This window comes from Microbacterium sp. Cr-K32, from assembly GCF_000708345.1.
GTDB lineage: Bacteria > Actinomycetota > Actinomycetes > Actinomycetales > Microbacteriaceae > Microbacterium > Microbacterium maritypicum_A.
Genome location: NZ_JARD01000030.1, coordinates 1 through 57671 on the forward strand (window position 1 = coordinate 1; position 57671 = coordinate 57671).

51 protein-coding genes and 1 pseudogene (1 of these 52 running past the window's edge) are annotated in these 57671 nt (G+C 68.3%); 24 read left to right on the top strand and 28 right to left on the bottom strand.

The features are described from left to right. A pseudogene (locus GZ64_RS0118545) lies at positions 1 to 794 on the bottom strand (hypothetical protein); the annotation flags it as partial. Positions 795 to 812: 18 nt separating this feature from the next. Then, the gene (locus GZ64_RS0118550) at positions 813 to 1397 is read right to left on the bottom strand and encodes a biotin transporter BioY (protein ID WP_029268205.1); all 585 of its coding nucleotides are present in this window, start codon (positions 1395 to 1397) and stop codon (positions 813 to 815) included. 30 nt (positions 1398 to 1427) lie between these two features. Between GZ64_RS0118550 and GZ64_RS0118555 the strand changes: the two genes are divergently transcribed. Both GZ64_RS0118555 and GZ64_RS0118560 read left to right on the top strand, forming a co-directional pair. Then, on the top strand, positions 1428 to 2999 hold the full coding sequence (locus GZ64_RS0118555; RefSeq protein WP_081859817.1) for a class I adenylate-forming enzyme family protein: 1572 nt from the start codon (positions 1428 to 1430) through the stop codon (positions 2997 to 2999). Beyond that, positions 2996 to 4240, top strand: coding sequence for a beta-ketoacyl-[acyl-carrier-protein] synthase family protein (locus tag GZ64_RS0118560; protein ID WP_029268208.1), 1245 nt, complete (start codon positions 2996 to 2998; stop codon positions 4238 to 4240). Before GZ64_RS0118555 ends, GZ64_RS0118560 begins: the two co-directional genes overlap by 4 nt. A 12-nt stretch (positions 4241 to 4252) precedes the next feature. On the opposite strand, the gene GZ64_RS0118565 is transcribed toward GZ64_RS0118560, so the two are convergent. The 10 genes from GZ64_RS0118565 to GZ64_RS0118610 form a co-directional block, all read right to left on the bottom strand. Continuing rightward, positions 4253 to 5359 (bottom strand): lactonase family protein, encoded by a 1107-nt coding sequence (locus GZ64_RS0118565; RefSeq protein ID WP_029268210.1) that lies wholly within the window; start codon positions 5357 to 5359, stop codon positions 4253 to 4255. Between the two features lie 9 nt (positions 5360 to 5368). Next, the gene (locus GZ64_RS0118570; protein ID WP_029268212.1) at positions 5369 to 6655 is read right to left on the bottom strand and encodes an adenylosuccinate synthase; all 1287 of its coding nucleotides are present in this window, start codon (positions 6653 to 6655) and stop codon (positions 5369 to 5371) included. A gap of 115 nt (positions 6656 to 6770) precedes the next feature. Continuing rightward, entirely contained in the window at positions 6771 to 7148 is a 378-nt protein-coding gene (locus GZ64_RS0118575) for a hypothetical protein (protein ID WP_021200112.1), read from the bottom strand. A gap of 115 nt (positions 7149 to 7263) precedes the next feature. Further along, entirely contained in the window at positions 7264 to 7833 is a 570-nt protein-coding gene (locus GZ64_RS20115) for a barstar family protein (RefSeq protein ID WP_051668250.1), read from the bottom strand. After that, on the bottom strand, positions 7830 to 9086 hold the full coding sequence (locus GZ64_RS20120) for a hypothetical protein (protein ID WP_029260846.1): 1257 nt from the start codon (positions 9084 to 9086) through the stop codon (positions 7830 to 7832). Before GZ64_RS20120 ends, GZ64_RS20115 begins: the two co-directional genes overlap by 4 nt. A gap of 136 nt (positions 9087 to 9222) precedes the next feature. Next, positions 9223 to 12264, bottom strand: a complete 3042-nt coding sequence (locus GZ64_RS19580; RefSeq protein ID WP_081859819.1) for an AbfB domain-containing protein — start codon at positions 12262 to 12264, stop codon at positions 9223 to 9225. 69 nt (positions 12265 to 12333) lie between these two features. Next, complete coding sequence (locus GZ64_RS0118595; protein ID WP_168436335.1) at positions 12334 to 14697, bottom strand: FG-GAP-like repeat-containing protein; 2364 nt, start codon at positions 14695 to 14697, stop codon at positions 12334 to 12336. A 126-nt stretch (positions 14698 to 14823) separates the two neighbouring features. Beyond that, a complete protein-coding gene (locus tag GZ64_RS0118600) occupies positions 14824 to 17232 on the bottom strand; it encodes an FG-GAP-like repeat-containing protein (RefSeq protein WP_136025405.1) in 2409 nt (802 codons plus the stop codon). A 126-nt stretch (positions 17233 to 17358) separates the two neighbouring features. After that, on the bottom strand, positions 17359 to 17586 hold the full coding sequence (locus GZ64_RS0118605) for a hypothetical protein (RefSeq protein ID WP_136025404.1): 228 nt from the start codon (positions 17584 to 17586) through the stop codon (positions 17359 to 17361). A 19-nt stretch (positions 17587 to 17605) separates the two neighbouring features. Next, positions 17606 to 21247 (bottom strand): ALF repeat-containing protein, encoded by a 3642-nt coding sequence (locus GZ64_RS0118610; RefSeq protein ID WP_136025403.1) that lies wholly within the window; start codon positions 21245 to 21247, stop codon positions 17606 to 17608. A 480-nt stretch (positions 21248 to 21727) separates the two neighbouring features. Between GZ64_RS0118610 and GZ64_RS0118615 the strand changes: the two genes are divergently transcribed. Further along, positions 21728 to 22678, top strand: a complete 951-nt coding sequence (locus tag GZ64_RS0118615; RefSeq protein ID WP_029268219.1) for a DMT family transporter — start codon at positions 21728 to 21730, stop codon at positions 22676 to 22678. A gap of 140 nt (positions 22679 to 22818) precedes the next feature. Beyond that, complete coding sequence (locus GZ64_RS0118620; RefSeq protein WP_029268221.1) at positions 22819 to 23538, top strand: Pr6Pr family membrane protein; 720 nt, start codon at positions 22819 to 22821, stop codon at positions 23536 to 23538. 156 nt (positions 23539 to 23694) lie between these two features. Here the strand turns inward: GZ64_RS0118620 and GZ64_RS0118625 are convergent, their stop codons facing one another. Beyond that, positions 23695 to 24243 carry a YbhB/YbcL family Raf kinase inhibitor-like protein gene (locus GZ64_RS0118625; RefSeq protein ID WP_029260838.1) on the bottom strand — a complete coding sequence of 183 codons (549 nt, stop codon included), beginning with the start codon at positions 24241 to 24243 and terminating at the stop codon, positions 23695 to 23697. A gap of 80 nt (positions 24244 to 24323) precedes the next feature. Beyond that, positions 24324 to 24686: a winged helix-turn-helix transcriptional regulator gene (locus GZ64_RS0118630; RefSeq protein ID WP_029268223.1), complete on the bottom strand. Its 363-nt coding sequence runs from the start codon at positions 24684 to 24686 to the stop codon at positions 24324 to 24326. A 113-nt stretch (positions 24687 to 24799) separates the two neighbouring features. Between GZ64_RS0118630 and GZ64_RS0118635 the strand changes: the two genes are divergently transcribed. The 9 genes from GZ64_RS0118635 (at position 24800) to GZ64_RS0118675 (ending at position 31947) form a co-directional block, all read left to right on the top strand. Further along, positions 24800 to 25111, top strand: coding sequence for a putative quinol monooxygenase (locus tag GZ64_RS0118635; protein WP_029268225.1), 312 nt, complete (start codon positions 24800 to 24802; stop codon positions 25109 to 25111). Between the two features lie 126 nt (positions 25112 to 25237). After that, positions 25238 to 25546, top strand: a complete 309-nt coding sequence (locus tag GZ64_RS0118640) for a DUF4190 domain-containing protein (RefSeq protein ID WP_036331885.1) — start codon at positions 25238 to 25240, stop codon at positions 25544 to 25546. Positions 25547 to 25748: 202 nt separating this feature from the next. After that, on the top strand, positions 25749 to 26714 hold the full coding sequence (locus GZ64_RS0118645) for an AAA family ATPase (protein ID WP_046398963.1): 966 nt from the start codon (positions 25749 to 25751) through the stop codon (positions 26712 to 26714). A 7-nt stretch (positions 26715 to 26721) separates the two neighbouring features. Next, positions 26722 to 27609, top strand: coding sequence for a DUF58 domain-containing protein (locus tag GZ64_RS0118650; protein WP_021200100.1), 888 nt, complete (start codon positions 26722 to 26724; stop codon positions 27607 to 27609). Further along, positions 27596 to 28087 (top strand): hypothetical protein, encoded by a 492-nt coding sequence (locus tag GZ64_RS0118655; RefSeq protein ID WP_021200099.1) that lies wholly within the window; start codon positions 27596 to 27598, stop codon positions 28085 to 28087. Before GZ64_RS0118650 ends, GZ64_RS0118655 begins: the two co-directional genes overlap by 14 nt. Continuing rightward, complete coding sequence (locus tag GZ64_RS0118660) at positions 28078 to 29064, top strand: VWA domain-containing protein (RefSeq protein ID WP_231479933.1); 987 nt, start codon at positions 28078 to 28080, stop codon at positions 29062 to 29064. The genes GZ64_RS0118655 and GZ64_RS0118660 overlap by 10 nt, the downstream gene beginning before the upstream one ends. Next, a complete protein-coding gene (locus tag GZ64_RS0118665; RefSeq protein ID WP_029268232.1) occupies positions 29061 to 30113 on the top strand; it encodes a VWA domain-containing protein in 1053 nt (350 codons plus the stop codon). Before GZ64_RS0118660 ends, GZ64_RS0118665 begins: the two co-directional genes overlap by 4 nt. After that, positions 30110 to 30847 carry a hypothetical protein gene (locus GZ64_RS0118670; protein WP_029268234.1) on the top strand — a complete coding sequence of 246 codons (738 nt, stop codon included), beginning with the start codon at positions 30110 to 30112 and terminating at the stop codon, positions 30845 to 30847. Before GZ64_RS0118665 ends, GZ64_RS0118670 begins: the two co-directional genes overlap by 4 nt. Beyond that, on the top strand, positions 30844 to 31947 hold the full coding sequence (locus tag GZ64_RS0118675; protein WP_231479934.1) for a DUF4064 domain-containing protein: 1104 nt from the start codon (positions 30844 to 30846) through the stop codon (positions 31945 to 31947). The genes GZ64_RS0118670 and GZ64_RS0118675 overlap by 4 nt, the downstream gene beginning before the upstream one ends. A 40-nt stretch (positions 31948 to 31987) precedes the next feature. Here GZ64_RS0118675 and GZ64_RS0118680 read toward each other — a convergent pair whose 3' ends face one another. Both GZ64_RS0118680 and GZ64_RS0118685 read right to left on the bottom strand, forming a co-directional pair. After that, complete coding sequence (locus tag GZ64_RS0118680) at positions 31988 to 32983, bottom strand: hypothetical protein (protein WP_029268238.1); 996 nt, start codon at positions 32981 to 32983, stop codon at positions 31988 to 31990. A gap of 69 nt (positions 32984 to 33052) precedes the next feature. After that, a complete protein-coding gene (locus tag GZ64_RS0118685) occupies positions 33053 to 34024 on the bottom strand; it encodes an alpha/beta hydrolase (RefSeq protein ID WP_029268239.1) in 972 nt (323 codons plus the stop codon). A 204-nt stretch (positions 34025 to 34228) separates the two neighbouring features. Here GZ64_RS0118685 and GZ64_RS0118690 point away from each other — a divergent pair, with 204 nt between their 5' ends. After that, positions 34229 to 34636, top strand: a complete 408-nt coding sequence (locus GZ64_RS0118690) for a pyridoxamine 5'-phosphate oxidase family protein (RefSeq protein ID WP_029268240.1) — start codon at positions 34229 to 34231, stop codon at positions 34634 to 34636. A gap of 38 nt (positions 34637 to 34674) precedes the next feature. Here the strand turns inward: GZ64_RS0118690 and GZ64_RS0118695 are convergent, their stop codons facing one another. Both GZ64_RS0118695 and GZ64_RS0118705 read right to left on the bottom strand, forming a co-directional pair. Next, positions 34675 to 35382, bottom strand: a complete 708-nt coding sequence (locus tag GZ64_RS0118695; protein ID WP_029268243.1) for a ZIP family metal transporter — start codon at positions 35380 to 35382, stop codon at positions 34675 to 34677. A gap of 311 nt (positions 35383 to 35693) precedes the next feature. Then, entirely contained in the window at positions 35694 to 36188 is a 495-nt protein-coding gene (locus GZ64_RS0118705) for a hypothetical protein (protein WP_136024325.1), read from the bottom strand. A gap of 94 nt (positions 36189 to 36282) precedes the next feature. On the opposite strand from GZ64_RS0118705, the gene GZ64_RS0118710 reads away from it, so the two are divergent. Genes GZ64_RS0118710 through argG form a run of 3 tightly spaced genes read left to right on the top strand, consistent with a single transcriptional unit; the run spans position 36283 to position 38405 of the window. Next, entirely contained in the window at positions 36283 to 36516 is a 234-nt protein-coding gene (locus tag GZ64_RS0118710; RefSeq protein ID WP_029260826.1) for an AbrB/MazE/SpoVT family DNA-binding domain-containing protein, read from the top strand. Further along, positions 36500 to 36916 carry a PIN domain-containing protein gene (locus tag GZ64_RS0118715; RefSeq protein ID WP_029260825.1) on the top strand — a complete coding sequence of 139 codons (417 nt, stop codon included), beginning with the start codon at positions 36500 to 36502 and terminating at the stop codon, positions 36914 to 36916. Before GZ64_RS0118710 ends, GZ64_RS0118715 begins: the two co-directional genes overlap by 17 nt. Before the next feature lie 43 nt (positions 36917 to 36959). Then, positions 36960 to 38405, top strand: coding sequence for an argininosuccinate synthase (gene argG, locus GZ64_RS0118720; protein WP_029268247.1), 1446 nt, complete (start codon positions 36960 to 36962; stop codon positions 38403 to 38405). Positions 38406 to 38493: 88 nt separating this feature from the next. Here argG and GZ64_RS0118725 read toward each other — a convergent pair whose 3' ends face one another. Next, positions 38494 to 39162 carry a GntR family transcriptional regulator gene (locus GZ64_RS0118725; protein WP_029268250.1) on the bottom strand — a complete coding sequence of 223 codons (669 nt, stop codon included), beginning with the start codon at positions 39160 to 39162 and terminating at the stop codon, positions 38494 to 38496. Between the two features lie 230 nt (positions 39163 to 39392). Here GZ64_RS0118725 and GZ64_RS0118730 point away from each other — a divergent pair, with 230 nt between their 5' ends. The 5 genes from GZ64_RS0118730 (at position 39393) to GZ64_RS0118750 (ending at position 46194) form a co-directional block, all read left to right on the top strand. After that, on the top strand, positions 39393 to 40046 hold the full coding sequence (locus GZ64_RS0118730; RefSeq protein WP_029268255.1) for a TetR/AcrR family transcriptional regulator: 654 nt from the start codon (positions 39393 to 39395) through the stop codon (positions 40044 to 40046). After that, positions 40043 to 40747: a hypothetical protein gene (locus GZ64_RS0118735; RefSeq protein ID WP_197020554.1), complete on the top strand. Its 705-nt coding sequence runs from the start codon at positions 40043 to 40045 to the stop codon at positions 40745 to 40747. Before GZ64_RS0118730 ends, GZ64_RS0118735 begins: the two co-directional genes overlap by 4 nt. Continuing rightward, a complete protein-coding gene (locus GZ64_RS0118740; RefSeq protein WP_029268262.1) occupies positions 40744 to 42579 on the top strand; it encodes a YhgE/Pip family protein in 1836 nt (611 codons plus the stop codon). Before GZ64_RS0118735 ends, GZ64_RS0118740 begins: the two co-directional genes overlap by 4 nt. Before the next feature lie 137 nt (positions 42580 to 42716). Beyond that, entirely contained in the window at positions 42717 to 45374 is a 2658-nt protein-coding gene (locus tag GZ64_RS0118745; RefSeq protein ID WP_081859821.1) for a penicillin acylase family protein, read from the top strand. Positions 45375 to 45432: 58 nt separating this feature from the next. After that, positions 45433 to 46194 carry an alpha/beta fold hydrolase gene (locus GZ64_RS0118750; protein WP_029268264.1) on the top strand — a complete coding sequence of 254 codons (762 nt, stop codon included), beginning with the start codon at positions 45433 to 45435 and terminating at the stop codon, positions 46192 to 46194. Positions 46195 to 46282: 88 nt separating this feature from the next. On the opposite strand, the gene mnhG is transcribed toward GZ64_RS0118750, so the two are convergent. Genes mnhG through GZ64_RS0118780 form a run of 6 tightly spaced genes read right to left on the bottom strand, consistent with a single transcriptional unit; the run spans position 46283 to position 52649 of the window. Continuing rightward, the gene (gene mnhG, locus GZ64_RS0118755) at positions 46283 to 46672 is read right to left on the bottom strand and encodes a monovalent cation/H(+) antiporter subunit G (RefSeq protein WP_021200078.1); all 390 of its coding nucleotides are present in this window, start codon (positions 46670 to 46672) and stop codon (positions 46283 to 46285) included. After that, positions 46669 to 46938: a monovalent cation/H+ antiporter complex subunit F gene (locus GZ64_RS0118760; protein WP_021200077.1), complete on the bottom strand. Its 270-nt coding sequence runs from the start codon at positions 46936 to 46938 to the stop codon at positions 46669 to 46671. Before GZ64_RS0118760 ends, mnhG begins: the two co-directional genes overlap by 4 nt. After that, on the bottom strand, positions 46935 to 47525 hold the full coding sequence (locus GZ64_RS0118765) for a Na+/H+ antiporter subunit E (RefSeq protein ID WP_029268269.1): 591 nt from the start codon (positions 47523 to 47525) through the stop codon (positions 46935 to 46937). The genes GZ64_RS0118760 and GZ64_RS0118765 overlap by 4 nt, the downstream gene beginning before the upstream one ends. Further along, the gene (locus GZ64_RS0118770; RefSeq protein ID WP_021200075.1) at positions 47525 to 49075 is read right to left on the bottom strand and encodes a Na+/H+ antiporter subunit D; all 1551 of its coding nucleotides are present in this window, start codon (positions 49073 to 49075) and stop codon (positions 47525 to 47527) included. The genes GZ64_RS0118765 and GZ64_RS0118770 overlap by 1 nt, the downstream gene beginning before the upstream one ends. Further along, positions 49072 to 49680 carry a Na(+)/H(+) antiporter subunit C gene (locus tag GZ64_RS0118775; protein WP_021200074.1) on the bottom strand — a complete coding sequence of 203 codons (609 nt, stop codon included), beginning with the start codon at positions 49678 to 49680 and terminating at the stop codon, positions 49072 to 49074. Before GZ64_RS0118775 ends, GZ64_RS0118770 begins: the two co-directional genes overlap by 4 nt. After that, on the bottom strand, positions 49680 to 52649 hold the full coding sequence (locus GZ64_RS0118780; protein WP_029268276.1) for a Na+/H+ antiporter subunit A: 2970 nt from the start codon (positions 52647 to 52649) through the stop codon (positions 49680 to 49682). The genes GZ64_RS0118775 and GZ64_RS0118780 overlap by 1 nt, the downstream gene beginning before the upstream one ends. Positions 52650 to 52769: 120 nt before the next feature. On the opposite strand from GZ64_RS0118780, the gene GZ64_RS0118785 reads away from it, so the two are divergent. Further along, a complete protein-coding gene (locus GZ64_RS0118785; RefSeq protein ID WP_029268277.1) occupies positions 52770 to 54269 on the top strand; it encodes a hypothetical protein in 1500 nt (499 codons plus the stop codon). 11 nt (positions 54270 to 54280) lie between these two features. Here GZ64_RS0118785 and GZ64_RS0118790 read toward each other — a convergent pair whose 3' ends face one another. Beyond that, entirely contained in the window at positions 54281 to 55342 is a 1062-nt protein-coding gene (locus GZ64_RS0118790; RefSeq protein WP_029268278.1) for a LacI family DNA-binding transcriptional regulator, read from the bottom strand. Between the two features lie 60 nt (positions 55343 to 55402). Here GZ64_RS0118790 and GZ64_RS0118795 point away from each other — a divergent pair, with 60 nt between their 5' ends. Next, entirely contained in the window at positions 55403 to 56641 is a 1239-nt protein-coding gene (locus GZ64_RS0118795) for an MFS transporter (RefSeq protein WP_029268279.1), read from the top strand. Between the two features lie 37 nt (positions 56642 to 56678). Here the strand turns inward: GZ64_RS0118795 and GZ64_RS0118800 are convergent, their stop codons facing one another. Both GZ64_RS0118800 and GZ64_RS0118805 read right to left on the bottom strand, forming a co-directional pair. Continuing rightward, the gene (locus tag GZ64_RS0118800; RefSeq protein ID WP_029268281.1) at positions 56679 to 57326 is read right to left on the bottom strand and encodes a response regulator; all 648 of its coding nucleotides are present in this window, start codon (positions 57324 to 57326) and stop codon (positions 56679 to 56681) included. After that, positions 57323 to 57671, bottom strand: the 3' portion of a protein-coding gene (locus GZ64_RS0118805) for a sensor histidine kinase (RefSeq protein ID WP_029268285.1). 848 nt of this gene lie beyond the right edge of the window; the window shows 349 of its 1197 coding nt (coding positions 849-1197); its start codon lies off the right edge, out of view; the stop codon is at positions 57323 to 57325. Before GZ64_RS0118805 ends, GZ64_RS0118800 begins: the two co-directional genes overlap by 4 nt.

The following is a 57671-nucleotide window of genomic DNA, read 5'->3' on the forward strand; positions in this document are numbered from 1 at the left end:
GTGTTCCCCCGCACGTCATACACAATCTCCGACGCCGCCAGACCATCCGCCACCGTCGTCGCACCCGGGATCGCCCCCGTCACCGACGACGACAACAACCGATCCGCCCAGTCATAGCAATACGACGTCGACGTCGACACCGCAGCCTGACCCGGCGCCGTCCACACATCCGTCAGACCCGTCCGGTTCCCCGACATCCCCGCCGCCGCATTCGGACCACACCCACCCGACGACCCGAACCCATACGTGAACTCATGCCCCGGAATGGTCGCCGACACCAACCGCCCAGCCGCGTCATACCCGTACGTCGACGAATACGACGCCGACCCCATCGACGACTGCTGCTTCACCACACGCCCCGACTGCGAACGCACCACAGCATCCGACACGACCTGACCACCGACCAGCCACTCCTGACCGACCACCCGCTCCGCCACATCCCGACCCACACTGCTCAACGCCGACCCATCCGGGTACGCGACCTGCTTCAGTCGCTGCAGGGCGTCGTAAGTGACCGATGCGAGCTGCTGCCCATCGACCGCGACCGTCTTCACCTTGCCGTCGGCATCGTACGTGTACGCCGTCACCGACGCCGCACCACCGGCAGGAGTCGTGGAGATCTGCGTCACACGCCCGGAAGCCGGGTCGTATGTGGGCGTGGTCACCGTGCCCCACACATCCGTGTAGCTCACGGTCCGACCGAGTAGGTCGCTGACCGTCGTGATCGTCGAGTCGTTCGGCGAACCCGCGACCGACACTCCGCCCGTGACGGTGGTGTATCCACCGTTCGTCACTCGAGCTTGCGCGGATTCCTAGACCGCAGAAACCGTCCGCACCCGCCGGCCGTCGGCGAACGCACGCGGGTAGGCCCGTCGGAGTGCGACCACGACCAGCGTCGCCGCGACCACCTTGATCAGGTCTCCCGGCAGGAAGGCGAGACTCGACAGCGCGGTGGGTCCGAGCGGCACGCCGGTCACGAGCGCCTGCACAGGGATGCCGAATGCGTAGACGACGAGCACCCCTCCCACGAAAGCGGCGATCGCGGAGCGCCACCAGGTGAAGCGACCCGTGCGCATGAGCAGGCCGATCACGACGACCCCGGCGATCCAGCCGACGAGGTACCCGGCACTCGGTCCGACGAACACGCCGAGGCCTCCACGACCACCCGCGAGAACCGGAAGTCCGACCGCGGCGAGCGCGAGCACCAGGACCACGGCGAGTGGCGCGAGACGCGGCCCCAGCACGAGTCCGGCGAGCATGACCCCCAGGGTCTGCGCCGTGATCGGCACGCCGCTCGGAAGGGGCACGATCACCGTGCCGAGCACGACGATCAGTGCGGCGAAGACCGCGATGCGGCCGAGCGAGGCGCTTGTGTCGGTGGCGCGGGGCTTGGTCATGAATCCTCCTGAACGCCGTTCACCTGAACGGTGTTCATTAGAATAGGGACGCCCGCCCTCCGCACGCAAACCCGCCCAGGAGTCCTCACGTCTCTCACCCCGACGCTGCGCCGCATCGCCGCCGACGACCCCGACCGCCCGGCGATCGTCGGCCGCGATGCCCACCTGACGTACGGCGAGCTCCACACCGAGTCGCGCCGAATCTCCGCTGCCCTCCGTGGCATGCTCGCGAGCATCCCCTCGACGTCCAGAGCGGACGGCCACTCGACCCACCCGCCGATCGTGGGTATCTGCCTGTCCGCCGCATTCGACACGGCGCGCGCCGTCGTCGCGGTGGAGGCGGGCGACCGCATCCTCACCGTCGTCGACGCGCAGTGGCCCGTCGCTCTGCAGATGCAGTCGATCGTCACATCCGGGACGGCCGCCATCATTACGAATGTTCCTCACCTCCGGCACGCTCTGCGCGCGAGCGGGTGGCCCGGTCTGGTCTTCGACCTCGCCGACCTGCTGGACGACGGATCATCCGCGCCCGAGGCACCGACCGACGACGCTCCGACCGACGGCCCTCCGATCGACACCCCGTTCCTACTGCTGACGTCATCCGGTACGACGGGCGCGCCGAAGGCGTTCCTCAAGACGCGAGCGCAGTATGCGGCGAACATCGAGGTGTCCCGCGAGCACTTGGGCGCGCACGACGGCGTCGCGACCTTCGCACCCGGGCCGATGTCGTACAGCCTGACCCTGTACACGCTGTTCGAGGTAATCGCCACGGGTGGTCAGCTGCACGTCGCCGACAGCCTGGACGAGCTGTGGCTCACCTCCCGCGTGCACGACGAGCGCATCACGCGCCTCGTCACGATCCCCGCGGCGGTGACGACACTCGTCGACGCCGCCCTCCGACATCCAGGACGGTACGACGGCATCGAGCTCATCGTCACGGGAGGGGCGGCACTCTCCGCATCGACGCGAGCCGACGTCGCCGAGGCGCTCCCCCATGCCCGGAGCATCGGCTACTTCGGCACCGGCGAACTCGGCTTCATCGGCGACGATCGCGCCGGCGACGAAGCCATCCGGCTCTACCCGCAGGTCGAGGCCTGCGTCCGTGGCGATGACGGCGACGACCTGGCTCCCGGCGAGCTCGGCAGTCTCTGGGTGCGCTCACCCTCCTGCTCGACCGACTACCTGCCGAAGACGAGCACGACATCGTTGACGGACGCTGACGGCTGGGCGAGCGTGCACGATCAAGGGCGACTGCGCGGGCGCGACTTCACGTTCGTCGGCAGAAGAGGCGACGTCGTCACCACGGGCGGGCACACCCTCGCACTCGACGACGTGGAGCGCGCCTTCGACGGGATGCCCGGCCTCAGCGCCTGTTGCGCGATCACCGAGAGCGACGAGCGTCTCGGCACGCGGATCGCGCTGGTCGTCGAGGGCGTCGCCCCACCCGCCGCGGACCTGCGCAGGTGGGCGAAACAGCATCTCGCCTCGGCATCCGTTCCGCGCCGCTGGTACGCACTGTCGGAGCTTCCGCGCACCTCCGGCGGGAAGATCCGTCGCGCCGCCGTCGCGGATCTCGTCGCGCACGGGAAGGAGCGAGCATGAACGGCAGGCGATCCGTGGTCATCACCGGTGTCGGCGCGGTCACACCGAGCGGACTGACGGTATCGGCGTCGTGGGCGTCTGTGCGCGCGGGACGAAGCGGCATCACCCGCCTCCCTCCGGAGATCTCCGGCTCAGGCCCTGTGCAGGTCGGCGGAATGGTGCGCGGTTTCACCACCCCTGTCGATCTGGCGGCATCGCTCGCCCGGCACCTCACACCGATGCAGCAGTGGGCGATCACCGCCGCCGATGAAGCACTCGCCGACGCGGGCGTCCCCGGGCAGCCGTGGCAGGCGGATGCCGGGCAGGTGATCGTCGCGACCGGTTCCGGGCCGGTAGATGCGACCGTGCGAGCCGCGGGCGCGCTGCGGGACCACGGGGCGCGTCGGGTGCCGCCGGGGCTCACGGTGTACGGAACGGCGGATGCGATCGCCGGCGTGCTCAGCAGACGATACGGATTCCTCGGTCAGACCCACGCGGTCGCCGCGGCCTGCGCGAGTGGAGCGGTCGCGATCGGGGAAGGTCTGCGCCGAATCCGTCACGGGTATGCCGACAGGGTGCTGGTCGTCGGGATGGAGGATTGCCTCGGCCCGCTGCATCTCGCTGCCCACGCGAACCTCCGCTCGGTCGCGACGGGCTTCGGCGACGACCCCTCGTCGGCCTCACGCCCCTTCGACCGCGCCCGCACAGGCTTCGTCATGGCGCAAGGCGCCGCCGCCGTACTGCTGGAATCCGCCGATGCCGCACGGGAGCGCGGCGCTCGAACGCTCGCGACGATCGCCGGATTCGGCGCGACCAGCGACGCACATCACGCCACCGCGCCCGACCCTGCCGCCGCGGGGGCGACGAGAGCGATCGCCGCCTGCCTCACCGACGCCGACACGGACGCTGCAGAGGTCGACCACGTGAACACGCACGGCACGGGCACGATACTGGGCGATGAGGCCGAGCTGGTCGCGCTCACGCAGGCGCTCGGCCGGAGAGCATCGTCCGTTCCCCTCACCGCGACCAAGTCGACGACCGGACATCTGCTCGGTGCGGCCGGCGTCGTCGAGGCCGTCATCATCGCGATGACGCTCCGCGATCAGGTGTTGCCCCCGACGATGAATCTGTCGCATCCGTGTGCCGACGACTGGGACTTCGTACGCGACAGGGAAAGACCGCATCCGGTCCGCACCGTGCTGTCGACCTCGTTCGGCTTCGGCGGCCACAACGCGGCGCTGATGTTCACCGCGAACGACTGAATCGCGGCGAGGTCAGCGCACCGGCAGGAAGTGCGTCGGGGTCGGAACCTGCGCCTCGTGACGGATACCGAGGGGCGCGCCCGTGCGCTCGTCGAGGTCGATCAGCGTGATCGTGTCGGAGCGCTGACCGGCGACGAGCATCTTGCCCTCGTGGACCAGATGATGCCGCGGCCAGTCGACACCGGAATCGGCGAGCGCCACGGATTCCAGAGACTCGCCGCCACCCCGCACCCGCAGCGCGGCGATGGTGTTGCTGCCGCGCAGAGCCGTGTAGAGGAACTGTCCGTCGCGCGTACGTGCGAGTTCTGCCGGGAAGTCCGTCCCCACCTCGGCGATCGGGCTCGTCAGGGTCACCGACACGACACTCCAGATGCCGTCTGCCGCGCGCGCGAGGGTGAAGACCTCACAGGAGTACTCGGTGACCACATGGAGGTGTCCGCTGGGGTGCAGGACCATGTGCCGCGGTCCGGTGCCGAGCGGGAGCGCGACCTCGTGGTCGAGCACGAGCCCACTGCCGCTCTGCCGCCAGAACCGCACGAGGTCGAAGCCGAGGTCGGTCGTGGCGACGCGTCCGTCGGGCAGGAAGACGGCAGCGTGCGCGTGGGAGACGCGGTCGCCGCCCACCCCGTACGGGTCGATCGCGGCGACGCCGTCGCCGGGCGGAGTCGCAGCGGGAGCATCCGGGTCGGCGTCACCGAACAGTGCTGCGCGGAGCGCCGCCGCGGCATCCGGCTTCGGAGGCACGATACGGCCTTCCGCATCCAGGTCGAACCGCACCACGCGACCGTCGCCGTAGCAGCTGGCGATCAGGGCCGAACCGTTCGGAGCCACCGCGACGTGGCAGACGTACTGGCCGACCGGCGCGGGCGCACCCAGCGGCGCAAGGGCGGCTTCCCCGGCGCGTGAGAACGCCTGCACCGCGGAGTCGCCCTCGAGTGCCGCGTAGACGACATCGAGGGTCGGATGCTGCGCCAGCCACGACGGCGACGGCGTCTCGACCACGGCACCGCGGTAGGCGAGAGTCGAGGCCTCGCGGCCCTCATCCCCCGCGAGCAGGCCGATGCCGTCGGCCGAGCCGTCCATCGCGGCACCGTAGCCGCCCAGCCAGAAGCGCGTCACGGGCGCGGGTCAGTCGAGCAGACCGTGGCGGACGATGACCTGGTCGCGCTCCGGGCCGACGCCGATCACCGAGATGCGCGTGTTGCTCATCTTCTCGAGCGCCAGCACATAGTCCTGCGCGTTCTGCGGCAGGTCCTCGAAGGTGCGCGCGACCGAGATGTCTTCGTTCCAGCCGGGGAAGTACTCCAGGATCGGCTTCGCGTGGTGGAAGTCGGTCTGGTTGACCGGCACCTCGTCGAAGCGTTCGCCATCGACGTCGTAGGCGACGCACACCGGGATCTGCTCGAGACCCGTGAGGATGTCGAGCTTGGTGAGCACCAGGTCGGTGATGCCGTTGATGCGCGTCGCGTAGCGAGTGATGGGAGCGTCGTACCAGCCCACCCGGCGCGGACGGCCGGTGGTGGTGCCGAACTCGAAGCCCTGCTTGCGCAGCCACTCGCCCTGCTCGTCGAAGAGCTCGGTCGGGAACGGACCCGAGCCGACGCGAGTCGTGTACGCCTTGACGATGCCGACGATGCGGTCGAGCGCACCGGGGCCGACGCCCCCACCCGTCGCCGCGCCTCCTGCAGTCGCCGAAGACGAGGTCACGAACGGGTAGGTGCCGTGGTCGATGTCGAGCATCGTGGCCTGGCCGCCCTCGAACACGACGACCTCGCCGCGGTCCAGGGCCTGGGCGATCAGGTAGCCGGTGTCGGCCACCATGGGCCGCAGCCGCTCGGCGTACGACAGCAGGTCTTCGACGACCTCGTCGGCGGTGATCGCACGGCGGTTGAAGATCTTCACCAGCAGATGGTTCTTCTGGTCGAGGGCGCCCTCGACCTTCTGGCGCAGGATGTTCTCGTCGAACAGGTCCTGCACACGGATGCCCACGCGATTGATCTTGTCGGCGTACGCCGGGCCGATGCCGCGACCGGTCGTGCCGATCATGCGCTTGCCGAGGAAGCGCTCGGTGACCTTGTCGAGCGTGCGGTGGTACTGCGTGATGATGTGCGCGTTGGCGCTGACCTTGAGTCGCGAGACATCGATGCCGCGGGCGGCGAGCGCCTCGAGCTCGAAGAACAGCACCTCGAGGTCGACCACGACGCCGTTGCCGATCACGGGCGTCACGCCCGGAGACAGGATGCCGGATGGCAGCAGGTGCAGCGCGTACTTCTCATCGCCGACCACGACGGTGTGTCCGGCGTTGTTGCCGCCGTTGAACTTCACCACCCAGTCGGTGCGCTCACCGAGAAGATCGGTGGCCTTGCCCTTTCCTTCGTCGCCCCACTGCACGCCGACGATAACGATTCCTGGCATGGGTAACCCCCTGGCTTTCGCCGGGTTTGCACCGGCCGATGAGCTGGCCCTCTTCGGGCGGTCCCATCCTATCGGGAGGGCTTCGGTGCGCCTTTCGGGGGAGCGTCGGGGGCGGTCAGAACACGTACAGCTGGCCGAGGATCAGGATGACCACGAAGAACGCGACGGCGATCGCGCCGATGATCGTGAGGGTTCGCGCCGAGAGCTTCGCGACACCCCACCCCACGAGGAAGGGAAGGGCGAGGAGCATGATCGCGACGATCCACCAGAACGCCGTATAGCCGCCGACGGTCGCCTCCGACAGTCGGCCTCCGAACAGCTGCTGGGACATCGGATGGGTCGCGAAGCGCACCGCCGCGCTGATCGGGACACCGACGAAGACGAACACGATGAGTCCGATCAGCGCGCCCCACAGCGCCGGGCTGCCACCGCCGCTCAGCACCCCTCCGTGAAGTTCGGGCTGATGCTGCCGCTGGTTCTTGTGCTCCGTCATGGCACAGGAGCATATCCGTCTGGATGCACGCAGGGTGGTCGATTCCCCACTCTTCGCCGGCGCGGGCACAGAAGTCACCCGGGTGGAAGTACCAGGGATTGCATGTTTCGCCCTATCATCGACGGCCCACACGCAAGGCGATGTCGGTTCGCGCCTCGGCGGCAGTGCGGACGAATCGGTCGATGCCCTCCGGGTGCGCATCGCTGACGTTCAGCAGCACGTGGAACGGGATGGGCGGACGCGCATAGATCTCGGGGCTGTCCACGGCTGCAGACCAGGATTCTCCGGCCGAATGGAGCGTGCGCAAGAACGCTTCGACATCAAGGGGATCGTCGACGAGAACCTCTTCCGCGCGCTCGACGACGAGCACGTAGGCCTTGGCCGGCAGCCACTCGTCCAGAGATCGGAGGCAGTCGCTCAGCGCCGACCAGTTCTCCCCGAATCCGTCGAAGAACTGGAGCGCGGCTCCGAACTCGTTCATCAGTCCTTCGTAAGAACGCATCTTCCACCCGCGGAGCGTCCGCACACACGCGTCATCCAGCTCGGCCGTCATGTAGAACGACGATGGAATCCACTTCTCGCGCCCCTGCTCGCCGTGTCCGACGTACACCCACGGACCTTCCGTCGCCCAGAGGAAGCCCCTCGCGGTCGACGTCGGGCCGACCTCTCCCCCTTCGAGCGTCATCGCCGCCCCTCGGCGGCTCGGTTCCGTGCGTTGGCCTCGATCTCTCGCACCCGCGCGTAGTGCGCCTCGATGCGCAGGGCTTGCGGTGATTCGGGGGCGGGATACCTCAGAGACGCCGGCATGACCGCGGCCGCCTCGGCGCACCGCCCGTCGCCTGCGGGATCGAGCACCCCTCGGAAGCCGGCGGGGATCCACGGATCGCCGCTCAACCGAAGGAGCTCCTCCGCCTCGGCCGGGTGCTCCGTCCAGCGGTGCAGAGTCCCCTGGCCGTTGGCCTTCGTGCGGATGGGATCGAGATGCGGAGCGACCATCTCGGCGTATTCCGGCTCGAACCAGGTCATCCATTGCGGCGCGGTCGGCAATCCGCTCCACGGGTCTTTGAGTTTGACGTCCATGAGCGGGTGGGCGGTTCCGTACCGATTCGTATTGACCTCGGCGAACGCGAAGAAGGCCCCGGTCCGTTCGGCGAGTGCGACGAAGAACGGCTCGATGGCGTCAAGAGCTTTGAGCTTCTCGAGCCGATCGAGCTCGAACTTCAGTCGGATCGATTGAGTTCGGCGCTCCAGGTCGTTCGTCCAGCCGTCGATGGTCCCGTGCTCGATCGGCTTGCCCGCGAGGATGAGATCGCCGAGGTAGCAGTTTGCGCGGTACATCCCGTCAAACGTCGCATCGTCGTCGCGGGGGAACCTCCCCTGAAACGGTTCGTGCGTGCCGAATCGCGACGGCACCCCTGGTCTGAAGAACTCGCGCGCCGTGCGGAGGTAGATCGCGGCGAGATCCTTATCGTGTGTGTCATCGAGCAGTCGGTACCAGCGCAGATGCAGGAAGCGGGGGCGCTGCGGCTGCGGTTCCGGCTGCGGTTCCGGCTGCGGCTCGTAGGTCTGCGGGTCGATCACCGTGCCGTCGACGCGCTCCGCCAACCGTGCGGCGAAGGCCGACGCCGTCGCCAGCTTCGTCTCGTCGACGCTGAACGAGAACCCCGCTCCCGACGTGACGTCGTACGACACGTGGATGCTGTAGAGCACCGTCGCATCCGCGACCTCGGTCCACTCCGCCGGGATATCCTCCGGCTCCACACGATCGGGGCCGTCGAGCTCGAACGCCATCTCGCGGGTGCGCTTGTCGACGATCGACGAGATCGTCTGCGATCGCCGATCGACCTTAGCCTTCAGCCCGCGCAGTGACGAAACCACTTTCGCCAGGTCCCTCGCCGTCAACGAGACCTTCCCGTACACCTCGAGGTCGTATGACACCTATCCCGCCTTTCGATTCGTCTGTCTCGTCCTGCCGGAAGCGCTCCACACGCTCCGATCGCAGGCCCTGTCACTCCCCCCGCGGAGAGCGACAGGGCCTACGAAGAGAGCAGAGGCACGCCGTCCGAGGAGCCTCCTACGGTGCGGTCACCCAAGGCTCGCCGAAGACCCATGCGGTGTCAGGGATGTAGTTGGCGGCGTCGTCGCCGTTCGGCACTCCCGCACTGAACGTCGCACCACCATAGACGAGACCGTTCTGGTGCATGCGAAGCTTGCGCCACGGATCACGGGCGGCCGGGAAAGAGAGTCCCACGCCGAATTCCGCGTCCTCTGCGCACCAGGTCGCGTTACGGCTGCTGGTCGCAGAAGGCGTGGCCAAGACGATGTAGCCATCCGTCGTCGTGGAGATGTTCAAGTACTTCCCGGGAGATGCGACCGACTCGAAGCTGTAGCACTGTGGATCCACCAGCCCCTGCACCACCCGGAACGTCGCTGCTTGACGCTGAGCGAGCGGTGAGGAGGCAGTGACGTTGCCGACGGATGCTTGCGCCGCGGCAGGCACGGCCGTCAAGGACTTCCCACCGACGACGGTGCGCAGCGAAACGTAACTGCCGATCGTCGCGACGTCGGAACGCATCTTGGTGACGTTCTTGTACGTCCATCGTTCGACGCTCGCGCCCGTGGCGGCCCGCAAGGTGAGAGTCGTCGATGTCGGCGCTGTGAGCACCTTGCCGGAGGCGACGTTGACGATGCTCACTCCGCCCGAGGGCTGGTCGGCGAATGTCCACTGCTGACGAGTGTCAGTCGTAGCGCACGCAGCCTGCACGACCCCGCTGCCCGCAGCATCCGAACTCGCGGCGCACATGGGGTGATGTGCGTAGTTGCGCAGGCCGAACACGGTCGGTGTGATCTCGATCAGTTCCCAGCGGCGCATCTGGGGGTTCAGGGTGCAGCCCACAGGAGCCAGGACAGCCCCGGCGTTCGGACTCGACGCCGCGCTCTTCGTCGAGAAGCATGTGCCTGGTTGGCCGATGCTCTCGATCTCGAAGACCTGACCTCCTGCGAACGTGGGCGCGGCCCAGGGCTCGCCGATGACCCATGCGGTATCGGGAACGTAGCCGGCCTGATCATCGCCGTTGGGCACGCCCGCATTGAAGCTGGCGCCGCCGTAGACGAGCCCGTTCTTGTGTGAACGCAGCATCCGCCAGGAATCGCGAGCCGCGGGGAACGAGAAGCCTACTCCGTGCGCCGCATCCTGCGCACACCAGGTCGCGTTGCGCGTACTGGTGGGAGAAGGCGCGACCAGCACGATGTTTCCGTCTGCCGTCGTGGAGATGTTCAGGAACTTGCCCGGCGAGGCGATCGACTCGAAGCTGACGCACTGCGGATCGATCAGACCCTTCACGACCCGGAACGTCGATTCCTGGCGCAACGCGAGAGGTGACGTCGCGACGACATCCTTGACGTTCGCCTGGGCGGTGGTGGTCGCGGTGAGGGACTTGCCTCCGACGGCCGTGCGCAACGATACGTAGCTTCCCACGGTGGCAGCGTCGTAACGCATCTTCGCGACGTTCGTGTACTTCCATCGATCGACGTTCGCGCCGGAATCCGTCTTCAGCGTGATGGCCGTCGTCGAGGGCGCTGCGAGAACCTTGCCGGACGCGATGTTCACGACACTCACCGTGCCGGCGGCCTGCTCGCGGAACGTCCACTGCTGCTTCGGATCGGCGGGCGCGCAGGCGGCCTGCACGAGGGCGCTGCCTGCGGCATCCGAACTCGCGGCACACATCGCGCGGTCGACGTAGTTGCGCAGGGCGAAGACGGTCGGAGTGACCTCTACGAGCTCCCACCGACGCATCTGGCCGATGAGCGTGCAGCTCGACGGAATCACGACGGGCCCCGCTGAAGAGTTCGACGCTGCGTTCTTGGTCGACATGCACGCGCCCGCCTGAGCGATGCTCTCGATCTCCAGCACCTGACCGGCGCTGATTCCGGCGAGCTTCCGGCCGTTCTCGATGGTCGCGGTGACCCAGGGTGCGATGACATCGCCGCGGGTCGCCGTGATCGATGCGGTGCCTGCGGGGATGCCGGAGCCGTGGCAGCCAGCCTGTGATGCCTGCGACGCGACAGCGACGAGTGTCTTCGTGCCGTTGATGTCGCGGATGCCGGGGGCGCCGCCGTCACCGAGACAGAGCGAAGCACCGGAGGCTGCGGTGGTCACTGTGGCCGTGTTGAGGGACGTGACCGGGTAGGTGTTCGTCCGAGAGGTGAGCGGGACCCAGACGGATGCGGTGCGCCCGAAGCCCGTGAACGCGATGTCCTGGCCTGCGACCGGGGCGGTCGTCGCGACCGGCATCGGAGTGATGTCATCGACAGGTGCCTCCAGCTTCGCCAGAACCACGTCCTGACCGTTGCCCGCCGGCTCCACGTGCGTGACCTTCACACCCAGATCTCCGGTCCCGCTCGCGGTCTTGTCGTTCGCGACATCCGGGCCGAACAACGTCCGTGCCGGAGCGGCAGGAGCACCCGCAGCGAGGGTCGTCGGGTCGGCCGCGAAGCAGCTCGCCGCAGTCAGCACCCACGAGCGGTCCACCAACGTGCCCGTGCAGGATCCCAGACCCGTGCGGATCTTCGTGATCGCCGTCCGCGGGTGCGTGGTGGTGGTCGCAGGGACGTCGGTAGACACCGCGTTCACCTCGATCACCACGACCGTCGACTGTCCCGTCTGATTCTGGTCGACCGTGCGACGTCCGTTGGCCGGCACCGGGATCTCCGTCTCCGGACCACCCGCGACCGAGTACGTGACATCCATCGGCTGCGCGCCGGCCTTGACCCCGAACGATGCCGCGATCTCCAGATTCAACACCGCCGGACGGAACACGGCCTCGAAGCACACCTTCGCCTTCTTGCCGGCCATCTGATACTCGACCTCGACCTGCCCGGTCCCGGCCGCGCACGTGACGACACGCAGACCACCGTTGCCATCCTTCAGAACGATGCCCGCGGCCGAACCCACCGAACCCCCGTCCGGATACGCTCCGGACTCCACGAGATACCCGGGAGCGTCATCCGCCACCGCAGAACTCACGGGGACCGAGACGAGCAACGCCGACACCAACGCCGCCGCCACCCCCACAGCCGTGATGCGGCCCCGACGGGGAGATCTCAACGAGAACATGCAATGCCTTTCAAGAAGCCTGGGGTTCAGGACGCGTGAGTGATGTCTGTCTGCAAAAAGAGCAGCCGTTCAACTGAGCAGACGGAGAGCGTTCCACCCGCTGTTGAGGTTGGTCGGGCCCGTGAATCCTGTGGCTGTGCCCGGGTAGATCCAGAACGCACCCGTGGTCTGGCGGGCCAGGATGTCGGCGATGCCGTCACCGGTGTAGTCGAGCCCGCCGGTGATCACGGTCATGATGTTCCAGCCGTTGCCGACCTGCGTCGGCGTCGTGAGATTTACGCCGTCGCCGAGGAATCGCCACAGCAGGCCGTTGGAGTCGCGAGCGACGAGGTCGCCCTTGCCATCGCCGTTGAAGTCGCCGGCGAGCAGAGAAGTCATATGCCCCCAGCCGGCGTTGAAATGCACCCCGGCTGCAAAGCTTCCCGCGCCGTTTCCCGCATACAGGTAGATGTTCCCGTTGGTGCCGCGGCCGATGAGGTCGGCGCGTCCGTCGCCGTTGAAGTCGACGCCTCCGGTGAGCAGCGCCGTTCCGGGCCAACCCGAGCCGATGAGTGATCTGCCGACGAAGCCGTTCGCCCCATCACCCTCGTAGAACCAGATGCTGCCGTCATTCCAGGTCGCGACGATATCGCCGTTGCCGTCCGCGTTGTAGTCCCCGTGGACGATCGCGGTGACCGCTTCCCAACCGGCGCTGCCTGTCGACTGCTGGGTCCAGCCACCCGTCCCGCTACCCAGGTAGAGGTAGAGCTGGTGATTCGACGCCGAGACCGACAGAACGTCGGGCTTGCCATCGCTGTTCACGTCGAACGAGGGCTTGATCACCGGCGCTGCAGCCGCGACGGACCCCCGGTACTCGAAGTGGTTGTGCGTGCAGGCGGCGTCGAACTGCGACCATCCCGCAGGTGTCGTGGTCCTCGGGCGGCAGCTGAGCTGTCCGATCCCGCTGGGTGCAGGCAATGCCGCGAGCATCGCCGCTCGCAGCGCCTGATCCTGTGCCGTGTTGCCTGTCGAAGCCACGCCGTTCACCACGCTGATGTCGACGGCGTATCCGCCGCCGTTCCGCGAGTGATAGTCCGCTTTCGCAGCCCCCGGAGTGACGCAGTACTCGTTCAGCGAAGAGATCGTGATCGAGAAGCCCTGGTCGACGACGACCTTCTTCAACGCTTCGAGGAGGACCGGGTCGATCGTGCAGTCGCGAACCTGGTTGTCGACGATGTTTCCCCTCACCTTGCCCGCCGCGTACGCCTGAAGCTGCGTCATGATCTTCGGCTCCGCGGTGATGCGGCCGCTGTCGACGAGCTGCTGAGCGAGGACCTTGGTCGCCGCCGGCACGACCACCGTGTCGAGGCCGTTGCGGATGGTGGCGGCGACCCAGCCGGAGAGGGTGTCGCCGCGGGTTGCGGTGACGGTTGCGGTGCCGGCGGGGATGCCGGAGCCGTAGCAGCCGGCCTGTGATGCCTGGGATGCGACAGCGACGAGTGTCTTCGTGCCGTTGATGTCGCGGACGCCGGGGGCGCCGCCGTCACCGAGGCAGAGAGAAGCACCGGCCGCTGCAGCCGTCAGCGCGGCCGTGTTGACGGCCGTCACGGGGTAGGTGTTCGTGTGCGAGGCGAGGGGGACCCAGACGTTGTTCGTGCGGCCGAAGCCGGTGAAGGCGAGGTCTTGACCCGCGGCAGGTGCCGATGTCGCGATCGGCATGGGGGCGATGTCGTCCACTGCGGTCTCGAGCTTCGCCAGAACAGCATCCTGACCGTTGCCGGCGGGCTCGATGTGGGCGACCTTCACACCCAGATCCCCGGTGCCACTCATCGTCTTGTCATTCGCGACATCGGGGCCGAACAGCACCCGCGCCGGAGCCGCCGGGGCACCCGGGACCAGCGTCGCCGGATCAGCTGCGAAACAGCTCGCCGCCGTCAGCACCCACGAGCGGTCCACCAACGTTCCCGTGCACGAACCCAGACCCGTGCGGACCTTCGTGACAGCGGTCCGCGGATGCGTGGCCGTCGTCGCCGGCACGTCAACCGCGGGGTCGGCCTTCACCTCGATCACCACGATCGTCGACTGACCCGTCTGCAGCTCGTCAACCGTGCGACGCCCGCCCGCCGGCACTGGGATCTCCTTCTCCGGACCACCCGCGACCGAATAGGTCACATCCATCGGCTGCGCACCGGCCTTCACACCGAACGACGCCGCGATCTCCAGATTCAACACCGCCGGACGGAAAACCGCCTCGAAGCACACCTTCGCCCGCTTGCCCGACCTCTCGAACTCCACCTCGACCTGCCCAGTCCCCGCCGCGCACGTGACGACACGCAGACCACCGTTCCCGTCCTTCAGAACGATCCCGGCGGCCGGACCGACCGCGGCCCCATCCGGATACAGCCCCGCCTCCACGAGATACCCCGGAGCATCATCGGCGACTGCCGAGGTCATGGGAACCGAGACGAGCAACGCCGACACCAACGCCGCCACCCCCACAGCCGCAACACGACCACGACGGGGAGATCTCAACGAGAACATGCAATGCCTTTCAAGGAATGTGAGTGCGCGAGACTGGGCTCAGCTGAACAGGCGGAGCGAGGTCCACCCGTTGCCGACGCGTGTGGAGGCGCCGAAACCGGAGATGCCGAGGCCGGGGTATACGTACAGTCCGCCATCGCCGGTCCGACCGAACAGGTCGGCCTTGCCGTCCAGGCCGTAGTCGACGCCGCCGGTGATCGCCGAGATGTTGTTCCAGCCATTGCCGACCTGCGGACCGCCGGTGAGCGTCACGTTGTTGCCAGGGTAGATGCGAAGGTCCCCGGTCGTCGTCGTGGCGAGGATGTCGCCCCTGCCGTCGCCGGTCCAGTCGCCGGCGAGGACCCGAGAGATCCCACCCCAGTCATGGCCGATCTTCATCTTGGCGCCGAAGGTTCCGTTCCCGTTGCCGGGGTAGGCGTAGAGGTGGCCGTCGGACTCACGGGCGACGAGGTCGGCCTTCTTGTCTCCGTTGAAGTCGATCCCACCCGTGATCAGGCCCTTCGTATCCCATCCGCGGGCAGCCAGCGCCTTCGTCGGGAAGCCCAGCGCACCATCACCCTGGTAGTACCAGAGGGTGCCGTCGGTGTTGACGACCATCATGTCGCCCTTGCCATCACCGTTGTAGTCGCCGTGGATGAGCGTCTTGGCCGAGGCCCATCCCGCGCTGACGGAGGTCTGGGTCGTCCATCCGCCGTTGCCGTTGCCGTGGTAGATGTAGAGCGAATTGGACGAGGTGATCCCGATCACGTCAGCCTTGCCATCGCTGTTCAGATCGAACGAGGGCTTGGCCGGTGTGAGCGGCACGCCGTGGTACTCGAAGTGGTTGTGCGTGCAGTCCTCTTCGGTCTGCGCCCAGCCGTTCGGAACCGTGAGCGCCGGGCGGCACGTGACCTGACCGATGCCCGCCGGTGCCGGCAGCGCGGTGAACATGGCGGTCGTCAGAGCCTGGTCCTGCGCCGTGTTGCCGGTCGCGGCGACGCCGTTCACGACGCTGATGTCGACAGCATGACCGCCACTGTTCTTCGCGTGGTAGCTCGTGGCCGACGGGGTCGCCGTGGTGCAGTACTCGTTGAGAGAAGAGATCGTGATCGAGAAGTTCTGATCGACGACGACCTTCTTCAAAGCGGAGAGGATCACGGGGTCGATCGTGCAGTCACGAACCTGTCCGCCGATCAGGTGGCCGCGCTTGAAGCCGTCGGCATACGCCTGGATCTGGGCGAGCGCCTCGGTTCCGCTCACGCGGCCGGTGGCCACGATCTGCTGCGCAAGGGTCTGATCCGCAGCGGCGACCGGGGTCGTGTCGAGCCCCTTCTGGACCGTGGCGGCCACCCATCCGGCGATGATGTCGCCGCGTGTCGCGATGGTCGAAGCGGTGCCTGCGGGGAGGCCGGAGCCGTAGCAACCGGTCTGCGTCGACTGGGAGGCGACAGCGACGAGCGTGTCGGTTCCATCGACGTTGCGGACGCCGGGGGCGCCGCCGTCGCCGAGGCAGAGGGAAGCACCGGATGCCGAACCAGTCACGGTCGCGGCGTTGACCGCCGTGACCGGGTAGGTGTTCGTGCGAGACGCGAGAGGGACCCACACGTTGTTCGTGCGGCCGAAGCCCGTGAACGCCACGTCTTGGCCCGCGACCGGAGCGGTCGTGGCGACCGGCATCGGAGTGATGTCATCCACCGCCGTCTCCAGCTTCGCCAGCACCGCGTCCTGACCGTTGCCGGCCGGCTCGACGTGGGTGATCTTCACACCCAGATCCCCAGCACCGCTCATCGTCTTGTCGTTCGCGACATCCGGACCGAACAACACCCTCGCCGGAGCCGCCGGAGCACCCGCGACAAGCGTTGCCGGGTCGGCCGCGAAACAGCTCGCTGCCGTCAACACCCACGACCGATCCACCAACGTGCCCGTGCACGAGCCCAGGCCCGTGCGGATCTTCGTGATCGCCGTCCGCGGATGCGTGGTCGTCGTCGCCGGGACATCCACCGCGGGGTCGGCCTTCACCTCGATCACCACGATCGTCGACTGACCTGTCAAGCCCGTATCAACACTGCGACGTCCGCCCGCCGGCACCGAGATATCCTCCTCCGGACCACCCGCCACCGAATACGTCACATCCATCGGCTGCTTGCCGGCCTTCACACCGAACGACGCCGCGATCTCCAGATTCAGCACCGCCGGACGGAACACCGTCTCGAAGCACACCTTCGCGCGCTTACCCGACTTCTCGAACTCGACCTCGACCAGCCCGGTGCCCGCCGCACACGTCACCACCCGCAAGCCGCCGTTGCCGTCCTTCAGAACGATCCCATTCGCCGCCCCCACCGACGCCCCATCCGGATACGCACCCGACTCCACGAGATAACCCGAAGCATCATCCGCCACCGCAGACGACACCGGCACCAGTACCGCCGACGCCAACGCAGCCGCCACACCGACCGCGACAAGACGCAACCGACCAAGGGACTTCAACGAAAACACGGAGGGCCTTTCATAGGTACGAGATCAGAGCATTTGAATGTTAAGAGCGTGAAGCGTGGTCGCGAATGCGGCTCCAAAACCCGGTCCGCGACTGAGCCGCTATGTCTGTGGCGGCTGATGTGTGCGCAGCACATGAACGAGAGCCTGCCGCATCTGGTCAGCCTCGCTCGGCTTCATTCCGACCAACGATGAGAACTCCCAATCGTCGATGGCCAAGCGCGATTGCACGATGGCGTTCGCTAGAAAAGCAATCTCGTCTAAGGTGACGACGATTGCCCCAACGGCATCGGGGGAAACCTCCTCGATTTGAAGTTCGGGAAGTGTCAAGAAATGCATTTTCCACCCATCAGTTGAGCTTGTTGAGAAAGTAGTCGTATCCATCGTCAGGTCGGAACGCCGTCCCGCCGTCCGGGTCCCATGGATTACGTATAACAAGCGTACCTTCGTGCCAGTATCCTGTCCTGCCGTTACTTAGGGTGCGCATCTCTCCGTTGAACACCACGTTCTCAATATGCTCGGCGAACTGCGCTTGTGTCGTTACCCCAGGGAACTCCGCCTTTTCGATCACATGTTTCTGGAACGCATGCCCACCCGCAATTTCCTCGCCAGTCAGCTGAGCGCGCAATCGCACCCCGTTGGCCGCATTCTCCGCTCCGCGGGATAGCTCGTCGACCTTGTCTTTATTCCGACTCAACAGCGTGAATGACTCGCTCACCCGGTCGGAGAAGCGGATGAGTTTTGTCGCGATTTTAGCGACGAGCGGGATCGCCTTGAGCACCTGACCCAGCTTGCCGACCGGGAAGATTCCAATCAGAGCCATGAAGCACCCACCAATGTCTCCCTTGGTGGCGCAGTTCATGATGTCGGTCACGCCGAGGAGATCGAGAAGGAGCTGCCCGCCTTCTTGAATGATGAAATCCATCAACGCGTTCGGCTTCGTGAGTGCATGCGCCTCGCGCAACCGTTGAACTGCGGCGTCGCCTCCTTCTGCGTAAGCAGCGTCAATCTGCGCCTGCGTAAGCTCGCCGACCGATGCGGGAGGCGGCGGATAGTCCTCTGCCCCGTCCTGATAACGCTGCTTCGACGCCGCGATCTCGCGCGCCTCCGTCGCCGCCTTCACCGCGGCTTCCGCGTCCAGTCCGGCGTTCGTCGCCGAGGTGGCCGCACGGCTCGCCGCATCGTTGGCCCGTGCTGCTGCGGCACTAGCCGACTGCGCCGACGACGTCGCCTGCGCAGCGAACCCGTTGGCCTTCTTCGCGTCCGCAGTAGCGGCTGTCAGCGCCTGATGCGCTCGCTGCGACGACTGTCGCGCTTCGTTCTCCGAAGCGGTCGCCTGGTTGGCCGAGGTAGCCGCCTGGGCCGCCCAGCCCTGCGCCTCCTGCGCATACTTCCGAGCCAGGTCGGCGCTCGCCTGTGCCTCGGCCGCCGCCTGCCGCGCGGTCGCCGCCGCCTTCTCCGCAAGCGCGGCCGCCTCCCGCGCGGCCGCAGCCTGCTGGTCGGCCAGGTGCAACATGCTCTGCATCTGCGCCACGTGAGCTGCCGTGTCGTTGTCGCGCTTGGCGGCCTCGTACTGGCCCTGCTCGAGGAACCTCTTCAGCGCCGTCTGGGAACCTTCGAGCGCGATGTTCGCGGCCGCCTGCACCTCGGGGCCGCCCGACGTGCTGAGCGCGAAGGCTGCCGCCCGCTGGTCGATCTCCAGTGCGTCGTACTGTCCTTCCGCGATGAACTTGGCGAGGACCGCGGGGTCGTCGGCATCGAGCGCGAGGTTCGCCGCGCGCTGCATGGCCGGTCCCCCCTCGGTGGCGAGCACGAATGCGATCTGGCGGTTCTCGAGGTCGCGGATCTCAGGAAGCCGCTCGTTGAGGAACGCCGCGACGTACTCCTCGCCGTTCTCGAGGACGTCATAGGCCTCGTCCTGCAGCATCGTGTTGTCGCCCTCATACAGCAGGGCCTTCGCCTCGTCCCACTGATCCTGCTCGAGCGCGACGCCGTACCCGTTCTTGAAGAACTCGACGACAGCCTCGTCATTGCCGACGACAGCCTGCTCGGCCGCAGCGGCAATCCACGGGGTTCCCGACGTGATCAGGGCGAGCATGGCCGAGCGCGCTTCCGGCAGCAGCTCCTGCAGGTTCGCATCCGGAGCGGTGATCTTCTTCAGGAACGCGCTGCTCTCCGCAACGGCGGCTGCGCCCTCCTTCTTGGCCTCGTCCTTGAGCTCCTTCTCCTCGGCTTCCTCTGCTGCGGCGATCTCCGCCTGCGCCAGCCCGAATTCCTCTTCTGCGGCCAGACGCTCCGCATCGGCCTTCCGCGCCAGGTCGAAGATGGTCTTCGCCAGCTCGACGTCCTTCGTCGCGGCCTCAGCAGCGGCCGCCGCCTTCGCCGAAGAAGCGGTCGCCCGAGCAGCAGCCCCCTGCGCAACACCGGCCTGGGCCGCGGCCGTGTCTGCCTCGATCGCCGCGGCGTTGGCGTTGTCGGCCGCACGCCCGGCCGCATCACGGGCCTGCTGAGCGACAGCCGAGGTCTCGGCGGCAAGGCGGTCCGTCCGCGCCGTGGCGGATGCCGCGCGGTTCTTGGCCGCGTTCGCCTTGGCCGCAGCAGCCCGCGCCTGCGCGGCAGCGGCCGATGACACTCCCGACGCCTGAGAGGCTTCCATCGCATATCCGGCCGCCTCGCCCGAGTAGCCGGCCGCGGCGCCCGCAGCCTGCGCAGCGCGGTTCGCCGCATTCGTCGCCGTCTCCGCCTCGGCCGCTGCACGCTTGGCCTTCGCCGCCTTGTCTGCGGCGTCGCGCGCCTTCTCCGCCTCTGCCCGTGCCGCAGCCGCCATGCCCTCCTGGCCCGCCGCATTCGCCGCCGCACCATCAGCGTTCGCCGCCGCCCGGTTGGCGCGCGCAGCCGCGGATGCGGCTGTTCCCGCCGCGCTCATCGACGCGTTCATCGCCTGGTGCGCTGCCGCAGCCGCCTGCACGGCGAGATCTGCCGCGTCGGCGGCTTGACGGGCGAGACCGGCTGCCCTGCTCGCGGCGGCGCTGGCCTGTTCGGCGTTGCCCTGCGCGGCGGCGGCCTGCTGGGCGGCGCGCTGCGTGGCCTCCTTCGCGAGCTTGGCCGCGAGGACCGCCTGCGCGGAGGCGTTGTCGGCGTTGCGACGCTCTTCCTGAGCGACCATGTTCGCCGCGATCACCTGGTTCGTCAGCTGGGCGATGGTCGCCGCCTCGGCGTCGCGCGCCCCGGCGACGAACTGCCCGTAACGCAGGAAATCCGCCACGGCCTGTGCGTCTTCGGACCCGTCCGGGAGCGTCGCATCGAGCGCTGCCTCCGCGGCGGCGATCACACTCGGCGATCCCGTGGAGGCGAGCACGTAGGCCGCCGCGCGGTCGTCGATGATCTTCGCGTCGTACTGACCGATCAGCAGGAACTGCGACACCGCGCTCGAGTCATCCGAGTCCAGAGCCTTGTTCGCCTCGCGCTGGACCGTCGGCGTTCCGGTGTCCGCAAGCACATACGCCGCCGAGCGGTCGTCGACCTCCCAGGCGTCCTTCCACCCTTCTGTGACGAAGGCACGAAGCTGGTCCGGATTGTTCGCCGTCAGCACCGCCTCCGCCTGCTGACGGACGGCGCGCCCGCCCGCGAGGCTCAGTCGCAGCGCGATGAGGCGGTAGTCCTGTGCGATCGCCTCGTGCTGCCCCGTGGTGATGAAGCTCTCGATGCTCTGCCCACCCTTGAGCAGCGCCTGCCTCGCCGCCTCCTGGACAGCCGGACCCCCATCGGTGAACTGCGTGACCACACCGGCGGCATCCGTCGACGGGGTGAAGAGACCCGCCGGCGCGGACACCTGCGTCCGCGCGGCCGATGCGGCGGTCGCCGCTGACGCTTCGAGCGGCTGGAAGAGACCGACCGCGACGACGGTCGTCATCAGCATGGCGGCGAACGCGAACGGGAGCCGCCGCGCCGGTGCGAAACGCAGGCGCCGACGGTGAGGTCTGGTCTTCATCGCAGGACTCTTCTCCAGGAGGACACGAGAGGGATCGGACCGCGTGAAGATCACGACGCTGCGATGGCGCCCCAGAACGAGTCGCGGCGCATGCGCATATGCGCGTACACGCACGTCAGGATGCACGCAAACCACGACCTCGAAACAGGACCGTCACGCTTCGACCGTGGGCTTGCGGCGGTACTCGCTCGGGACTCTATCCGTCAGCTGTGAGTCTTGTCTGTCCCCCGAATGGCCTACTTGACGCTGGGCTTTCCCTGTGAAGTGCGGGTTTCCGCGTTCATACGACGCCACAATATCCACGGATGAGGAAGGTGATCGAACGGAACTTTTTCTCCACTCGGGAGAGATACGTGAACCGGTCGGGAAGATCTCGTGAATCTCCGCTCACGGGCCATCGTCTCGGATCGTCCGAAATGCATCGGCGGATGTCGCTTCGACGGCTCGACCGATGTCGGACGCCCCTGCCAGGATCGAAGGATGGCAGAAGCCGCATCCGGGGACCCCGGAATCCACACGCGAACCAGCGCGACCAACAGCACCGATGCGCCGAAGAAGCAGGGCGCGCTCGTGCTCGTCGCGGCGCTCGTCACCGTGGTGCTCTGGGCTTCGGCCTTCATCGGCATCCGCGGTGCAGGCCCGCACTACGACCCCGGCGCACTGGCCCTGCTGCGGATGGCCGTCGGCACCGTCGTGCTGACGATCATCGCCGTGCGCCACGGCATCCGCATACCGGAGCGTCGGCACTGGCTGCTGATCGCGGTGTGGGGCGTCGGCTGGTTCTGCGTCTACAACCTCGCCCTCAACAGCGCCGAGCTCACGCTCGACGCCGGCACCGCGGCGATGGTCGTGAACCTCGCACCGCTCATGGTCGTCGTCTTCAGCGGGCTCTTCCTGCGCGAGGGGTTCCCGAAACCGCTCGTCATCGGGGCACCCATCGCCTTCCTCGGCGTCGTCCTGATCGGCATGAACTCGTCCACCAGTGCCGGCCCCGACATCACCGGCCTGCTGCTCGCCCTCCTCGCCGCGGTCATGTACGCCGGGTGCACGCTCGTGCAGAAGCGGCTGCTCACCTCGGGCGTCGACCCGACCACCCTCACCTGGCTCGGAGCGGGTGTCGGCACCATCGCGCTGCTGCCCTGGATCGGCAACCTCATCGGCGCGCTCCAAACGGCACCTCTGGATGCGACGCTCTGGGTCGTCTACCTCGGCATCTTCCCCACGGCGATCGCCTTCACGACCTGGGCCTACGTGCTGCAGCGCAGCACCGCGGGGCAGACCTCGGCGACCACCTACGTGGTGCCGGCGATCGCGATCCTGATGTCGTGGGCGATCCTCGGCGAGGTGCCGACGCCGCTGATGTTCCTCGGCGGGGCGCTGTGCCTGCTCGGCGTGCTCATCACCCGTCTGCGGTGGCGTCGCCGCACCTGACGCCGGGAGGCGCCCGGTGATCACCCCGCGCGCGATCCCCAGCTCAGCGAGCCGGGAGGCGGCGAGCCCCTCGACGATATCGATATATCGGTGCCGCGGTCTACGGAAATCTGCCACTACAGTTGCGACCGGAGGCGAACATGACGATCTGGTGGCCCTACGTGCGCATCGCCGCAGCCGCGCTCTCCGCGGCAGCGATCATCGCGCAGCTCATCCGCACTCTCGAGATCGCCGTTGCGGCCACGACCGAGTGGGGCGCGCATCTGCCGACCGTCATCTCGAACTTCTTCAGCTTCTTCACGATCGAGTCGAACGTCCTCGCCGTGGTCGCGTTGGCGTGTGGCGGGTTCTGGGCGCTCGCCCATCGCGACACGACGGCGGAACCGCGGTGGCTCGCGATCCTGCTGATGTGCGCCAGCACCTACATGATCGTCACCGGCGTGGTCTACAACCTGCTGCTTCGCGGCATCGAGCTGCCCCAGGGCTCGACGGTCGGCTGGTCGAACGAGGTGCTCCACGTGGTGGTGCCGATCATCATGCTGGCCGATGTGCTGTTCGCCCCGAGACGGCGGGCTCTCGGCTGGAGCGCCGTGGGCATCGCCGCCATCTTCCCGATCTTCTGGGTGATCTACACGCTGATCCGGGCGAACCTCGTGATCGCGCCGGCATCGGGTGAGCCGTCGTGGTATCCGTACCCGTTCCTCAACCCTGCCCAGCCCGGCGGGTATGGAGGCGTCGCCCTCTACGTGCTGCTGATCGCCGCGATCATCATCGGCGCCGCCGCCCTCGTCGTGTGGGTGGGCCGTCGCCGGGCGGTCGTCTCGGATTCGACCGCCGACGCCACCATCGCCGCAGCCTGACACCCAGCCTGACCCCGCAGCTGCTTCCGCCCACTCCTGCTCACGAATGGACGCCCCGCGACGGGCGGAGTTCTCGCCGTCGGGCGGAGATCTCGAGACGAAAGCTCCGCCCGACAGGGAGAATCCCGCCCGGGACGCGGGTGCTCCGCCCGAGGTCTACTCCCCGGCGTACGCGACGAGCGTGGCTCGCGCGATCGTGTGCGGGCCTGCCGTGAAGCCGAGGAGCGCCGGGGATGCACCGGAGTCCAGATCGAGCCGCGCCACATCCAGCGCGGTCACGGTGATGTGGTACCGGTGCACGCCCGATCCGGCAGGCGGAGCGGCGCCGATGTAGCGCGCGAGCCCGGCGTCGTTCGGGAAAGCCACGGCACCGGCGGGAAGCAGCTCCCGGCTCTCGGAGCCCGCGTCCTCGACGAGGTGGGTCGTGGTCGCGGGGATGTTGCCGACGGCCCAATGCCAGAATCCCGATCCGGTGGGAGCGTCCGGATCGAAGACCGTGACGATGAAGCTCCGGGTGTCGTCGGGAAACCCCGACCAGGTGAGTTCGGGAGAGATGTCGCGTCCGCCCGGGACGCCGAAGACTCCGGAGTACTGCGCCTCGGCGAAGGGCGTTCCGTCAGCGACGGTGGAGCTGCGGAGCTCGAAGCTCGGCACGTCGGGAAGCGCGTAGTACGGGTCGTTCGTTGCCTGTGTCTGATCTGTCATGCGAGGACGGTATCGACGAGCACCTGGTTTCCCGCAAGGGGTGCAAGTCACCTCCGGGTAACCACCCCACTCTCGGAATCTCAGAGATCGGGGAAGCGCTGGATGTTCGACTCGACCCAATCACGGAGGCTCTGCAGGGGCTTCGCCGCGTCGGCGCCGAGGGCGGTGAGCGAGTACTCGACGCGAGCCGGCACCTCGGCGAAGATCTCGCGGGCGACGAGGTCGCGCTCTTCGAGTCGCCGAAGGCACGACGTGAGCACCTTCGGGCTGATGCCCTCGAGCTTGCGCTTGAGCTCACCGAACCGCATCGGGCCGCCCTCGAGTGCGCCGAGGATGAGCGCGCTCCATTTGTCGGCGAGCAGATCGAGGATGCCCCGGCACGGGCACTGGGCGTCGTAGACATCATGGGGCCTGCCGGCGGCGCAGGAGCTGAGGGAAGTCATCCGTTCATGGTATCCGAAAGTTACCAGCGGTCCTTGCGGGTAACTGCTCCCCTTCGAGTAGTAATGATCTCGCGGCAGCCTGCCGTGCTCGATCCCACGAGAAGGACCACATCATGTCTTCACCCCTGCCCGACCCGCTGTACAGCCTCGCCATCCTGCGCGCCCTCCCCGGTCGCCGAGACGCACTGCTCACCGCCCTGCAGCGCCTGATCGAGCCGACCCGCGCGGAGCCCGGCAACCAGGATTACGTGCTGTTCGAATCGCGCAGCGAGCCAGGAACTTTCTACATGCGCGAGGCGTTCGACGACCAGGCCGCGCTCGACACCCACTTCGCCACACCGCACTTCCAGGCATTCGCGCAGGGAGTGGACGCGCTGCTGGCCTCACCGCTCGAGTTGCTGTTCCTCGACCGGCGGTCGGCGTAGCGGCCCACGCTGCCGGAACACGCTCCGACGCCCGTACCTGAGAACCGGCGCAATCATCCGCTGGACGTACGACGTGGGTACTCCAGTCCGATGACCGCCGACAGACCCCGTCATAGCGTGGATGTCATGTCAACAACTGGTTCTGCACCCGCCCCTTCCACCACCGCGCCGTCCGTCGCTGCGACGTCGACCGCGAAAGGCACCGCCAGTCTCGTTCTCGGGATCTGCTCCGTGTTCGCCGGCTGGACGTTCTTCGCGCCCGCCATCGGACTCATCCTCGGGATCGTCTCGCTGCGAGGCGAGCCGCGCGCACGCACACAGGCGGGATGGGGGATCGCCCTCAACGCGATCGCCATGAGCATCTGGATCATCGTGACGATCCTCGCCCTCACCTTCGGATGGATCGCGGCGACCTCGTCCATGTTCGGCCAGTGACGGCGCTCAGCTCTCCTCCTCGGTGCGGCGACTACCCTGGCTGGGGGGAGAAGCGCCGCGCTCCCCAGGAGGAGAGAGCATGCACGACCTGAACGCCGCATCCCCGCAGCCGGTGGCACCTCCGCCTCCGCCCGCTCCCGCGCAGGCCCCCGCCCCCACAGCCCCACCCGCCACGGCGAACGGTGCACCCACCGACGCCGAGATGGCCAGAGCGTCCGAGGTGCTGCGGGTCATCTCCGCCTCCTACTCCGCCAAGATGGTCGGTCAGGACCGGCTGCGCACGAGCCTGCTCATCTCGCTCATCGCCGGCGGCCACATTCTGCTCGAGAGCGTGCCGGGACTGGCGAAGACCACTGCGGCCAGCACTCTCGCCGACACCGTGAAGGCGCAGTTCAAGCGCATCCAGTGCACGCCCGACCTGCTGCCGAGCGACATCACGGGCAACCAGATCTACGACGCGGCGACGGGATCGTTCCGGACAGTGCTCGGCCCGGTGCACGCGAACTTCGTGCTGCTCGACGAGATCAACCGCTCCAGCGCCAAGACACAGAGCGCCATGCTCGAGGCCATGCAGGAGCATCAGACCACGATCGGCGGCGAGATCCACCACCTGCCGAAGCCGTTCCTCGTGATCGCGACGCAGAACCCCATCGAGCAGGAGGGCACGTACGAGCTGCCCGAGGCGCAGATGGACCGCTTCCTGCTCAAAGAGATCGTCGAATACCCGAGCCCGGCCGAAGAGCTCGAGGTGCTCAGCCGCATCGATTCGGGTGTGCTCGACCCCGACCGGCACGTCGCCAGCGCCGTCAGCCTCGACGACGTTCACCTGCTGCAGGACGTCGCGAGCCGCATCTACGTCGACCCCGCGATCCGCAACTACATCGTGTCGATCGCCTACGTCACCCGCAACCCGGCGCCGTACATCGGCGAAGAACGCGCCCGCTTCATCAAGTACGGCGCGAGTCCGCGTGCGAGCATCGCGTTCCTCCAGGCTTCTAGAGCGCTGGCTCTGCTCAAGGGACGCACGCACGTGCTGCCCGAAGACATCCGCGAGCTCCGGCACCTCGTGCTGCGCCACCGGGTGCTGCTGACGTTCGAGGCCGACGCCGAAGGAATCCGCAGCGAGGAGATCATCGACCAGATCTTCGCGTCGGTCCCCACACCCTGACATCTCCATGGCCAGCCTGATCACGCAGGTGAAGAGCAAGCTCTTCATCCACTCGACGCGCAAGTCGTTGCACGCGCTCGACGGCGCCTACGCGTCGCTGCTGCGCGGGCGGAGCCTCGACTTCGAAGACCTGCGCAAGTACGAGTACGGCGATCAGGTGCGCGACATCGACTGGCGGGCGACCGCCCGGCTGGGAACGCCCCTGGTGAAGCGCTCGCGCGCGACCCGCATGCACACCGTGCTGTTCGTGGTCGACACCGGGCGCTCGATGTCAGCACTCGCCGCAGACGAGCAGTCGAAGAAGCACCTGGCGATCCTGGCGACCGGAGTGCTCGGTGTGCTGACGCTGCGCCACGGCGACGACTTCACCACGGTGTACGGCGATGCCGCCAAGGTGCGCCGCCTCGCGCCGGGCCGCAGCGAAGGGGCGCTCGAGCACGCGCTGCGCACGATCGATCGGGCCGTCGACCAGAGCGACGCACCGAGCGACCGTGATGGCCTGCTGTCGTTCGTCACCCGCACGATCGCGCGTCGCATGATCGTGGTCGTGATCACCGACGAGGCCCCCGTCACCGGCGAGACCGAACGGATGCTGCGGCGACTGCGCGTGCAGCACGACGTGCTCTGGCTCACGCTGCGCGACGCCGAGCCCGTGCTGGACCACGCCACCGGACACATCCGCAGTGACGTCGACAGTCGCTGGCAGGTGCCGGGATTCGTGCAGGGCGACCGCGAGATCGTGCAGGAGCTGACCGCGCAACGCGAGGCCGACGCCGCACACCTCGCCGAGCTCCTCACCCGGATGGAGATCAGCCACTCCACGCTGGACGGGCAGGACGATGCCGTCGCTCAGCTGCTGACGCTGCTGAATCGGAGGTCGAATGCCCGGCTCTGACGACCTCTATCCGCCGGCGCAGTACGGCTGGGGATGGATGCTGCTCGCGATCGGCATCCTGGCTCTACTGGTGCTGGGGGCGTGGTTGCTGATCGTCCTCACCCGACCGCGGCGCACCCTGGCGGTCGCCGACCCGAACGCCGGGCAGGCACCGCTGGTCATCGACGTGCTCTCGCAGCTGCGCACCGAGTACCTGGCGCGCATCCAGCAGATCGAGACCGAGTACGTCGAACGCCGCATGTCCGCTCGGCAGGCGAATCTCGAGCTGAGCCGCACCGTGCGCACCTTCGTGAACGAGTACAGCGGCCTGGAGGCGCCGGTGCTCGCGCTCGACGATCTCGTGGCCCGCGGTGTGCATCCCGCCCTCATCGATGCGCTCGGCAGGCACTACTACCCGAGCATCTTCCGCCAGGGACCGGTGATCGATCCTGTGGCCGGCGCCGAAGCCGCCAGGACGGTGGTGCGCACGTGGCACTAGCGAACGTCTGGATGCTCGCGGCCGCGGTCGCGGTCGTTGTGCTCGCGATCACGATCGGTCTCGTCGTCGGCCTCCGGCGGGGCGGCCCGAGCCGAGGCATCGACGCCGCGCGCGTCGCCCGTGCCGAGCGCGTGCGCGCGCTGCCCTCCTTCCGCCGCGCACTGACGCGGAGAGCACTCGCGCTGTCCGGCATCCTCGCCCTCGGCGCGACCGCCGCCATCGTCGCGGGCGTGGTGGCTGCGCGGCCGATGTCGGCGCAGACGATCCAGCCCGTCAACACCAGCCGAGACATCATGCTGTGCCTCGACGTCTCCGGTTCCATGACCGAGGTCGACGTGGAGGTGCTGAACGTCTTCGACGAGCTTCTGGACAGCTTCGAGGGCGAACGCATCGGACTGACGATCTTCAACAGCTCGCCCGTGCAGATCTTCCCCCTGACCGACGACTACGACTTCGTGCGCGAGCACATCGAGAGCATGACGCAGAGCTTCGACTACGTCGATCAGGTCCCGGAGCACTGGGTCGGCACCCTCAATGGAGACGGCGCCTCCCTGATCGGCGACGGTCTCGCCGCCTGCACGATGGGTTTCGACAACCCGGACGCCGAGCGCTCACGCTCCGTCATCTTCGCCACCGACAACGAGGTCAACGGCGCCTCGATCGTCACGCTCGACGAGGCCGCCGCCTACGCCGCCTCGAAGGACGTGCGAGTCTTCGCGCTGAACCCGGTCCAGGGCAAGGATGCCGATGTCAGCGCCGAGCTGAGCGCTGCGGCCGAGGCGACGGGCGGCGCCGCATTCGGCCTGCGCGACACGACCACCGTCTCCGACATCGTCACCCAGGTGCAGGAACAGGAGGCGACCGAGTTGCGCGGGGAGGCGCAGGTGGTCTGGACCGACACCCCGAACCTGTGGATCGTGCTGCTCTCGATCTGCCTGCTCGGCTTCGTCGTGGTGCTGTGGAGGGTGCGACTGTGATCCTCCAACCCGTGCTCAACCCGCTGCTCGTCGCTCTGCTGTGCGCCCCCGTCGCCGTCGCCGCCGTCTGGGTGCTGGTGCGTCCGCCGAAGTCCGCCGGGGTGCCGGTCACCGATCGTCGCGCGCTGGCCGGGCATCGTGCCCTGTGGGCCATGCGGCTGCTTCTGGTGCTCGCCTGCTTCGCGATGCTCATGCGTCCGGGCATCCCCGGGGGAGCGACCCAGACCCTCGCGACGGATACCGACATCGTGCTCGTGGTCGACACGACGGCGAGCATCGTGGCTGAGGACTGGGACGACGGCGAACCGCGGCTCGACGGCATCCGTGCAGACGTGCGCGCTCTGGTGGAGGAGTATCCGGGAGCGCGCTTCGCCCTCATCACCTCGGATGCCGCGGCCGAGCTGAGGATGCCGCTGACCACGGACACCACGGCACTCCTGGGTTCCCTCGGGGTGCTGCGCCCCGAGGTCACCAGCCAGTCACGCGGCAGCTCGATCGGCATCGCCGCCCCCCTGCTGTCGGAAACCCTCGCCTCGGCAGCCGAATCGTCTCCCGACCGCTCGCGCATGGTGTTCTATTTCGGCGACGGGGAGCAGACGGTCGACACCGCGCCGGAGTCGTTCAGCGCGAGCGAGAAGTACACCGATTCGGGAGCCGTGTTCGGCTACGGCACCGCCGAGGGCGGGCCGATGCGCATCACCACGGGCGGCGTCTCGGATCAGGGCGGCGGCTACATCCAGTACCAGGGCGCCGACGCTCTCTCGGTGATCGACGAGCCGAACCTCGAGACGATCGCCGACCAGCTCGGGGTCACGTACGCGACTCGGACGGCGGATGCCGCCCCCTCCCTTCCCGAGGCCCCGTCGACCACCACCGACTACGCCGATTCGGGCGAGGTCGGCAACGTCATCGAGCTCTACTGGATCGCGGCGCTCGTCGCCCTGGCCATCCTCGGCGTGGAGCTCACGCGTGCCGCCCTGCTGATCGCGCGACTTCGGCAGCTGCGCGCGCCACGACAGCGCGGCACAGAGCAGGGAGGGATCTCGTGACCTCGTCTCACAGCGCCGCCGCCCTCCTCCGGTCCAACCGCCGTCGTCGCAGCGTCCGCCGCTGGGTCGCGATCGGGACGATTCCGCTCACCCTCGCCGCGCTTCTGTTCGTGGGCAAGCTGCTGAGCATGTACGCCTTCGCACATCAGGCCATCACCGCCTACGTGGTGGACGACTTCGCCGGGTCGGAGGCATCCGCACGCGGACAAGACCTCCTGAACTGGTTCGAGCCGTACAAGGCGCCGTTCAACATCGGCACCGCGCTCGGTGCGGCGGAGCAGCTGCCGGAGGCGCGGGCCGAGCTCGAAAGGGCACTCGACCTCGCCACCGGACTGGAGGTGTGCGGGGTACGGATCAATCTCGCCCTGGTGGTCGAGCGCATGGGTGACGCCGCACGCGCGGACGGCGACGGCGCGGGCGCTGCTGCGCTCTACGGCGAGGCGCTCACGATCACGGTCGAGACGCCGGAGGAGTGCCGCAGCGAAGAGGCCCGGCAGCAGTCGTCCGACCCGCAGCGCGACATGGCCGATTCTCTCGACGGCACCGCCGATCGTCTCAAGCAGAAGCAGCAGGAGGAGCAGCAGCCGTCACCCCAGCCGCAACCGGGGGAGAAGGAGCAGCCGTCGGAGGACAAGCTGAAGGGCCTGCAGGACAAGCTCGAGCAGGGGACGCAGGAACGCGATCAGCAACAGGGCGACGACCAGGGCGGTTCGGAGACGGACAAGCCGTGGTGAGCGATCACGAGAGGCAGCGTGCGCGCTACATCGCGGGCACCGAGGGCGCTCCACCCGTGCCCCCACCCGGCGGCTACCGAGGAGCGCGGCGCGATGCGTTCGGATCCGCACCGCGCCCGAACGTCGCGACGATCGCCCCGGCGGAAGAGCCGAGGAAGCCGGCGAACGCCCTCGGATGGATCGCCCTCACCACCTCCATCCTCTTCGCGCTGATCCTGCTCGGGACGCTGATCGCCGGCGGCACCGACCTGCTCTACGGCGTCACGATGCTCGCCCTGCAGCTCGTCGTGGTCGCGGTCATCGCGGCCGCCCTGTTCTCGGCACGCGGACGGAAGCTGGGGGCGATCGCGCTCGTCGTGACGATCCTGTTCAACGTCGCCACCGTGGGCGGCATGAGTGCCCTGCAGACCTCAGCCTCCGGCACCTACGAGGGGACGAAGACAGCCGCGCAGAAGCACGCGGAGGCCTATCCGGCGATCAAGGGCACCGACCCCCAGCAGACCCTCTCGCAGCAGTCGCTCGAGGAGGTGCGTGCGCAGGCCGAGACCATGTTCGCCGACATCCGCACGCGACTCACCGACGAGTTCGGCTACACCTGGGTGCAGGTGGGCGACGACGACCTGCGTCCGGAACGCAACGGCTACGGCGGCGAGTCGATGCTCGTCGAATTCACCTCCGCGGCGTGGGCGACGAACGAACCGATCCAGGATGACGAGCGCAAGCTCGACGTGATGCGTGTCGTCAACGAGGTCGTCGTCGAGCACGGACTGTGGGACCTCTACTCCTTCAACGATCCCTCGGTCTCGGGAATCGACCCCGCGATGATCGCGAAGCTCTACGGCAGCGACGACCCGCGCACGCAGACGACGTGGGAGTACTACACCGAGAACTTCCCCGATCCGCTGCGTTTCTACGCCACCATCAACGACCTCTCGAACGATCGGGACGGCGGATTCCTGGCCGCCCGCGAGGCACAGAACGCCCGCACCGGCGAACCCCTCGAAGGCCTGCAGCTGACCGTGATCGCCAGCGGAGTGCTGAGCGAAGCCGATCGCGAAGAGTTCCAGACGAAGCTGCAGGAGTACCCCGGCTTCGAGTGAGACGGTGCCGGAGCCCTGCGGGGCCGTGGGCCGACGCGCGTCAGGGGCCGAGCGTCAGCAGCATCCGGGCCAGCACGTAGCGGGCGTGGCCGCGGGAGGTGCGCGGGTCGTAGCCCAGCGTCTCCACCAGCACCGTCAGACGCTCCTGCACGCTGGAATGATGGCGGCCGAGACGCGTGGCGGCGGCGCGCACGCTCTGCTCTTCGGCGACCGCGTCGAGAAGCTCCCGACTACGGGCGTCGAGGGCCGCGAGCGCGGCGGCATCCGGGTGCAACGGGCTCGACTCGGCGGCGTCGGCGACGAGGAGCAGCGCTCCGAGGTCGGCCGCATCGACCACCGGCTCGCCCGGACTCGTCAGACGCACGGCGACGAGAGCCGATGCCCACGACTGGGGAAGCTGGTCTCCCGGTCCGGCGAGACCGACGCCCAACCGCAGAGCAGCGGTATCGGGCCAGACTTCCCGCACGTCCGTCTGCGCGTCGATGATCGTCGCGCGCGTGAGTCCGTGCCGGGTGGCGACCACAGCCGAGGGGTGCGTCGGCAACGGTGCGGGCTCCGGGGGTGACGCGACCAGTCGCAGCATGCTCGCGGAGAGCCGGAGCCGCGGCAGCGCAGCCGCCCGCTCCTCGGCACCGGCGTAGGAACTGATGGCGAGTTCGACCGCGCTCTCGGGGCCGACCGCGCGTCGCGCCCGGATGATGCCGAGGCCGAGGCTGAGCCGCTCCAGGATCATCGCGTCGTTCGAATGCGCATCGCCCTCCCGCTCGATCCAGGCGACGGCATCCGGCCCGCTCTCCCGGACGGGCCAGGACGGGGACGGCTCGACGGGATCGATGCGCACCCCATCTGCCCGCACGCGCACGATGTGCCGGCCGTCGCGCTGGCCGACGGTCGCACCGCTCAGCACCGCCGCACCCCGCAGCATGCTCTCCACACCCACGGAGCGGGCGACGAGGGCATCGAAGTAGCTGACGACTTTGAGCGTCTCGCTGGCATCCGGGTCGAGGGCGGTGAGACGCCCCAGCAGATCTTGCATGTCGGCTCCATCGCGCGGGGATTCCACCCTACGGGGTCGGCGCGCGGCCCCGGAGGGTGGAATCCGGACTCAGGAGAGCAGGCGGTGCACCCAGTTGTCCCGCGCGGCGAGCATGGCCTGAGCGACGGCGGCGTGCGGGGCGAACATGTCGAAGCCGTGGAAGCCGCCGGCCCACACGTGCAGCTCGGCCTGGACCCCGGCTTCCCAGAGCTTCGTGGCATAGGCGACATCCTCGTCGCGGAACACCTCTGCGCTGCCGCAATCGATGAACGCCGGGGGCAGTCCGCTCAGATCGGTCGCCCGCGCGGGAGCGGCATAGATCGAGACGTCGTCGGTACCCTTGCGGTCGCCGAGCAACGCCGTCCATCCGGTCACGTTCGACCCGCGATCCCAGACCCCGATCCCGTCGATCTGCCGGGTGGACACCGACTCGTCTCGGTCGTCGAGCATCGGGTAGATGAGCAGCTGGCCGATCAGCTCGGGGCCCTTCCGGTCACGGGCGAGCAGCGCGGTGCCCGCAGCCAGACCTCCCCCGGCGCTGCCGCCGCCGATCAGCAGGCGCGACAGGTCGATCCCGAGCTCTTCGGCATGCTCGGCGGTCCACAGCAGACCCGCGTAGCAATCCTCCACCGGATACGGGTCGGGGAACTCGGGGGCGAGCCGATACTCGACCGTGACGATCACGCCGTCGTAGCGCTCCGCCCAGTCGAGGAAGCCGACCACACCGAGCCAGCGGTTGCCGATGATCATGCCGCCACCGTGGGTGTGGAAGAAGCCCGGACCGGTGCCGGTCCGGCCCTCCTTCTCGATCACGGACAGGACGATCTCGCCTCCGTCGTATCCGGCGATCGTGACGTCACGGCGCGTGAAGCCGCGGTCGTCGAGCACGGTGAAGATCTCCTGGTCGCCGCTCACCGGCGACTGGCGCATCAGCGGGATCATCTCGGGCGTCAGGGTCGACGGCAGCTGGTCGCCGACGAGGGCGAGAGCAGCCTCGAGCTCGGGATCGAACGGCGGTCGCGCCAGGGTCGTGTCAGTCATCGGAACTCCTTTGTCCTCGGCCACCATCGCGGCGGTGTTCCGCCAGCCTCCCGCACGCCGCTCCCGAGAGTAACCCGCCAGCGCGGGCGGATCCGACGTCTCCGATCCGCCGGATGGCGGGCTGTTCCGCTCCGGCGTCACACGACTCCCTTGATGGCGCGTGTCGCGCTGGATAGCCTGGCGCCAAAGGGAAGGGATGCGCGCATGATTCGAGCACTCGACGAGCAGCAGTCCTACGAACTGCTGTCCACCACCACGATCGGCCGGATCGGCTTCGTCCATGAGGACCGGGTGCAGATCCTTCCCGTGAACTTCGCGGTCTCCGGTCACGACCTGCTTCTTCGCACCGCCCCGGACGGCGTGTTGGCCGCCCTGACCTCCGAGCCGCTCCCGGTCGCGTTCGAGGTGGACTACCACGACCCCCTCGGCAACACGGCATGGAGCGTGCTGCTGCATGGCCCCCTCTCGCGGGTCCCCGACGACGAAGCGGCGGGTGACGCCGCGCGCGTGCATCCGTGGGCGGGGGAGGATCGGAGCCTTCCGCTGTCGTTCCGCATCGAGAGCATCACCGGCCGTACCGTGCGACGGGACCAGTTCCGCGGCAAGGACTGAGCGCCCTCTCCGGGTGATCTCCGTCGTCGCTCAGTCGCTCAGGATGCGAGGGCCAGGCCGGCGGCGAGCGCGAAGCCCAGCACGGTCGCGAGTCCCGTCGATTCCTTGGCCTTGGACTGCGCCTCGGGGATCATCGAATCGACCAGCATCACGAGCAGGGCGCCGGCGGCGAAACCACTCGCCGCCGAACGGAACTCATCGCCGGTGATGCTCGCGAGACCGAAGCCCGCGACGGTCGCGGCCGCGCAGATCAAGGTCACGCCCGCCCAGAGCCACAGCACCCGCGACTTCGCCATGCCACCTTCGAGCAGGTCGGCCGCCGAGCCGATCGACTCCGGCAGGTTCGAGACCAGGATGGCGACCACGAGCGCGATGCTCACCGGCTCACCGGATGCGAGCCCGATGCCGAGCACCAGCTGCTCGGGGATGCCGTCGAGCAGAGCGCCCACGGCGAGCTGACCTCCACCCGCCTGTTCCTTGGTCTTCGCAGCACGCGCATCGAGGATGCGGTCGGCGATGTAGTAGCTGATCGCTCCCCCCGCGACGCCGACAATGAGGGGAACGGGACCGGCGAGGTCGAGCCCCTCCTCCCAGAGCTCGAACGCGATCGAAGCCATCAGCGCGCCGGCACCGAATCCCAGCACGATGCCGAGCCAGCGCGGCGGCCACTTCCGTAGCAGCGCAAGCACCGCGCCGATGAACAGCGGCGCAGCCGCGACCAGACCCCACAGGACTGCTCCACCCATGTCCGACCTCCGTGGGGCCTACTCTCCCACCTCCGAGCCCGCCATCCGGGTCGACCCACCCGTCTCCAGAAAGGGGCGCTAATAGGATGACCACAGCGGGAGCGGCGGGCGACCCAGCGAGGCGGCGATGAGCGACAGGCCGGTCGAGGTTCTGCGCATCCCTGCTTTCGCACTCTTCTGGTCATCGTCGACGCTCGGCGCGTTCACGGGCGCCGTGACCGCCTTCGCGTTCGGTCGGCGTGGTGGTGTTCGTCGTGGCTGCACTGATCGTGCTCTTCTCCCCACTGCGCCTGGCACGCCATGAATGTCGTTCAGTCGGAGTAGTCGGCGTTCGGGGTGACGAACGTCGCCGTGTACTCCTCGGTGCAGGGCGTCAGGACATAAACCTTGCCCCAACCCCAGCCCATGAGCATCGGATCGTCCTGGCTCAGGCGCGTCTGCCGTTCACCCGCCTCGATGACGACCCACCCCGCATCGTCCGTCCGCCAGCTGGCCTTCCCGACGACCGGGGTCACGTCGCCATCGAGGCACACCCGCCCGTCGTCGAGTTCCCGTTCCTCGGTGCCGAGCATCAGCGCCGAGACCTCCGCTGATCCGTCTTCCTTGAGTGTGAAACCTGCGAGTTCCGAGGCCTCTTCGAAGCCGTGATACGTCGCGGGGAACGACAGGTGCGCCGCCATGTCCTGCCGCGCGAGCGTCGACCCGCGGAAGGCTTGGACCGCCAGGACGAGAAGAAAGACCAGTATCGCGGCGAGAAGCGCACCTCCCGCAATCAACCACCACCTACGCGACCTTGCTCTCTGCATGGCCACAATGTAGCGGCGGATCCTGAACGAGGACACCGATATGAAGCACCCGCCTCGCCCCCGTTCTGTGCCATTCGAATGGTATTCTCATGGCATGAAGGCAACCATGGACAAGGCAGGACGGATCGTCATCCCCGCTGCGCTCCGCGAGCGCGTCGGATTGATCCCTGGTCCTATCGACCTCATCCTCGACGGCAACGGCATCCGCATCGAGATCGATGCCCCGGACAACCTCATCGAGAAGGACGGGCGTCTCGTCGTCGCGTCGTCCGGCATGGCGATCACACCCGACGACATCCGCGAGTTGCGCCTTGCCGACCAGCGCTGACCTGCTCCTCGATACGAGCGCGGCGCTCGCGCTCCTCGTGGAAGACAACACCGCGCACATCGCGGTCCAGAGCGCCTGCGCCGGTGCAATCCTCGGCCTTGCCGGCCACGCCTCAGCAGAGACATACTCCGTGCTGACGCGCCTGCCGGGCCCCAATCGCCTGACCCCTCTGGCAGCGGCGAACGCGATCCGGGCTGCATTCCCCCGATCGATCTCACTCTCGGAAGAGGACGCGCGCACCGCCGTCGACGTTCTCGCCGATGCTGGAATCGCCGGCGGAGCGGTCTACGACGGCCTGGTCGCGTTGTGCGCCAGGGCCGCCGGGGTGACGCTCGTCACGTGCGATCGCCGCGCGATAGGAACGTATGCGGCGCTAGGCGTCGATGTGCGCGTGATCTGACGCAGCACGGGGCGACACGCCGCCCGCCGATAGACTGGGAAGCATGTCCAAGGTCCTCCAGTCCCTGCCCGTCGGCGAGCGCGTCGGCATCGCCTTCTCCGGAGGACTCGACACCTCCGTCGCCGTCGCGTGGATGCGCGAGAAGGGCGCGGTTCCCTTCACGTACACCGGCGACCTCGGTCAGTACGACGAAGACGACATCGCCTCGATCCCGGGCCGCGCGCTGGAGTACGGCGCCGAGGCCTCGCGCCTGATCGACTGCAAGACCGCCCTGGTCGAAGAGGGCTTCGTCGCCCTCTCCTGCGGCGCCTTCCACATCCGCTCCGGCGGCAAGACCTACTTCAACACGACGCCCCTCGGTCGCGCGGTCACCGGCACCATGCTGGTGCGCGCCATGAAGGAGGACGGCGTCGACATCTGGGGCGACGGCTCCACCTACAAGGGCAACGACATCGAGCGGTTCTACCGCTACGGCCTGCTCGCCAACCCGCGCCTGCGCATCTACAAGCCGTGGCTCGACGCCGACTTCGTCACCGAGCTGGGCGGCCGCAAGGAGATGAGCGACTGGCTCGTCGCCCGCGACTTCCCCTACCGCGACTCCGCCGAGAAGGCCTATTCGACCGACGCCAACATCTGGGGCGCGACGCACGAGGCCAAGACGCTCGAGCACCTCGACGTCTCGCTCGAGACCGTCGACCCGATCATGGGCGTGAAGTTCTGGGACCCGTCCGTCGCGATCGACACCGAAGACGTCACCGTCACGTTCGAGGCCGGCCGCCCCGTCGCCATCAACGGTGTCGAGTACTCCGACCCGGTCGCCCTCGTCATGGAGGCGAACACGATCGGCGGTCGCCACGGCCTCGGCATGAGCGACCAGATCGAGAACCGCATCATCGAGGCGAAGTCGCGCGGCATCTACGAAGCTCCGGCCATGTCGCTGTTGTTCATCGCCTACGAGCGCCTGGTCAACGGCATCCTGAACGAAGACACCCTCGCGACCTACCACGAGCAGGGTCGCCGCCTCGGCCGTCTGATGTACGAGGGCCGCTGGCTCGAGCCGCAGTCGCTCATGCTGCGCGAGTCGATCCAGCGCTGGGTCGGGCTCACCATCTCGGGCACGGTCACGATCCGCCTGCGCCGCGGCGACGACTGGACGATCCTCGACACCGTCTCGCCGAACCTCTCCTACGGCCCCGAGAAGCTGTCGATGGAGCGCGTCGGCGATGCGGCCTTCGGCCCGGTCGACCGCATCGGCCAGCTCACCATGCGCAACCTCGACATCGCCGACTCCCGTGCGCGCCTCGAGCAGTACGCGGGTCTCGGTCTCGTGGGCGGTGCGACCGGCGAGCTCGTCGGCCGTGTCACCGCCGGCGAGTCGAGCGAGATCACCGAGTCCGTCCACGGGTCGATCTCCGAAGCCGACGAGACGCTGGCCGACGCCGTCGACTCGGCGTCCGAAGGCGCGGCCTTCGACTCCGGCACGGACTGACACATCGAGCGACACCGATGCGCCGGCACCCTCGGGTGTCGGCGCATCGTGCATTCAGACCCCCGTCCCGCCTCAGCGGCGTCCCGCCTCAGCGGTCTCCGAGCTCCGTCCGGTCGATGATGCCGGGAAGCACCTCGTCGAACAGGGTCACGAGGGCCGCGCGCACCTGCGTCGCATCTCGGCAGACGATGGCGTCCCTGATCTCGAGGGTGGACCGCTCGCTCGCGGCCCAATCGAACCAGCCGGCGGCATGCTGCGTGAAGCGCCGGATCTGCGGCCCGAGCAGCTCGATCACGGACGCCCGCGTGGCATTGCCCTCGAGACGAGCGAAGCCGATGGCGATGGCACGCAGAGCCACGCCGTAGGCCAGGACGTCGCGCTCGACCGCCGCGTCGGACATGTCCTCCGTCAGGTCGACGAGGTAGCTGACGTCATCCTGTCGGACGAGCGGCATCGCATGCCGCACCGATCCGATCCAGATGTCACCGAACAGCGCGATCGCGTCGCGGATCCGGTCCAGGTCGAGCGGCGCCACACGCGTGAAGCGATTTCGCTGCATCTCGACGAGCCCCTGTTCCGCCAGGCGCGCCAGCGCATGACGCACGGGCGTCTTGGAGGTGCCCAGATCTTCCGCCAGGTCGGTATCGCGAAGGCGTTCCCCCGGTCGCAACTCACCGTCCACGATCGCATCTCGCAACCGCCGATAGACGTCCTCGCTCATCGTCCTGCGCTCGAGCGCCACATCGATGCCTGCCAAATCACACCCTCCCTCGACCACAGCGGGTCCCCCACCACTCGAAACGGTCGGCACGCGCGAACCGAACAACCCCCGTGTCCGGAACCGGTGCGATCCCCCGTGCGCGCCAGCGCGCAACGCGTAACATAACACAGCGCTCCTCGATCAGCGCTGTATGCCTTCCCGGGTGCCCTCCACGGATCCGCAGCAGCATCTTGCACATTCATGTGCATGATCTCTACCATGAACTCATGACCACTCGTGCACCTCGCCGCGACGCCGTCGAGAATCGCGCCGGCATCCTCTCCGCCGCCCGCGCGACCCTGGCCGTGCATCCGCACGCCTCCGTCGACGTGATCGCGCGCAGCGCGGGGCTCTCGCGGCGCACCCTGTACGGACACTTCGATGATCGCGACGCCCTCATCCGCGAACTCATCTCCACCGGCGCGCAGCGGTTCAACGCCATCGCCGCCTCGATCGACGACACCGACGCCCGCCTCGCCCTCGCCCGTCTCGCCGCCCACCTCTGGCACGAAGCCGCGCACGTGCAGGTGGCCGCCGCCCTCGCCCTCGATGAGACGCACGTCGAACACACCGCCACCGCGCTCGCTCCCCTGCGCCGCACTGTGGCAGCGCTCGTGCGCCGGGGACAGGACGACGGCAGCTTCCGCACCGACCTCGCCGCCCCCACCCTTGCGCGCCTCATCGAAGAGATGGCGCGCACGGTCATCTCCCGCACGGATGCGGCCAGCTCGGGGGCCGCCGACCTCGCCGTGCGGACGGTGCTGAGCATCGCCGGACTCTCCTGGCGCGAAGCGGACGACCTGCTCGCATCGCACCCCGACCTCGCCACATCCGCGGCAGCCCCGACGGAACCCCCGAACACCCCGGAGGACCGGGCATGAGAATCTCTCTGCACGACGTGAGCAAGGGCCGCAACGGCCAAGCACTCCCGGCGATCTCGCTCGAGTTCCACACCGGCTCGGTGCGCTTCGCCCTGGCCGAGACGGAGCAGCGACCGACGGTGCTCGGACTCATCGCGAGCGGTCGCATGCGCCCCGACACCGGCCGCGTGAGCATCGACGCCGCCGACGATCCGAAGGCACTGCGTCGTCGCGTGGCTCTGGTCGACGCCCCCGCCGTCAGCGACCCGCACCCCGACGTCGCCCTCGTCGGCGTCGTGGAGGAAGAGCTCATGTTCGCCGGACTCGGCGCCACTCCGCTGCACGCACGACGCTGGCTCGCGCGGCTCGGCTACACCGAGCTGGCCGGCGTGCCGTTCGGCTCCATCGATCCCGCCGCACGCGTGCGCATCCTGTGTGAACTCGCGGTGCTCCGATCCGGGGTCGAGGGCATCGTGCTCGTGTCGCCCGACCGCCACGGAGGAAGCCCCGACGGCTGGTGGCGCATCGCGGGCGAATTCGCGGACCGCGGCTACGCGATGCTCGTGATCATCGGAGGCTCGGCAGCCATCGCCCTGGAGCGGATGCAGGAGTTCGACGCGATCAACGCCTCCGGGCCTGTCGAACCGCTCGCGATCGACGAGCCCGCGTCTCCCGCCGCCGACGAGACACCCGCCACGAGTGAGAACGGAGATGCGCGATGAAGGTTCCCGCCATGATCGCCGCCGAGCTGCGGCGACTCACCGCGAGCCGGATGGGCATCATCGCCCTGGTCGCGTTGATCTGCGTCCCGATCCTCTACGGCGGTCTCTACCTCTGGGCGAACCAGGATCCGTACGCGAAGTTCCCCGAGGTCCCTGTCGCGCTCGTGGTCGACGACGAAGGCGCCCCCGCGCCCACCACCGGCACCGAACCCGCGACCGGTGAGACCGTGAACTACGGCGAGGACGTGGCCGAGAACCTCATCAAGGGCAACGCCTTCGACTGGCAGCTGATGTCGGCCGACGAAGCCTCCGAAGCCCTGAAACACGGCACTGTGGACTTCACCGTGACGATCCCGGCCGACTTCTCCTCCGCCCTCACCTCAGCCGCGGGAAGCGACCCGCACCAGGCGCGCATCGACCTCGAGACCAACGACGCGAACAACTACCTCGCTTCATCGATGGGCACGCAGGCCGTGGAGAAGATTCGCAGCTCGGTCGCCCAGATGGTCGGCAGCCAGGCCGCAGAGCGCCTGCTCACCGGCCTCAGCGACGTGCGCGACAAGCTGATCACGGCGACGGACGGCGCCACGCAGCTCACCGACGGCGCCGGCACCGCCGCTTCCGGCAGCTCCACGCTCGCCGAAGGCACCGCGAAGCTCGCCGACGGAACGGCACAACTGGCCACGGGGGCGCAGAGCCTCGCGAACGGCGCGCAGCAGGTGAGCGCGGGCAACCGTCAGCTCGCCGACGTCGCCGACCGTGCAGGATCCGCGGTGCAGCAGGCCGCGAACGCCCTGCCGCAGGTGCGCACCGACATCGCGAACGCCCTGACGCAGCAGGGCCTCACGCCCGACGAGATCGACCAGGTGCTCGCCACGCTCGATCCGCTCGGCGCTCGCCTGCAGGAGGGGAACACTCAGGTGCAGGCCGCGGTCGGCAAGGTCGACCAGCTCGCCGCCGGTGCCGCCTCCCTCGCCTCGGGCGCCTCGGAACTCGCCACCGGTGCCGGCGCGGTCGCCACGGGTGCCTCCGCCGCGAACGACGGTGCCTCTCAGTTGCGCGACGGACTCGCCACGCTCGCCTCCGGCACGGCCGAGCTGCGCGACGGACTGTCCCAGGGGGTCGACGCGATTCCCGCCTCCACCCCCGACCTGCGCTCGCTTCAGGCCGACACGATCGCCGACCCGGTCAAGGTGTCGAGCGACAAGGTCGCCTCCGCCGAGGACTACGGTGCCGGACTCGCCCCCTTCTTCGCCGCACTCTCCGCCTGGATCGGCATCTACGCCCTCTTCCTGATCGTGAAGCCCATCTCCCGGCGCGCCATCACCGCACTGCACTCCCCCATCCGCATCACGCTGGCCGGCTGGCTGACCCCGGCGATGCTCGGTGCCGTGCAGATGCTCGGGTTGATGGGCATCCTCGCCATCACGCTCGGCTTCACCTTCGACCATCCGCTCGGCACGCTCGGCATCATGGTCTTCGCGTCGGCCACCTTCGCGGCGATCATCCTCGCCCTGAACGTCTGGCTCGGATCGGTCGGGCAGTTCCTCGGCCTGGTTCTGATGGTGCTGCAACTGGTCACCGCGGGCGGCACGTTCCCGTGGCAGACGCTGCCCGCTCCCCTCGCCGCCCTGCATCACGTGCTGCCGCTGGGTTACGTCGTCGATGCGATGCGACAGCTGATGTACGGCGGCGACTTCGCGCGTGCCGGCGGGGATCTGGCCGTGCTCGGCGTGTGGCTCGTCAGCGCGCTGCTGTTCGCGATGATCGGGGTGACGCGGATGACACATCGGCGCACCCTGCGCGATCTGCAGCCGAGCCTGATCGGATGATCGACCCGGTGCTCGTCGCGGAACGCCTCGTGGCGAGCGCCGGTGCGGATATGATGCGAAGGCGCGGCCCTGAAACGCGCGCTGGGGCTCGGTGGAACTGAGTTCCACCTTTCTACCCGAAAGTGTTCTCGACGATGATGACCGATTCGCAGGAGTCCGCTGCCCCTTCCCGCCTCCCGCTGGGCGTTCGCATCGGGCGCATCGCGTTCCTCGTCGTGGCCGCCGTCGTGGTGATCGCCGTGGCTGCGGCGTTCTTCGTGACCTGGACCATCCAGCGTTCCTTCCCGCAGACCGAGGGATCGATCGAGCTCGACGGTCTCGCGGCCGCAGTGACCGTGCAGCGAGACGACCGCGGTATCCCGACGATCACCGCCGACTCGACCGACGACCTGTTCTACGCGCAGGGCTTCGTGCACGCGCAGGACCGGTTCTTCGAGATGGACTTCCGCCGCCATGTGACCGCCGGCCGCGTCGCCGAGATGTTCGGGGAGTCGCAGGCCGGCACCGACGCCTTCCTCCGCACGCTCGGATGGCGCACGGTCGCGGAGGCCGAGGTCGAGGCGATGGACGACACCACGCGCGGCTACTACGAGGCCTATGCGGATGGCGTGAACGCCTACCTGGCCTCGCGCTCCGGCGCCGAACTGTCGCTCGAGTACGCCGTGATCGGACTGCAGAACCCCGACTACGCTCCCGAGCCGTGGGAACCCGCGGATTCCGTCGCCTGGCTCAAGGCCATGGCCTGGGACCTGCGCGGCAACATCGAGGACGAGACCGAACGCTCGCTGCTGGCCGCAGAACTGAGCACAGGCCCGGACGGGGCAGAGGACGCGGCCACCGGTGACCTGCTGGCGAAGCTCTACCCCGACTACCCGTTCGACGAGAACCCCGTGATCGTGCCCAAGATCTCGACCGTTCCCGCACTCGGCACTGATGCGGAGCCTGCGGCCTACACCACCTCCGAGACCGACGGCGAGGCGCAGCAGGCATCGACGACCGTCGAGTGGGAGGAGACCTCGAGCGTGATCGAAGCGGCGAGTGTGCTGGTCGGCGATGTCGGCGAGGGCATCGGCTCGAACTCCTGGGTCGTCTCCGGAGACCTCACCGAAACCGGGATGCCCCTGCTCGCGAACGATCCGCACCTCGGGGCCTCGCTGCCCTCGGTCTGGTACCAGGTGCAGTTGAAGTGCTCGACGGTGAGCGAGGAGTGCCCGTTCGACGTGGGAGGCTTCTCGTTCTCCGGCCTTCCCGGCATCGTCATCGGCCACAACCAGAAGGTCGCCTGGGGGTTCACGAACCTCACCACCGATGTCACCGACCTCTACATCGAGCGCGTCGAGGGCGACCAGTACTGGCGCGACGGAGCACTGGTGCCTCTCGAGGAGAGCACCGAGACGATCAAGGTCGCGGGCGGCGACGACATCGCGCTGACCATCCGCTCGACCGTCCACGGGCCCCTCATCTCCGGACTCACCGACGACTTCACGGCAATCGCGGGGGCCCCGGAACCCGCCCTCGGCGCCGAAGCCACCGCCCCGGCGTCCGCACCCCCCGGTTCCGACGATGCCGAGTACGCCGTGAGTCTGCGGTGGACCGCGCTCGATCCCGGCACGGCGGCGACGGCCATCTTCGCGCTCTCCACCGCGCAGGACTTCGACGACTTCCGCTACGCGGCCTCGCTCTTCGACGTGCCGGCACAGAACCTCATCTACGCCGACACCGAGGGCAACATCGGCTACCAGACCCCGGGCCGTCTTCCGATCCGCGGCGCGGGCGACGGATGGATGCCGCAGCCCGGGTGGGACAGCAGCTACGACTGGACGGGGTTCATCCCGTTCGAGGAGCTGCCGGTCTCGTACAACCCGACCTCGGGCTACATCGTGACCGCGAACAACGCGATCGTCACCGACGACTACGCCTACTTCCTCTCCCGCGACTGGGACTACGGCTACCGCGCCGCCCGGATCGCACACCTCATCGAGCGACGCGCGGCCGTCTCACCCCTGACCGCCGACGACATGCGCGAGATCCAGATGGACAACGAGATGTGGATCGGCACCCAGCTGGCGACCGCCATGGCCGACGTCGACGTGTCCGGCACCGGCGCGACCGAGGCCGTCGAACTGCTGCAGGGATGGGATGGCCAGAACTCCGCATCGTCGGCGGCCGCCGCCTACGCGAACGTGCTGTGGTCGAACCTGGTGCAGAACATCTTCGACGAGCGCCGGCAGCCCCTCCCCATCGACGGTCAAGGCCGTCTCTTCACCGTCGTCTCCGACATGCTGGCAGACCCTTCCGACCCGCTCTGGGTCAACGCGCAGATCGACGTCGACGGGATGGAGCGGATGCTGGCGCTGTCGGCGGAAGAGGCCTACGACGAGCTCGCCGCCCTGCAGGGCACCACCGTCTCGCGCTGGAACTGGGGCGACCTGCACGCGATCACCCTCACCAGCGAGACACTCGGATCCTCGGGCATCGCGCCGATCGAAGCACTCTTCAACCGTGGACCTTTCCCGGTCAGCGGAGGGGCCTCGGTGGTGAACGCGACCGGATGGGAGCTCGGGGTCTCGTACGCCACCACGACCGTGCCGTCGATGCGCATGGTCGTCGACCTCTCCGACTTCGACGCCTCGACCTGGAATCATCTCACCGGCGCCTCGGGTCACGCGTACAACGAGCACTACACGGATCAGACGGCGGACTGGGCAGCGGGCATCCAGAAGCCGTGGGTGTACACGGCGAAGGCCGTGAAGGCAGCGGCGGTCAACACCCTGGTGCTCACCCCGGCCGGCTGAACGACGGCTCTCGGGGCATCTGAAGCAGCGCCCCAGGATGCTCGGCTAGCGTTGACGGGTGCCATCCGCCTATCTCGCCCCCAAGGGCACCCCCGTCACGCTCCTGGAGTTCGAGCATGCAGGTGCGACCCTCATCGCCGAGACGTTCGGTGAGGGCCCGCACACGTATCTGCTCCTGCACGGCATCGGCATGGGGCGGAGCGTCTATCTCGATATCGTGCAACGTCTCGAGGGAAGGGTCATCGCTCTCGATCTGCCCGGATTCGGCGAGGCGCCCGAGCCCACCCGCACACTCACGATGGAACGGCATGCCGACCTCGTCGCGGCCTACCTGCAGCACGTCGACTCGGGCCGCGTCGTCGTGATCGGGCACTCGATGGGCAGTCAGATCGCCGCCGAGCTCGCCGCGCGGCATCCGTCCCTCGTCGAGGGAGTGGTGCTCGCCGGCCCCACCGTGAACAAGGCCGCGCGCAACATCGGCGCGCAGGCGCGGTATCTGCTCACAGACCTCATCGGCGAACGCCCCCTGGTCATCTGGCGCGGGGCCCGGGAGTACCTCCGCGGCGGCCCCCACCTGTTCCGGAAGATGCGTGCGACCATCGTGCACGAGCCCGAAGACGCCTTCGCGCGCATCCAGTGCCCCGTGCTCGTGCTGCGCGGGGAGAGCGATCCGCTGGCGCCGATGAGCTGGTGCCGCGAGATCATCGACGCCATCCCCGGCGCCGACCTCGAAGTCATCCCCGACCACGGTCACGGCACGCTGATCAGCGACTCCGAACCCGCGGCGCGCCTGATCCACGAGTTCACTGCTCGCCTCTGACGCCCCGGGCCCTCCTCATGAGCGGCCCGCGCGACGCGGCGTGCCGGCATCGATCGCCCGGCGCAGCCGGGCAGGATCAGCCTCGATGTCAGCCCGCAGCGGGCGGGGTCTGCTTCGACTCGGAGAGCTCGTCGACGACGAGGCCGCGCTGCTCGATGGTGCCGTTGCGATACGCCTGCCGTCCGACCATGTGCGCCGAGAGCGGAGCGGTGGCGAACTGCATGAGCACGACCGGGGCGACCAGCACGAACCCGATCAGGATGCCGCCGACCGACCGCTGCGACAGCGCGATCGCGATGCAGATGAGCAGCAGTCCGAGCACCTGAGGCTTGGTCGCCGCGTGCAGACGCGACGGCACATCGCGGAAGTGCAGCAGTCCGACCGCCGCCGACAGGCACAGCAGCGCTCCGAGCAGGATGAGCACCAGGACCGCCACGTCGATGACGGCATCCGGGATCATGAGACCGAACACGTTCATGGTGTCGTGTTGTCCCTTCTCGCGACGAACCGGGCGACGGCGATCGATCCGAACACTCCGATCGCCGCGATGATCAAGAGCACGGGGATGTTTCGAGTGTGACCGTTGATCGCCATCTCGGCGCCGATCACGCACATCACCTCGGTGAGCAGCACGTCGGAGGCGACGGCGCGGTCGAGGATCGACGGTCCGCGCACGATGCGGATCAGCGCGAGCACAGCGGCGATGCCGAACACCACCATGATCAGCAGCAGGAGGATGTTCATCGGGCACCGCCCTTCATCGTTCCGAGTCCCGCGCGCTCCTCGGCCTTGAGGGCACGATACTGATCGGGGTCGCCGAGTGCACGCACCACGCGTCGCTCCCACCGGAGCACGCCGGCGCGCTGCTTCTCCACGTCGTCGAGGTTCCGGACCCCGATCACGTGCAGGTACAGGATCCGCCGGTCGCGGTCGGTCTCCACGACGAGAGACCCGGGGATCAGCGACGACACGACGGCGACGTGCGTCATCACCAGGTCGTCGGCATACCGCAGCGGCACCGCGATGATGGCCGTGCCGGGCTGGCGACGGAAGTCGAACACCTGCGCCGTGACCGAGAGAGCACCGCTCAGCACCGCGAACAGGAACTGCACCACGAACAGTGCGGCGTACCAGAGATTGATGCGCCCGGAGAGCGCGACGGTCGGCAGTCGGAACACGCGGGTGACGAAGATCGCGACGACGAGTCCGGTGAGGAACGACAGCACCGTGAACTGCGCCCACAGCAGCATCCAGAGCACCACGAGCCAGGCGAGGAAGGGCAGCTGCACGCGAATGTCGCGCCAGAGGTGACGTCGGGTGTCGCGCGCCATCAGCCCACCTCCTCTTCCAGTTGCACGAGGCTCACCGGCTGCAGCAGTGCGGCGCCGATGCGGTCGCAGAGGGCGTAGAGAGGACCAGCGAAGATCGTCAACGCGAGCGTGACCGCGACCATGCCGCCGGTCGCCACGGTCATGATCTTCGGGATGCGACGGCGCTCCTGCTGCTCATCGGCCGCCGGCGCGTTGCCGAGGTACGAGATGCGTCCCTCGGTCTCGGTGGAGTCCTCCTCTTCGCGCCAGAAGGCGAGGTTCCAGGCGCGCATCAGGGCGTAGAGGGTCAGCAGCGACGTGACGATGCCGCCGAAGATCAGCACGATCATGATCGGTGTGCCGACCGAGGCCGCCGCCTCGAAGAGGGCGAACTTGCCGATGAAGCCGGAGAAGGGCGGCAGTCCGCCGAGGTTGATCGCGGGGACGAAATAGAGGACGGCGATCAGGGGGGCGACCTTCAGCAGCCCCTTGACCCGCAGGATCGAGGTGCTTCCGGCTCGACGTTCCACGAGCCCGACGGCGAGGAACAGGGTGGTCTGCACGACGATGTGGTGCACGATGTAGTACACCGTGGCGCCGATCGCGGCGGGGGTCGCTATCGCGAGGCCGAAGATCATGTAGCCGACGTGGCTGACCAGTGTGAACGACAGGATTCGCTTGAGCTCGGCCTGTGCGACGGCACCGAGCACTCCGACGATCATGGTCGCGAGCGCGATGATCAAGAGCAGCGTGTCGATGCTGTTCGAGGCGAAGAGCTGGGTCTCGGTGCGGATCAGCGCGTACACGCCGACCTTCGTCAGCAGGCCGGCGAACACGGCGGTGACCGGGGCCGGTGCGGTCGGGTACGAGTCCGGCAGCCAGAACGACACCGGGAAGATGGCGGCCTTGATGCCGAAGGCGACCACGAGCATCAGGTGCAGCACCAGCTGCGTCTCCTGCGGGAGCTCCGACATGCGCTCGGCGATCTGGGCCATGTTGACCGTGCCGAGTGCGCCGTAGATCATCGCGATCGACGCGAGGAACAGGATCGACGAGACCAGCGACACCACGATGTAGACCGCGCCGGTACGGATGCGGGACTCGGTGCTGCCGAGAGTGATCAACACGTACGACGCGACGAGCAGGATCTCGAAGCCGACGTAGAGGTTGAACAGGTCGCCCGCGATGAAGGCGTTGAAGATGCCGGCCGCGAGGATCAGGTACGACGGGTTGAAGATCGAGATCGGCGTCTCGTCGGTGCCGTCTGCGGCACCCTGGCCGATGGAGAAGAGCAGGACCGCGAGCAGCACGATGCTGGAGATGAGCACGAGGAGGGCGGCGAGCCTGTCGACGTAGAGCACGATGCCGAACGGCACGGGCCAGCCGCCGACCGACACCGCCAGCGGAGCACCGGAATCGACCACGACCAGGAGCACGGCGGCGATGACCGAGACGGCGGCGAGAGTGGCGACCGTGACGACGACCTGCAGGCGCGCATTGCGACCGAAGACGAGGGTGACCGCGGCGCCCAGCAGAGGCAGTGCGACGAGGAGCGGGACGAGGGCGGTCATGGCTTGCCCTCCTCGTTCTCGTCGCGGTCATGGGGTTGGTCGGGGCGCGGTTCACGGCCCTCGTCGGAGGGTTCTGACGGTTCGGAGGGCTCGCTCCCCCACCCGGTCGGGGCGTCGAACGGAGCATCGTCGTGGATCGAGGGGTGATCGCGCATATGCAGCACCGTGATCGGCGCGGTCTGCACGCCGACGAAGTCGGTGGTCGCCTCGTCGTCGTCGGTCTCGGACTCGTCGTCCATGAGGTCTTCGTCGGCATCTGTGCGCTCGCGGAGCGCGATGTCGGCCTCGTCGTCCTCGACCGTGTCGGCCTGACCCAGTTGCCAGGAGCGGTAGATCAGGGCGAGCAGGAAAGCCGAGACCGCGAACGTGATGACGATGGCGGTGAGGGTGAGCGCCTGCGGAAGCGGGTCGCTCATCTCCCCTTCCGTCCCGAAGAACGGCGCGTTGCCGGGAACGCCCATCACGATCAGGAGCAGCAGGTTCGTGGCGTTGCCGAGCAGCAGAAAGCCGATCAGCACACGGGTCAGGCTGCGCTCCAGCATCGCGTACACGCCGCACGCGAAGAGGATGGCCATGATGACGATCAGGGTGAGGGAGACGTCCATCAGCTGCTCCTCCCGCCCCGGGAGAGGAATCCTTCAGGACCCGGTGTGGTGCGCAGCGCCGCCTGACGGTCGACCTCGGCGCCCAGGCTGCGCAGCACGTCGAGGACGAGCCCGATCACGACGAGGTACACGCCGATGTCGAAGATGGTCGAGGTGACGAACTCCATGTGTCCGATGCCGGGGATCTCCCACTCCCAGAAGGTGCTGGTCAGGGGCGCGAGACCGAAGAACAGGGGAACGACCGCCGTGCCGACGGCGAGGATCAGGCCGGTGCCGAGCAGTCGTCCCGCATCCGTGGGGGCCGCGGCGCCCAGCTCCCAGCGTCCGCCGGCGATGTAGCGCATCACGAGTGCCATGCCCGCGACGAGACCGCCGGCGAAGCCGCCGCCCGGCAGATTGTGGCCGGAGAACAGCAGGAAGATCGACACCACGATGATGGTGTGGAACAGGATGCGGACGATCACCTCGAGCAGGATCGACCTGTTCTCGGGCTTCATCTTCTGACCGCCGACGAGCCACGCCCGCGGGCTGCTCTCGTTCTCGGAGGTCTGGAATCGGATGCCCTCGGTGGTCTCGACGAGCGGGCGGCTGCGTGCGGCCTTGCGCGTCGCCCGGGGAAGGTTCCTGGTGGCGGCGAGCAGGTCGGCGCGGTGCGTGACGAACACCAGGGAGGCCACACCGGTCGCGGCGAGCACGAGCACCGAGAGCTCGCCCATGGTGTCCCAGCCGCGCAGGTCGACCAGCGCCACGTTGACGACGTTCTTGCCGTGTCCGATCTCGTACGCGAGCTTCGGGAACGCCTCCGAGATCGGGTCGGCGATGCGCGACTGGGTGGCGACGACGGCGACGAAGGCCATCGTGACGCCCACGCCGATCGCCAGCAGCGCGCGGGGGATGCGCCCGACCGAGGCGTTGTGCTCGCCCATCCGCGCGGGGAGGCGACGGAGCACCAGCGCGAACGTGACCATCGTGACCGTCTCGACCAGGATCTGCGTCAGCGCGAGGTCGGGTGCACCGCTCGTCGCGAACAGCACGACCATGCCGAGTCCGGTGACCGAGACGAGCACCACGCCGGTGTAGCGCTTCTGCGCACGGACGGCGAAGATGCCGGCGATCGCCATGATCGGCGCGACCACGATCTGCGCCGGGGTGTGCCAGAGGGACAGGTTGTACCGATCGATGTCGCTCGCGATGAGGGCCGTGACCTCGGCGGCGACGAACACCACGAAGATGGTGCCGACGTACACCGGCAGCGAGCCCCGCTGGGTGAGCGTGGTGCTGAGCACCGAGAGCCGGTCGACGCCGCGCATGACGAAGTAGTAGACGTCGGCCGCGGTGAATCGCAGGATCCGCGGCTTGCGATCCCATCCGGTCCTGCGGGTGACCAGGAACAGCCCGATGCCGAGCAGGATCGACAGGATCGAGATGCCCAGTGCGGGCTCGAAGCCGTGCCACAGCGCGAGATGGCCGGGGCCCTCGACGGCTTCGCCCGCATGGTCGAGCCCCGGGGTCGCGGTGAGGGCGTACCCCTGCAGAGCCGTGTCGAGAGCGGGGGCGCCGATCCCCGCCGCGAGCGTGACGCCGGCGAGGATGATCGGGGCCGAGAGGAAGCCGACCGGCGGGTCGGGCCAGGCTGTGTCGGGGAGTTGCTGGCCCTGCTCATCGCGCTTCTTCCAGAACGCGCCCCAGAGGAAACGCACCCCATATGCCGCAGTCAGCATGGATCCGAGGACGATACCGATGAGGGCGACGAGTCCCCACGGGGATCCGCCTTGTGCGTCGTCGAGGAGGGCGGTGAGCGTGGATTCCTTGGCGACGAAGCCGATGGTCGGCGCGATGCCCGCCATCGATGCCACGGAGATGAATGCCGCGGTCGCCATGACGGGTGCCTGCCGACCGACGCCGGAGAGCTCGTTGATGTCTCGGGTGGACAGTTGACGGTCGATGACGCCGACGATCAGGAAGAGCGCCGACTTGAACAGCGCGTGGCCGATGACCAGGGCGAGACCGGCGAGCGCCGCCGCCTGCGTGCCGTAGCCGACGACGATCGCGAAGAAGCCGAGCTGGCTGACCGTGCCGAAGGCGAGAATGCGCTTGAGGTCGGTCTCACGCAACGCCTGGATGCCCCCGAGCAGCATCGTGATGATGCCCAGGGTGATGACGATCGGCCGCCAGGTGGTGCTGAACGCGAAGATCGGCGCGAACCGGGCGATCAGATAGATGCCGGCCTTCACCATCGCGGCGGCGTGCAGATACGCGCTCACCGGCGTGGGCGCGGCCATCGCACCGGGGAGCCAGAAGTGGAAGGGGAACAGTGCCGACTTGCTGATCGCCCCGATCAGGAGCATGACGATCGCAGCATCGACGAGAGGTCCGCTGGGCGCGATGACGAGGATCTCGCGGATGCTCGAGGTGCCGGTGTCGACCACGAGCAGCACGACGCCCACGAACATCACGAGGCCACCGAGCGTCGTCACCAGCAGAGCCTGCAGCGCCGCGCGACGGCTGGCGGCACGGCGGCGGTAGTGACCGATGAGGAGGTACGAGAGGATGCTCGTGACTTCCCAGAACATGACGAGGATCACGAGGTCGTCGGTCAGGACCAGTCCGTACATCGCGCCGGCGAAGCCCAACAGCACGCCGGCGAACTGTCCGACGCCCGCCGAGTCCTCGTAGAAGTACCAACGGCAGTAGAGGAGAACCAGTGCTCCGACGCCCGTGACGATCAGGGTGAGCACCCAGCCGAGCACGTCCATGTTCATGGAGAGGTTCAGACCCAGTTGGGGGATCCACTCGAGCGACTCGAACGGTACCGGCCCGTCGAGCACCTGCGGTGTCATGACGAGTGCATGCACGAAGGCGGCGGCCGGGACGAGGGCGGCGATGGCGAAAGCCTGAGCTCCGAGCCAGCGCACCAGAACGGGCATCAACAGCGACCCGAGGAGGAACACAGCGAGGAGCATCAGCATATACGCGGCTCCCTCAGGGCTCGTCGGCCATTTCGGCACAGGCGGGCGGGTGTCAGACCAGTTTACCGGCGCGAGAGGTTCCTGCGGTCCACGTTTGCACGATCGTGCGAGAGTAGCCCCATGCGGCGGGTCTGGGTTCGAGAGCTCGCGGGCTGGGTGGGGGCACTGGCCGTGGCGATGATCACGGTGGCGCAGGTCGCTTCATCCGCTCGCGCCGACCTGCTGTTCCGCGATGGAGATTCCCTGGTCGTGGCGATGTTCGCACGATCCGTCCTGTCCGGCGCTCCGCTGGATTGGGCGATGTCCAGCGTGCTGTTCCTGCCCGAGTCCGCGGTTTTCACCGGCCTCGATGCGGTGCTGCCTGTCGACGTGAACGGATTGCTCACGATCAATGCCGTCATCAACATGCTCGCTCTCTACGGGGCCCTCCGGCTGGTCTCGGGCCGTCGACGCGACGACACCGCCCCGGTCAGCTGGGCGCTCCTCGGGCTCGCGGTCTTCGGCATCTTGGCGATGACCGATGTCTCGGGTTCTCGGGACGCGCTCGAACTCGCCTCCCTGCTGCTCACCACCACGTATTACTGCTCGACGGTGATCGCCGTCGTGCTGTCCGTCGGTCTGGTGCGTCGGGTGATCGACCGCGACGAGGGCGGGACCGGGTCGTTGGTCGCTCTGGGCGCGACGGCGGCCGTCTCCACTCTCTCCAACCCGCTGTTCGCCGCCTGGGCGACGGTTCCGATCGCTCTTCTCCTCGCCGTGATGCTCATCCGGTCGCCTCGACGCACCCGCACGGCGACGATGCTCGTCGTGCTGGTCCTGGGCACCGCGATGGGCTTCCTCGGTCGCATTCCTCTTCGGGCATGGATCGCCAACACCGGAACCGGCTACGTCCAGCCCGAACTCTGGACGGAGTCGGCGGGCTACTACGGAACCCTTCTCCTCGACCGCACGGCGACGCCCGCCGGCATCATCGGCGCCCTGATCGTGCTCGCCCTCATCGCGTCGGCCATCGCGCGCACGGCGCGAGCGGGCGATCCCGGCACGCGGTTCGTCGCGACCGTCGCGTGGGTCACCCCCGTGCTCGTCGCGATCGGCGCGATCGCTCTCGGCACCCACGCCGCCCGGTACCTGCAGCCCCTCGTCTTCGCGCCGGTGCTCGCCGTGGTGGCGGCTCCCCGTGCCTGGCGGGTGCCGCGGCGTGCCGGTGCTCTCCTCGCGGCGGCCGCCACCGTGGTGCTCGTGATCGGCGGCACGTTCAGCGTTCCCCGGCTCGCCGCTGCGAGCGCCGCCCCCGATGCCGATCTCGCCTGTGTGACCGACTGGGTCGATGCGTCGGGCCGGGTCGGGGCCGGCCAGTTCTGGACGGTACGCCTGCCGAAGCTGCATCTGGAGGATCCCGCCCGTCTCGTGCAGGTCGATCATGAGCTCAACGGCTACGCGTGGCTCGTGAACCGAGCGGATTTCGATGTCGGTGAGGTGTCATTCCTCGTGGAGGACGCCCAGACGGTCCCCTGGCGCCTCTCGTCACCGGCCATCCCTGACGAGGTGATCGACTGCGGGCGCTACCGCATCCTCGATTTCGGGGAGAACGGCCTGCCGCTCGGTCCGCAGCGCAGCTGAGCGGGCGCCGCTCAGCGTGGGACGGGGCCGGTGGTCGTGCCGGCGCGGAACACACAGGTGAGATGCTGCGTCTCGCCCGGTTCTCCGCGGAGCATGCGGGCGACCTGCTCCCCCGCCGCGCGACCCTTCTCGACCGCCGGTTGCACGCTGGTGGTGAGGGTGAGATCCCCGAAGCCGTCGAGCGGGATCCCGTCGAAACCGGCGACCGAGAGGTCCTCGGGCACGCGGAGCCCCAGTTCCTCGGCCGCTCGGATCACCCCGACCGCGAGCAGGTCGCTCTGGGCGAGCACGGCCGTCGGGCGGGTGGCGGGGTCGGTCAGAAGCATCCGTCCGACCAGCACGCCCTCGTCGATGAGGCTGCCGGACGCCGAGATCGCCGGCGCATCGGGGAACACCTGACGCATCCCCTCGAGGCGATGCACCGAGACGTCGACGGTCGCGTTCGCGATCCGTTCGGGGGTCACCAGTGCCCGTTCCCGTTCGCTGTCGAGCGAGAGCGTGACCAGCGCCACGTCGCGGTGACCGAGGTCGTGGACGTGCCGCGCGACGTCGGCGGACGCTGCGACGTTGTCGAGCGTGATGCGGGGGATATCCTCACCGGCATCTCCTTCGATCACGACCACCGGCAGACCACGGCCGACGACCACCTCGAGCGAGGCCTTCGTGCGCCCCGAGCATCCGATCAGGACGAAGGCGTCTACGGGGGCGTTCGTGATGGCGGCCCCCTCCTCCCCCGGTTCGTCGCGCATCAGGAGGATGCCCGCACTGAGGTCGGCGAGACCGTCGGTGAGGCCGTCCATCATGGCCGTCGTCACCGGATCGAGGAATGCCGCGCGCAGGTGCCCCTCGAGAACGACGGCGACGATGCCGCTGCGTCCGCGACGCAGCGATGCCGCGCGGGGATCCGGACCTGCGTATCCGAGGTCCGACGCCGCGGTGAGCACACGCTCCCGCGTGGCGGCCGCCACATTCGCCTTGCCGCTGAAGACGACCGAGGCGGTGGACGTCGCCACGCCCGCCTCACGTGCGACGTCGGCGATCGTGGGCCGACGCGGCGTCTCCTGACTGCTCATACTTCGAGGATAGCTCCCCACGGTTCCCTTCGGTCGAATCGATTCGATAGGCTGTCCGGCATGGAAACAGCCCTCTCCCGTTCGCAGTTCGTGCGCTGGCGCGCGGCGATCTTCGCCATCTTCCTCGCGAGCGGGCTGTCGATCGCCACCTGGGCGTCGCGCGTACCCGGTATCAAGGAGGCGCTGGGGCTCGACAACGCGCAGGTCGGCCTCATCCTCCTCGGCATGGGCGTGTCATCGATCATCGGCATCTCGACAGGTCCCGCCGTGATGGCGCGCCTCGGTGCCCGGCGGGGCATGCTCCTGACGATGCTGATGTTCGCATCCGGGATCGTCCTCGTGGGCCTCGGCGCCAATGTGTTCGGCTCCGTTCCCGTCGTCATCATCGGCATGGTGCTGTTCGGGTTCGGCAACGGATCGGTCGACGTGATGATGAACGTCGAAGCCACGGCGATCGAGCAGCAGATGGGCCGCACGATCCTGCCGGTCTTCCACGCATTCTTCAGCTTCGGCACGGTCATCGGCGCGGGAATCGGCGCCCTCGCGGCGCAGCTCTCCATCAACGTCGCCACCCACGCCGCGGTCATGGGTGCGCTGATCGCCGTGATCGCGATCGTCTGCTTCTTCCAGGTGCCGGTGCGCGAGGCCGCCCTCGATCCCGCGGCGCACGAGAAGCCGGCCTTCCGTGCACGCATGCACACCGCGCTCGAGGCATGGCGCGAACCGCGCACCTATCTGATCGGCGTGGTCATGCTCGGCATGTCATTCGCCGAGGGCGGCGCCAACGACTGGATCGCCCTGGGCACCGAGCAGGGGCACGGCTTCGCCGAGGGTACCGGCGCCGTGTCGCTCGCCGTGTTCTCGGTGGGCATGACCGTCGTGCGTCTGTTCGGAGGTCCGCTCGTCGACCGCTTCGGCCGCGTGCTGGTGCTGCGCATCCTCGCGGTCGCGGCGGCATCGGGCATCCTGCTCTTCATCCTCGCGCCCACCTTCCCGCTCGTGCTCGTCGGGGCGGCGCTCTGGGGCGTCGGCGCCTCCCTCGGCTTCCCGCTCGGCATGTCGGCGGCGGCGGACGATCCGGCAAAGGCAGCGGCCCGGGTGAGTGCTGCGGCCACGATCGGCTACATCGCGTTCCTGGGTGGACCTCCCGTGCTCGGCGTCATCAGCGAGCACATCGGTCTGCTCAACACGCTGTTCATCCTGGTCGCACTGGTCGTGATGTCCGGGCTGTTCTCCGGCGCCGCGCGCCCGCTCCGCGACGACGAGAAGACGCCGGCCGCGACGACTCCACAGGGCTGACCACGGCGGCGGAGTGATCACGGCGGCGGAGTGAGGTTCAGTCCTCGCCACCACGGACGAGCGCTGCCGCGTGTGAACGGCTGCGCGCGCCGAGCTTGGTGAGCACATTCGAGACATGAGTCTTGACCGTCGGCACCGAGATGCGCAGCCGTGCAGCGAGTTGAGCGTTCGACCACCCCTGCAGGATCCCCTCGAGCACCTCCTGCTCCCGACCGGTCAGATTCGCGAGCCTCCCCGCATCCGGCACCGGCACGGGAAGCGCGGCGTTCTCGGCGACGGCGGCGAGCGCACGTCTCGTCACCCGCGGATCCAGAGCGCCGTCGCCCGCGGCGACCGCGCGGACAGCCTGCCCGAGGGTAGGGGCGTCGACCGTCTTGAGCAGGAATCCGACGGCCCCGGCGCGGATGGCCCCGAACACGAGGTCGTCCTCGTCGAAGCTCGTCAGGACCAGGACGTCGCCGAGACCGCGCTCGACGATCTCTCTGGTGGCCGAGATCCCGTCCCGCCCCGGCATCCGCACATCCATGAGCACGACGTCGGGGCGCAGTGCCGCGGCGTTGCGGACAGCGACCTCACCATCCGCGGCCTCTCCGACCACCGAGATGCCCTGTGTCTCGAGCATGATGCGCAGGCCCGCCCTGATCGCGCTGTGATCGTCGGCCAGCAGCACGGTCGGCGCCGTCATGGCCGCACCTCCACCGGGATGCGCCCCTCGACCGCCCATCCGCCCGGGGTCGGCCCCGCGGAGAAGACGCCGTCCAACGCGCCGACGCGTTCGCGGAGCATCTGCAGCCCCCAGCCTTCGTCGCCGTGTGCAGCAGCGCGGCTGGGCGCACCGCCACGCGAGCGCACCTCGACCCGCACCTCGGAGTCCTGCTCCTGAACCGTGATGTCGACGACGGCGCCGCTCGCATGGCGGATGCAGTTGTTCAGCGCCTCGCGCACGATGCGGATGACGGCCTGCTGGCGTGCCGCACCGATGTCCTCGATGTCATCGACGACGAGATGCACGACGAGCCCTGCCCGCTCC

Bases quoted from the DNA above. Each gene is read 5' to 3' on its own strand.
- GZ64_RS0118690 (WP_029268240.1), top strand. From the start codon at position 34,229: ATGATTCGAGCACTCGACGAGCAGCAGTCCTACGAACTGCTGTCCACC.
- GZ64_RS0118735 (WP_197020554.1), top strand. From the start codon at position 40,043: ATGAGAATCTCTCTGCACGACGTGAGCAAGGGCCGCAACGGCCAAGCA.
- GZ64_RS0118595 (WP_168436335.1), bottom strand. From the start codon at position 14,697: ATGACCTCGGCAGTCGCCGATGATGCTCCGGGGTATCTCGTGGAGGCG.
- GZ64_RS0118610 (WP_136025403.1), bottom strand. From the start codon at position 21,247: ATGAAGACCAGACCTCACCGTCGGCGCCTGCGTTTCGCACCGGCGCGG.
- GZ64_RS0118625 (WP_029260838.1), bottom strand. From the start codon at position 24,243: ATGACAGATCAGACACAGGCAACGAACGACCCGTACTACGCGCTTCCC.
- GZ64_RS0118695 (WP_029268243.1), bottom strand. From the start codon at position 35,382: ATGGGTGGAGCAGTCCTGTGGGGTCTGGTCGCGGCTGCGCCGCTGTTC.
- GZ64_RS0118740 (WP_029268262.1), top strand. From the start codon at position 40,744: ATGAAGGTTCCCGCCATGATCGCCGCCGAGCTGCGGCGACTCACCGCG.
- GZ64_RS0118800 (WP_029268281.1), bottom strand. From the start codon at position 57,326: ATGACGGCGCCGACCGTGCTGCTGGCCGACGATCACAGCGCGATCAGG.
- GZ64_RS0118795 (WP_029268279.1), top strand. From the start codon at position 55,403: ATGGAAACAGCCCTCTCCCGTTCGCAGTTCGTGCGCTGGCGCGCGGCG.
- GZ64_RS0118710 (WP_029260826.1), top strand. From the start codon at position 36,283: ATGAAGGCAACCATGGACAAGGCAGGACGGATCGTCATCCCCGCTGCG.
- GZ64_RS0118620 (WP_029268221.1), top strand. From the start codon at position 22,819: ATGACGATCTGGTGGCCCTACGTGCGCATCGCCGCAGCCGCGCTCTCC.
- GZ64_RS19580 (WP_081859819.1), bottom strand. From the start codon at position 12,264: ATGTTCTCGTTGAGATCTCCCCGTCGGGGCCGCATCACGGCTGTGGGG.
- GZ64_RS0118550 (WP_029268205.1), bottom strand. From the start codon at position 1,397: ATGACCAAGCCCCGCGCCACCGACACAAGCGCCTCGCTCGGCCGCATC.
- GZ64_RS0118650 (WP_021200100.1), top strand. From the start codon at position 26,722: ATGGCCAGCCTGATCACGCAGGTGAAGAGCAAGCTCTTCATCCACTCG.
- GZ64_RS0118790 (WP_029268278.1), bottom strand. From the start codon at position 55,342: ATGAGCAGTCAGGAGACGCCGCGTCGGCCCACGATCGCCGACGTCGCA.
- GZ64_RS0118760 (WP_021200077.1), bottom strand. From the start codon at position 46,938: ATGAACATCCTCCTGCTGCTGATCATGGTGGTGTTCGGCATCGCCGCT.
- GZ64_RS0118745 (WP_081859821.1), top strand. From the start codon at position 42,717: ATGACCGATTCGCAGGAGTCCGCTGCCCCTTCCCGCCTCCCGCTGGGC.
- GZ64_RS0118680 (WP_029268238.1), bottom strand. From the start codon at position 32,983: ATGCAAGATCTGCTGGGGCGTCTCACCGCCCTCGACCCGGATGCCAGC.
- GZ64_RS0118730 (WP_029268255.1), top strand. From the start codon at position 39,393: ATGACCACTCGTGCACCTCGCCGCGACGCCGTCGAGAATCGCGCCGGC.
- GZ64_RS0118630 (WP_029268223.1), bottom strand. From the start codon at position 24,686: ATGACTTCCCTCAGCTCCTGCGCCGCCGGCAGGCCCCATGATGTCTAC.
- GZ64_RS0118685 (WP_029268239.1), bottom strand. From the start codon at position 34,024: ATGACTGACACGACCCTGGCGCGACCGCCGTTCGATCCCGAGCTCGAG.
- GZ64_RS0118575 (WP_021200112.1), bottom strand. From the start codon at position 7,148: ATGACGGAGCACAAGAACCAGCGGCAGCATCAGCCCGAACTTCACGGA.
- GZ64_RS0118775 (WP_021200074.1), bottom strand. From the start codon at position 49,680: ATGGACGTCTCCCTCACCCTGATCGTCATCATGGCCATCCTCTTCGCG.
- GZ64_RS0118635 (WP_029268225.1), top strand. From the start codon at position 24,800: ATGTCTTCACCCCTGCCCGACCCGCTGTACAGCCTCGCCATCCTGCGC.
- GZ64_RS0118640 (WP_036331885.1), top strand. From the start codon at position 25,238: ATGTCAACAACTGGTTCTGCACCCGCCCCTTCCACCACCGCGCCGTCC.
- GZ64_RS0118645 (WP_046398963.1), top strand. From the start codon at position 25,749: ATGGCCAGAGCGTCCGAGGTGCTGCGGGTCATCTCCGCCTCCTACTCC.
- argG (WP_029268247.1), top strand. From the start codon at position 36,960: ATGTCCAAGGTCCTCCAGTCCCTGCCCGTCGGCGAGCGCGTCGGCATC.
- GZ64_RS0118560 (WP_029268208.1), top strand. From the start codon at position 2,996: ATGAACGGCAGGCGATCCGTGGTCATCACCGGTGTCGGCGCGGTCACA.
- GZ64_RS0118570 (WP_029268212.1), bottom strand. From the start codon at position 6,655: ATGCCAGGAATCGTTATCGTCGGCGTGCAGTGGGGCGACGAAGGAAAG.
- GZ64_RS0118615 (WP_029268219.1), top strand. From the start codon at position 21,728: ATGGCAGAAGCCGCATCCGGGGACCCCGGAATCCACACGCGAACCAGC.
- GZ64_RS0118780 (WP_029268276.1), bottom strand. From the start codon at position 52,649: ATGCTGATGCTCCTCGCTGTGTTCCTCCTCGGGTCGCTGTTGATGCCC.
- GZ64_RS0118705 (WP_136024325.1), bottom strand. From the start codon at position 36,188: ATGCAGAGAGCAAGGTCGCGTAGGTGGTGGTTGATTGCGGGAGGTGCG.
- GZ64_RS0118765 (WP_029268269.1), bottom strand. From the start codon at position 47,525: ATGGCGCGCGACACCCGACGTCACCTCTGGCGCGACATTCGCGTGCAG.
- GZ64_RS0118785 (WP_029268277.1), top strand. From the start codon at position 52,770: ATGCGGCGGGTCTGGGTTCGAGAGCTCGCGGGCTGGGTGGGGGCACTG.
- GZ64_RS0118655 (WP_021200099.1), top strand. From the start codon at position 27,596: ATGCCCGGCTCTGACGACCTCTATCCGCCGGCGCAGTACGGCTGGGGA.
- GZ64_RS0118770 (WP_021200075.1), bottom strand. From the start codon at position 49,075: ATGACCGCCCTCGTCCCGCTCCTCGTCGCACTGCCTCTGCTGGGCGCC.
- GZ64_RS20115 (WP_051668250.1), bottom strand. From the start codon at position 7,833: ATGACGCTCGAAGGGGGAGAGGTCGGCCCGACGTCGACCGCGAGGGGC.
- mnhG (WP_021200078.1), bottom strand. From the start codon at position 46,672: ATGAACGTGTTCGGTCTCATGATCCCGGATGCCGTCATCGACGTGGCG.